This window comes from Nocardia sp. NPDC049220 (genome assembly GCF_040647855.1).
GTDB lineage: Bacteria > Actinomycetota > Actinomycetes > Mycobacteriales > Mycobacteriaceae > Nocardia.
In genome coordinates, this window is sequence record NZ_JBEZDA010000001.1 from 346029 (window position 1) to 402571 (window position 56543).

Genomic DNA, 56543 nt, shown 5'->3' on the forward strand with positions numbered 1-56543 from the left:
AACAGCATGTGATCGCGCGCGATGCGGTAATCGATGCCACCGACCTCGACAGGAAAGCCCCGCGACTGCTGCTGAAAGGGCGCGTCCATCATCCGCATCGCCGTACCCGCATACTCCGAACGGCTGACCTCCGCACCCAAACAGCTGGCCACCGTGCTGTGCACGCCGTCGCAGCCGATCAACCAATCTGTGTACACCGTTTCCAGGTTTCGGCTATCGGTGTCCCGCAACACGGCGGTGACCTCACTGTCCCGGTCGACGGTCACCGAGACCAGTTCGGTGTGCCAGTCGATCACCCCACCCAGAGCCGTGAAGTGCTGGCGCGAGATCTCCTCGGTGTCCTTCTGACTGATCGTGCGGTAGTACGGGTACCGGCCGTCGAGCTGGGTGAAGTCCAGCCGTACCTTCTCCTCGACGCCCGCGAAGTTGTAGTCCATCCATTCCCCACGCAGGCTCCGATCCAAGAACTCATCGACCGCCCCGGCCAATTCGAGCAGCTCGAGGGTGCGGGAGTGCACGGTGAACGACCGCGATGTCGCCACCGGAACGGAAAGTCTGTCGATCACACGAGCCTCCACACCGCGGCGTAGCAGCTCGATGCCGAGTGTGAGACCAGTCGGACCGGCACCAACGATCAGGACAGAGGAACGGGAGACAGGCAAAGAAGGCATGGCTGAACACACTCCGAACTGATCGAGATCAAACTGGAACCCGCATGTCCCCTGCGACACACGTCTGAACCACGGTTGGGGCTATCGGGCGTTTATCGGCATCCCTGACCTTGCTCTGACACGATGTCGCATCTCGACACCCGCGGAGTTATCGTCTGAAACTTCTTGTGCCCGTATCGTCTCCTCCTGCCGTCCCTCTACGATGTGGACGACCGGCAGACGCAGGGAATCGGAAGGTCTGAAGGGGTAAAGGGGGAGCGGCGATGGTTTCTCGCCTCAAAACCGTGCTGCGGGAACTGTCAACGGCAAACACACGGTGCGTTCAGCCGCGAATACGACAAGGTCGCCGCAACAATCGACCCGCAACTCATAGGCTCGGCCCCAGGACGAGCCCAGTTCCACCGCTGGCTGTCCGGCGAGATCAGGAGCTGGCGGCGGAAGCTTCTTGACGTCGGAACACCCCGGTGTTATCAAGCTTCACGACCACAAGTTTCTAGAGACATCCCGTTGGGTAGCGTGGTGCGCACCAGTTCGATTCACGTGCAAAGGAATCCAGCGTGCGCGCAGGCAACGTTGTCTCAGTGGCCGACCTCGCAGCATGGGTGGCTACACGTGTCCCCCCAGGCCGTCGGTATGTGCTGGGGATTGCCGGGCCACCGGCGGCCGGAAAATCGACACTGTCGCTGAATCTGGCTGCGGCGATCCGCACGGACCATGCCCTACCCGCGGAGATAGCGCCGATGGACGGATTCCACAAGACCTCCGCGGAGCTTGACGCCATGGGCGCCCGTCACCGCAAGGGACAACCTGACACCTTCGACGTCACCGGGTTCGTCGAGCGACTGAAACGGCTGCGCGAAGCCCCGCTCGGGCAACATGTTCCCTGGCCGATCTACGACCGTGACGTGCATGACCCGGTGCCCGACGCCATCACTTTCACTGCGCAACGACTGGCGGTAGTGGAGGGCAACTACTTGTTACTTGACCAGCCGTGCTGGTCCGAGGTTCGCGCCCAACTTGATGAAGTGTGGTATCTCGACGCCGAGGATCAGGTAATCGAGCGGCGATTGACCGATCGTCACTTGCGCGGCGGCCAGACGATCGAGCAGACGCGAGTCAAGATCGCCGACAGCGACATGCCGAATGCCCGCGTGGTCGCGGGTACGCAGGACCACGCCGACTATGTGGTGCGCGAGGTCAGCGGGAACTACGTCGTTGTCAGGAAAGGCCGGTAGCCCAGGTCCGGGTTCCGAACGTCTTGCACGACAGTGTCGATACCTCGGACGCGCGAGTGAGCGCGTCGACAAAGTCCTGGCCCTCGACGTAGTACGCGCAGAACGCACCGTGCAGGATATCGCCGGCGCCGAGGGTGTCAGCAGCATCGGTGACAGGTGTGACATCGACGGTGCCGTGCCGACCTTGCTCGGCGAACAGGATCGGGTCAGGCCCCCGAGTCACGGCCGCTTGCTTCGGACCGGCCGAACGAAGGTAGTCGACGAGCGCCCGCCCGTCTCCCTTGAAGCCAGGCGGCGCGAATGCTGACGAGCAGATCGCGACATCGGTCAGTGGCAGGAGCTCATCGTGGATCGGCTTCCAGCGCCCAGCGTCGAGGACGACCGGCACTCCAATCTCGGTGGCACGGCGAGCAATGCCCATCGCCAACTCGGGATGGTGGCCATCCACCAGCACGATCGAGGCCTGTTCGACCTGACGAGCAAGCTCAGTGGTATACGCCGCCTGAATCCGCACCGCGTCGAGGCCGACGATTGTGCGTGACCCCGCCTCGAGCGCGACTACGATCGACGACACCGGTGGCTTGGCGGTCTGCTCCGGTGTCGCGTCGACCACACTGACGTAGTGGCTGGCCAGGTCGTGGCGCACGAGATCAGCGAGCTGATTGCGTCCGAGCGCGGTGATCAGTGTCGTAGGCCGACCAGAAACGATCGCACAGGCGACCGCAGCGTTGGCAGCGCCGCCCGCCCGGTCCGCCCGATGTCCAGGGGGTTCACACACGGCGGCGGCGCGGTGGAGTCGGCATCGAAGAGCACCACCCGCTCGGCGAAACGCGACGGCAGCCGGGACAGGATGTCGGTGACGAGGTCGCCTTTCGGGTCGACCACGATGACTCCGCGCCCGGCCTCGGCATCATCGAGGATCAACCGCGCCAGCAGCGTCGACTTTCCGACGCCGGTGGGGCCGAGGATGTGCAGGTGATGACGGGCATCAGAGACCTTGACCGCGACCGGGCGGCGACCGCCGGTATCGGAGACACCGAGAGGCTTAGTGTGCGGTCCGGCGACAGGGATCTGCGGTGCCGGGGACAGGGCGCGGGCTCCGGCGCGTTGCAGGCCGGGTAGCCCGTCGTCGGTGGGCAGGTGCGCGATCGAGGCCAACTCCGGCACCGACAACACGTCCCCGCGCCCGAGCCGCCGCTCGCCCAGCAGCCGGGCGAGTCGGATGCGGCGACGCCGTCGGTAGTAGTTGTGGTCGGTGCAGGCCCCGAACACCGTCGCCACAGCGTCCGCCCGTCCGCGCGCTACCGACCGCGCTTGCGAGACCGCAGCCCGGTCCGGATCGTCCGGGACCGAGACCGGGACCGAGACCGCGTAACGGACAACGGTCTCCCAGTGCGGGCCGCGCGCTTTCACCGCCGCCGCGCGCGCGGCGGCCGTGTACTCCATCGCGATCTGTCGGTCCCCGGATCGCTTATCCGTCGCCGCACCGCTGGTGCGTGCAGGCCGGGCTACGGGTCCTGGGGTGATCAGGTTCAACACATCGCGCGCCAGCGCGACCACGAACCCAGTACTTGCCCCGGCGGTGCGAGTGGCGTGGGCGACGCGGCGGCCGGTGACCGGGCGGGCGAGGATCTGCACGCACGCCGTTTGGCCGGGGGCGAGGTCGTCGGCGGCGGTGATCAGGTCCCGCACGAGATCACCGCTGTAGTCGGTGCGCAGTGGTAACCCTTCGCGGCGGCCCAGCCGCAACTCACCGCCCGCCATGATCCGCCGGGTGCCGTCCGTGGGGTCCGGGAGCGGTGGTCGGGTGGTGTTGCTGGTGTCGGTGTGCGCGCCGGGCCACGCGGAGGCGACCGCGCGTTCGATCAATCCGGGTGGGATGGCGCCGGGGACCCAGAGTCGGATCGCGGCCCCGTCCTCGACAGTCACGGTGTACTCGAACCCCAGATGCGGCTGCCCCAACAGCAGCCGCACCCACGCCGGGCGTAGTTGCCCGATCAGGTGCGACCAGAACGCGAGTGCACCTTTCGCGTCGACCTCGGGCGGAGTGAGCACGGTGATCTGTCGAGCACGGGCGCCCAGCCGGCGGCGCCGCACCCACACGAGTGCTCGCGCCGCGGCGAGCACTCCGGCCACCCCCAGCACGACCACGATCGCGGCCGGGGACAAGACGGCGTGCTCGATCGTCTCGACGAGATCACTCAGTGCCGCACCAGGTGTGAGAATGAACCGGCCCAGCCACCCGTGCTCAGAACCTGCGGGGGCGCTCACGCGGCCACCGCCCCAGACTCGCCAGCGGTCGCACCCGTGCCCCAGAACGGGGCTGAGCCATACTGGAGTTCCGCACGCGAACCCCGGGATTCCCTTGTTGCCGAGCAGGTTTGCGGTTTGCGGAGGATGACGACGTCCTCGTGCGCGATGAGGTGCATGGGTAGCCCGGCGGCGCGCTGTTTGACGATGAAGTCGCGTTGGAAGAAACTGCTGCGCGCGACGAGGTCTCCCTCGGACAGTCGCCCCAGTAGTGCGACGCAGCGTTCGACGGGGACGAGTCCGGCGAGGGTGCCGCAGGTGATTAGGTGCGCGGGCAAATTCACCAACTCCGCGTGCTGCCGCCAGGGCCGGGCGGTGATCACGACGTGCCCGCCCGGGGCGAGGTATTCGGCGGCACCGGTCAGGATGCGGGTGAACCCGGACAGCAGTCGGCCGAGGCCGACGTTGGCGAGGTTGCCGCGATCCAGGGTCGCGCCGTAGCGGTGGTTGGATTTGTGCACGCCCTGTCCGGCGCGCACCTGGACATGGCCGTGGACGGAGTCGCCGTAGGGCGGGGAGGTGATGACCAGATCCACCCGCCCCCGCAACTCCTGCGGTAGCAGGGTGGGGAGTTTGCGGGCATCGCCGGTGTAGACGGCGGCATCGAGATCGATACCGGCCTCACGGGCGAGCCCGATGTTGGCGCGCGCAAGCTCGGCCCACCGTGTCTCGTACTCGACCCCTACGGCGCGGCGACCGGTGTGGAGGGCTTCGACGAGTGTGGTGCCGATCCCGCACATCGGGTCCAGCACGAGGTCACCGGGACGGGTGTAGGTCGCGACGGCGTGTTGCACGATCGCCGGGAACATCTTCGCGGGATGCTGGACGCTGTCGGGGTGATACCGGCCCCGTCGTTGCATCGCGGGCGGGGTTTGGGCGGTCGCCCACACCGACACCGGCGCAGCGGCGGGACTGGTCCCTTCGTCGGTGCTGGAGTCGGTGATGGTGGTGTCGAAAGTCATCGAGATTCCTTCACGAGATCGATCGGTCGGTGGCCGGTGGCCCGGCGTATCCCGACAGCGACGGCGGGGTACGGGCCGGGCCGGAGGAGTCAGTCCTGCGGGGTGGACTCGGCTCGTCGGGGGTTGAGGAACGCGAACACATCGGTGTGCGCGACGGTGTGCCGTCCACGGGGGTGACCGTGGGTGGGCGTGTCGGTCGCTGCGGTGGCGGTGATGGTGTGGCCGGTGATGGGGACGGCGATGATGTGCTGGAGGTAGAGCAGATCGGCGGCTTGGGCGGCGGCCACCACCGCACCGGCCGGATCGATCAGCACCCCGTCGTCGCCGTGGCGGCAGCGACCGAGCACGACCAGCAGCGCGCCCATCGCCATCCGCTCCACCGCGATCCCGGCAATGTGGTCGGCGGCGGCCACGGGATCTCGGTGATCGGCCAACAGGCTCACCATGATCAGATCCACCGCCTCATCCGCACCGGGGTCGAGGTTGGGGTGGCGGCCCAGGGCCTGCACCGTTTCCAGCGCCGCTGCTGTGTCCGGCTCGGCCACGCGCAGACCGCCGCGAGTGGTGGGGGTGGGCCAGCCGATCAACCCCACTCGGTCGCCGGGCGCGCAGAACTCGCGCACCGCGCGAGACAGGATCGGGGTGGGCCATCGGTCGGCGGGATCGAGCGGGTCGCTCCCGGTGGCCCACAGGGTCGACGGGACCACCACCGCGCCCGAGGTGCGGGTGTGGCCGGTGGTGGACCGGGATGGATGCTGGCGGGATTTCGCGGTCATACGGGGGCGCTCCTGACAGTGGGAGAAAAAGGTCTCTACTTATCTACTTCCGCCGAAAACGCCATTTTTGGACACGCGCAATCAGTATTTCTTCGAACGAGTTTTTCGCGGTACCGGAATCGGCCGCCAGGGTCACCTATCGGGAAGCGCGGAGCACCCGGGGCATCCGATCGTTTTGAATATTTTTTCGCTGGTTTCTGAATAGTTGCCGCAGCCTGTTTCGGGTCACACCAAAAACGCACCCGAAACACACCCGCCGATACACCGGACCTGGTAGTAGGGCTGTATCCGGGCGTGTGACCGGCCGGTTCCGATGGTGTGCCGGTTGGTTACGCATCCAGGTGGGTGTGTTGCGGGTGCGTTTTGGGTGTGCCGCGGATGTGTTTTGGGAGTGGTTTGGGTGTGTTTTGGGTGTGGGTCTCCTGTGTCCTTGTCGGGTCGGAATCTTTCGGCTTTTCCACCGAGCAGGGAGTTGATGGTGACGAAATCGAAGTACGTGAATTCTTCACGGCAGATCGGGGTAGTGCGCTCGCCTTTGCAAGTGGCGTGGGCGGCGTTCGACCGGATCGCCGCGCAGGAATTGCCCACCGACCCGCGACCGGTGCCGGAACTGGAGCTGGAGCTGGAACTGGAACCGGTCGCGGGAGCGTCGGGACGCCGGGTCGAGTCGTGGGACGGGTTACGCGCGCTGCTGCGCGATCCCGCGCTGCCGATCGCTGCGGTCGACGCGATCTGGGTGTGGCTGATCGAGCGGTCCCGCGTACACGGTGGCGAGGCGACGCTGGTGTGCGCGAGCCTTGCGGAGCCGATGCTTTCGGGAATGGCCGGTTTGTTCGCCGCGCCGGGCAGCTGGTATCGCCACGATGTCGAGTCCGAGGTACTGACGGGGTTCCTCACGCACCTGGGGTGTGTCGAGCTGGATCGGCCGGTGCTGTGGCACCGGCTGCGGTGGGCGGTCTACCGCGCCGCGATCAGGGCCGCCGGGCAGCAGGACACCAAAACCGTGTCGTTCACCGACCTCGCCCCTGACTTCGACCTCGACCTAGATCTCGATCCGATCGGTGAGAGCGGCCGGGTGATGGTGGCCGAGCCCGGCCACCCCCGAGACAGTGCTCGCGCAGGCCGTCGCCGCCGGGGTGATCACCGTCGAGGCGACGGAGTTGATCGTGGTGTCGCGGTGGGAGCGCCGCTCGCTGGCCTCACTCGCCGACGAACGCGGGCACTCGCACTGGAAGCTGCACAAACAACGCCGACGCGCCGAAGCCCGACTCGTGGCCTGGCTGGCCGAGCGCGCCCTGGACGCGGGAGACACCAGCCCCATCGAAGCCCACGCGCTCAACGCGCCGCCCCGTCAGGACCGCCCCGCTGCCGCCGACCCCGCCGGGCGGTCGAGGCACCGAGTCCGCGGGCGGGCCTCGCGCAGGGGGCGGGCTGCGGAATCCGGCCGTAGCGAGGGCGGGCAGAACCTGTCCGCTCCCGTGCATCCGAGCATCGGCGACCAGGAGGTGCCCTCATGCGCGTGACCCGACTTTCCGACACAGTCGCAGCACTCGCGGGCCGGGTGCGGCGCGGCAGTGTGCGGCGATGGTGGACGATCCCCGTGGCGGCCTGCGCGGTGGCGGTCATCCTGGTGATGGCGGCCGGTTCGGCGGCGGCCACACCACCGGGGCAGGTGCTGGCGATCGCGTCGTCGCTGGATCAGGTGCTCACCAACCTGCGCAACTGGCTGATCGGCATCCTCGCCGCCCTGGCGACGGTGTGCCTGACCGTCGCGGGCGCCCGCTATGTGATCGGGGCGGGTGATCCGGCCGAGATGGAGAAGGCCAAAAGCGCCTTCCGTGCGGCGTGCTTGGGGTACGCGCTGGCGATGCTGGCACCGCTGATCGTCGCGGTCCTCCAATCGATCGTCGGGGCCTGACGATGAGCGCCCCGAGTCTCGCCCGGCCCACCCTTGCTTCGCGGCGGCGGGCACAGCGCACCCTGCGAGCCGCTGCGGCCACGGTGGCGGCGGTGCTGATCACCCTCACCGGTGTGATGAGTGCCGCCGCGCAACCACCACCGACGCCGCCCGTGCCGGTGCCCTCGGCTCCGGCGACACCCGCACCCACCACCACGACACCGGCTCCGACCTCGCCGCTGCCTCCGTCGCGCTGGATCACGCCGCCACCCACCACCAGCCCAGCCTCGCCCACCCCGGGCGTTCCCGACTCGACTGTCCCGCCGCCGGCGGGCTCGCCGGGGTCGGGTCCGGGGGCTGGCGAGTGCGGGGTGAGCAACATCTCCGGCTGCGTCGCGAAGGCGATCGACGGGTTCTTCGAGCGTGTGGTCGACTCCGCGCTCGACCCGCTGCTCGGGTTGGTGTCGCAGACCCTGCTCACCACCCCCGAACCGGGCGATCTGCCGCAGGTCGGTGCGTTGTGGACGCAGTCGTGGCAGGTGGTGCTCGCGCTGTATGGGCTGGTGGTGACCGCGGCCGGGGTGCTGTTGATGGTGCGTGAGACCCTGCAGACGCGGTGGTCGTGGCGGGAGCTGACGGCACGGCTGGTGGTCGGGTTCATCGCCGGGGCGATGAGCATGGTGATCGCGACCACGGCGATCGGGTTCGCCAACGCCCTCGCACAAGCGCTCTCGGGTAACGGTGCCGACTCCGACTCCGCCGCTGCCGCGCTGACCCAGCTCGCGGCGACCGGCGGCACCGCGCCCGGGACCTTCACGATCCTGCTGCTGCTCGCACTGGTGGTGATGCTGGTCGTGCTGCTGATCGCCTACGTGGTACGCGTCGCGGTCACCGTCATCCTGGCGGTCTCCGCACCGCTGGCGTTGATGTGTCACGCCCTACCCGGCCTCGAAGCGGTGGCACGCTGGTGGTGGCGATCGTTCGCCGCGTGCCTGGCCATCCAGGTGGTGCAGTCGCTGACTTTGGTGACGGTGCTGCGGGTGTTCCTGACCCCGGGCGGATGGAACTTCTTCGGCCCTACCGCGAACGGGATCGTCGATCTGATCGTCGCCCTCGCATTGATGGGCGTGCTGATCAAAACCCCGTTCTGGCTGCTATCGGTGCTGCGGATCGGCCACGGCCGCACCCTCATCGGCTCGATCGCCCGCAGCTACGTCGTCTACAAAACCTTCGGCCTGCTCAAAGGCGCCAACACCGGGCGCGGGCGCGGCGGTAGCGGTGCGGTCACACCCGCTCAGCTCCGGCAGCGCGGGCGACGCACCATCGCGGCCGGGCCGCGCGACCCGTACGCGCGGGTGCGCGCCACCCGCGACGGGCAACTGATGCTGCCGCTGGAAGGTGTGCGCCGAGTCCGGCGGCAACCTTCCCTCGCGGCCGGACAATCCGCTACCGCGACACCGAAGGCCACACCGGGCCGCGCCTCGCGCGGGAGGCAACTCGCGTTCGACTTCGATCCGCCGGACCCCTACCGGGGGATCCGTCCCGGACGCGGCGGCCAGTACCCGCTGCCGATCCCGGTGAGCAGGGTCCGGCCCACCGCAGCGGCCGAACCCCCACGACCACCAGCGCGCCCTACCGCGCCGCGAGGCCGCCGACCCCAACAACTCGCGTTCGATTTCGAGACGCCCGCACCGGCGGACCCCTACGACCGGATCCGGCCGTTGCGCAGTGGCCAGTACCCGCTGCCGATCCCGGTCACCCGTGTCCCGCCCGCCCCACGTCCCAGCACCCCACCACAACCGCCCCCACCCCCGCCACAGTCGCCGGGACGGCAGCTGCATCTGCCGCTCCCGGATCTCCCCGTCCGCCGCCGCAGGTCCCGCGCTCCCCGAGGAGGAAAACTTCGATGACCACAACCGCGCGTATACCGACGGGCGTTTCATACTGCTCCTCTTCCGATTGTTGGGGTTGTTCGTTTGCCGCGCCCGGCCGGGTTGACGGCTCGGCGGCGGTAGATGGCTTGGGTGTTTTCGTCCCAGGGGATGCACCATCTGCGGGCGTGTTCGCTGCGGCGGGCGGGGACGAGGTCGTGGCGGATCCAGTAGTAGATCGCTTTGGCCGAAACTCCCAGTCGTCGAGCGGCTTGCGGCACGCTGAGTTCGTCGTCGGCGACGGCGACTGTGCGGGGCGCGGGGATGTTGTAGGTGTCGCGGATTCGAGCGACAGCGGCGGTGTCGAAAGCGCGTCCTTTGCCGGTGACGAGCCCGGCGGCGTTGAGCTGGTCGGCGAGCTGGGAACTGGTCATCCTCGCGCCGTGGCGGCGGATGATCTCCAGTGCGGTGGTCGGGGTGCGACCGGCGCCTTTGCGGTTGGTGGTGATCTCGTCGGTCGCGCCGGTGTGCCAGCGTATGCCGATCCGGACCTGCCCGGTGTGGGTGGTGGGCAGCATGGTGACGTCGGCGATCAGCGTGCGCAGCAACCGTTTTCGGTCGCGGGGGCTCACGTCCGGGTCATGCCACAAACCTGGCAGATCAGCCGCCAACGCCTCGAGTGTCGAGCGGGGCGGCAGGGGCGGCTTGGCCGCCCGCGCGGTCTCCAGCGCCGCTTCCGCCTCGCTCAGCGCGGCCAGTTTGGTTTCCCAGCGTGCTTCCAAACTTCTAGCGACCAAACGGTTTTCCGGCTCCACCTGCGAGAAGGCGCGTTCGGCGCGTTTGGCGTCGTAGCGGGCGCGCTCCACGGCGAGCTCGGCGGCCCGGTGGGATCGCACGTGCCGCTCGGTGACCTCGTCGGCCACTGCCAACGCCGAAGCGATCTGTCCGGGCGTGACCGCGTCGAGCAGCAACCTGCCCACCACCTCGTCGACCGTGGACACGGCAACCGAGCGGCAGTGTGGCGACTGTGCCTGATCGCGGTCACTGCCGCAGATGTAGAACACGTAGTGACGCTTGCCGTATCGGGTTCCCATCCACCCGCCGCAACCACCACAGTAGATGATTCCCTGGCACAGCGCGGTGCCCTCACGCGGCGGGCGGGCGCCGGCGCTGGTGTGGTTGGCGGCGAGTTTGGCCTCGTTGTCCAGGAACTGCTGCCAGCTGATGTAGCCCTCGTGATGATCGCGGATCAGCACGGTCCAGTCCTCGCGGGCACGCTTGCGCCGTGCCGAACGCACCGTGCCATCGGGCTGCACCCGGCGTTTGTCGTAGCTGCGGCCGTAGGAATAGGCGCCGGCGTAGGCGGGGTTCTTCAACGCCTGCAGCACCCGGTAGTGGCCCAGCTTGCCCCACTTCAACCGGCCTGCCCACGCGCCGCCGTAGGCGCGTTGCGGGAACAATCGCCCGGTCTCGGCGAACGCCTTGACCACACCGTAAGCCGAGCCGGTGCGCGCGAACTCGGCGAACAGGTCCTCCACCGCGGTACGGACCTGCTCGTCGGGATCGATGACCACCATGCCGTCGAGGTCGTAGACGAACCCGACCGCGAGCTGGGCCCGCAACTCACCCCGATGTGCGGCTGCCAGCTTCGCGCCGTGCAACCGTCCGGCGAGCAGGTGGAGCTCGGCCTCCGACATCGATCCCTTGAGCCCCAGCAACAATCGGTCGTTGACGTCGCCCAGGTCGTAGACCCCGTCGCCATCGATGAGCAGTGTGTCGGTCAACCGCGCCAACTCCAGCAGCCGCGCGAACTCCGCCGACGACCGCGCCAGCCGCGATACCTCCAGCCCGAAGATCGCGCCGACCTCGCCCAAACACACCCGCGAGATCAGCTCCCGGAACCCGTCGCGGTCGGACCCGAACAGGCCCGACACCCCGAGATCGGCGTCGACGACGATGACCTGCTCGGCGGTCCAGCCGAGCGCGATCGCGACGTCGGACAGCCCGTACTGCCTCGCGGTCGACTCGGCGTGCTCGCAGACCTGCATCGCCGTGGACTGCCGCACATACACCACCGCGCTGCGGGACCGATGTGCCGTGCTGATCTTCGACGCGCCGTTCACCGCGACCACCACCAGATCGACTGCGCACCAACGACTCCAACATGTTCGCCACGGCCATCACTGCCTCGCCGCACCACGCCGCGGCCACCACGCCTCATTCCCGACCCTGCCCGACCGACGCTGTCCCGACCACACGTCTTCAAGATCATCATTCACCCACCTGCGTGGAGTCCGAACAGCGACCCAACACCGCATCGATCACCGCACGTAGAGCCGTCAAGCCATCTGTCGCGACCGGCCGATCACCTTGCGGCACACCGCGATCGGTCCAATCCTGCCGCAGCGTCACCCGCGCTCGGCCCTCGACCTCGCACACGAACCACAACCCCCGCCGCGTGCGGCGCTCGAACAGCACCGATAGTTCCCCGCCACACAACGGATGAAAAGGATGGGTGACCACCAATGAGCTACCACGACACCCGGACCCAAGGGCCGTTAACCGTTCGTATCCCCGCCGATGTCGAGCGCAGTGACCGGTTGATCGGGCCGTTCACCGCCCGCCAGCTCGCCATCCTCGCCACCACCGCACTGCTGCTGTACTCGGTGTGGATAGCGACGAGGGCGGTAATCGCGCCGCTGGTGTTCCTGGCTGCCGCCGCACCGATCGCGGCCGTGGTCACCGTCGCGATCCTGACCCGCCGTGACGGGCTCTCGGCCGACCTGCTGCTGTGGGCCGCGATCCGACATCGGTGGCGTTCGCGTCATCTGGTGACCGCCTCCGAGGGGGGGCGTGATCGCGGCGGCGCCGAGGTGGATCACCGACCGGGCCGCACGAGCCCGGCCACGCCCGCCAGTTCCGGCGGCGTTATCGCCCGGGGGGTTACGGTTGCCGGACTCGGTCGCCAGCAGCGGCGGCGGTGTCGGGGTGATCGACCTCGGGGCTGACGGGCTGGCCGTCGTCGCGGTCGCGGGCACCCTCAACCTCGCCTTACGCACCCCGGCCGAACAAGACAGCCTCGTCGGGCAACTCGCGGGCTGGCTGCACACCCTGCGCCAGCCCGTCCAGATCCTGCTGCGCTCAGCCCGCCTGGACCTCACCGCACACCTCATCAGCCTGCACACCGCCGCCCAGGACATGTCCCCGGACCTGGCCGCCGCCGCCCAAGATCACGCCACGCATCTCGCCGAACTGGCAGCAGGGGAGAACCTGACCCGCCGCCAGGTGCTGCTGGTGTGGCGAGAACCCCTCGACAATCCCGTCGCCGCGACCTCGCCGGGTATGAGGCTGCCCGGACGTGGCCGGGCTCGGCGCGGTCCGTCGGCTGCCGCGCGTCGTGGTGCCGAGTCGCGGCTGCTGCGTCGCGTGAACGAGGCTGCCGACGTACTCGCTCCGTTGGGGGTGGCGGTCACCGCCCTCGATGACGTGCAGGCTACCGCTGTCCTGACCAGCTGCTGCAACCCTGAGGGTCTCGTCTCGGCCGCCGCCGACGTCGCGGGCCGCGACGCCATCATCACCGCCGCCGGATTCGCCGAGACCGACACCGGCCTCGACCCTGTCGCCCTGGACCCGTTCGCACCAGTGGGCCGGGCGGGGTTCGGGCCGGATTCGCTGACGATCGGAACCCGCCACCTCGAAATCGGTGGCGACTGGGCGGCGACCCTCGCGGTCACCGGACATCCGCGGGAAGTGACGGCGGGCTGGCTCGCACCACTGCTGTCGCATCCCGGGCGGGTCGAGGTCGCCGTGCACATCGACCCCGTCGACCCGGTGACCGCCGCCACCCGGCTACGCCGCCAACTGGCACGGTTGGAGTCCTCTCGGATGCATGACGCCGGGCGGGGCCGCCTCAGCGACCCGCACATAGATGTCGCGGTCGAAGACGCCGCCGAGCTGTCGGCGCGGGTGGCGCGGGCGGAGGCGCGCCTGTTCCGGGTCGGGGTGTATCTGAGCGTTCACGCTGACACTGAAGCGGAGCTGGCCGATGAGGTCGCCGCGGTGCGGGCGCTGGCCGCGAGCCTGCTCGTGGACACCTGCACCCTCTCTTACCGCGCCGCCCAGGGTTGGGCCACCACCCTGCCCCTCGGACTGGACCTGATCCGGGTGCGGCGCACCTTCGACACCACCGCACTCGCGGCGGCCTTCCCCTTCGATTCCCCGCAACTCCCGGTCGCCGACCCGGTCCAGGCCGCCCGCCCCCACGGTGTGCTCTACGGCCGCGACGCCGCCTCGGGGCTGCTGTTCGTGGACCGGTTCGCCCCCGAGGCACACAACCACAACATGGTGGTCCTCGGCCGCAGTGGCGCCGGGAAGTCCTATCTGGTCAAGACCGAGATCTTGCGCTCGCTGTATCGCGGCATCGAGCAGGTGGTCATCGATCCCGAAGACGAATACCGCCGTTTGGCCGAAGCAGTCGGCGGCACCCACATCCGCCTCGGCGCCCCGGGCGAGCGACTCAACCCGTTCGACCTGGAAATCCACACCCGCCCCGACGGGCGCCGCAGCGCCCCATCCGATGCCCTGACACGACGGAAACTGTTCCTGCACAACCTCATCCAGATCCTACTCGGCGAACCGACACCCGTACAGCGAGCAGCACTCGACACCGCCCTATCAGTCACCTACACCGCCGCCGGGATCACCGACGACCCCGCCACCTGGACTCGGCCCGCTCCGGTCTTGAGTGGATTGCGTGACCAACTGACCCGGCTCGCCACACCCGCCGCCGGGGAGCTGGCCGCCGGATTGCATCCCTTCGTCGGCCGCGGAGCCTATTCCGAGCTGCTGGACGGGCCTACCACCACCGACCCCGACGGCGGGCTGGTGGTCTTCTCGCTGCGAGAACTACCCGAGGAGCTGAAGACGATCGGCACCCTGCTGGTGCTGGATGCCACATGGCGGCGGGTGTCGAACCCAGCGAACCGCAGGCCGCGGCTGGTCACCGTGGACGAAGCCTGGCTGCTCATGCGCCAACCCGCCGCAGCAGAATTCCTGTTCCGGGCCGCGAAGAGTTTCCGCAAACACTGGGCCGGACTCACCGTCGCCACCCAGGACTGCGCCGATGTGCTCTCCACGCAGCTGGGGCGCGCGATCGTGTCCAACGCCGCAACACAGATCCTCCTACGTCAGGCCCCCCAAGCCATCGACGAAGTCGCCGCCGCATTCCACCTCTCCGACGGAGAACAACACTTCCTGCTGTCGGCTGCTCGCGGCAGCGGCCTGCTCGCCGTCGGGGGTACCGACAGGGCCGTGTTCGGATCCCTTGCCTCACTCGGTGAACACGCTCTGATCACCACTTCTCCGGAGTTCCTCGCTTCTGTCGAGAATCCCGACGAGAACTCCGTCACGGTCGAGGTGCTGTGATGGGAACCCTATCCCGGAGTTCGTCGAACATCGCTGAATGGTCAGCTGCCGTTGTTGTCCGGTCTGCTGAGGGCGGGGTGGTCGACCATCGTCGTGTAGCGGTAGGCGCCAGCGATGGACAGGCCGAACAGGTCGCTGAGGCGTCGAAGATCGCCGCCGGTGGCGTGGGCCTCGTCAAGGATGCGGTCCATGCGGATCGACTGAGCGGTCATGCCGAGCCGTTTGCGGATCCACCACGGTGTGGCCGGGGTGGTGGTGTTCGCGTTTCGGTAGTGGATGAACAGGTGCGGATTGGCAGTGGCAGGCCAGTTCTGCTGCCGATAGTCGAGGTAGGCGGTCATGCGTTGGCGGACCGGTTCGGCGAGGGGAACAACACGATCGGACAAATGCAGGCGGCCATCGCGAATATCGGTCAGCCGCAACGCGATAAGCTGGCGCACCCGCACGGCGTGGAAGGCCAGCAACCCGGCCAGTACCGCGCATGTGGGATCGGGACTGTTCAGCGCGGACCGCAGCTTGTCGAGGTCGATCGGGTCCGGCGCGCTCGGGTGGGGCGCTGCGACGCTGACATGAGCGGTCGGGTTGACGAAAACGAGCTTGCGCGCCTTGAGGATTCGGAAGATCGACCGCAGTCCCTGCAACACGCTAGAGCGGGCTCGCGCGTCGGCGGGCAGGGCCGCGAGCACGTCGTCGCGACCGATTTCTCGCAGCGATTCGTGGATGGTCGCCCAGGTGCGCAGCGTCGGCAGCGCGAACCCGAGCTGGCTTTTGACGGTGCTTTCGGCGCGGGGACGGAAGCGGGGCGGGGTCGAGCTGCCGTTGCGCGCGATATCGAACCAGACATTGAGCTCGTGTCGCATCTGTTCGGGCAACGCCGCGGTCTGGGTATCGAACCACCGCACGATCGGCGGGACACGGTCATCGGCGAGCATCCCGGCCGCGGTGAGCACGTCGAGCACCGTCCGCATCGGCAACCCGATACTCGATATCGCCAGCACATCGGAGGCGCGGATCGCGGCACCGGGTGTGTCTTGTGTGCCGAGAAGGATGCGGATGGCTTTCTGCACGCTCTCGGTGACCGGGGTACTCCATCCGTGATCGATGGCGTGTTCGCGGACGAACTCGTGCCACGCCGCTGCTCGTGCCGCGTCCGGTGGCGGCGGGAATCCCCGTGTGCGGCCGATGAGCAGGTCACGGGGCAACTCCACCAGCGTCAGTTGTTGGTAGGGCGTTGGTCTCAGCAGCGACAGATCCGCCGGAACGGTCTTGAGGATGTAGGGTCGCCGACCCAAGCCCACGCTTCGCCACATGTTCGCGAAGAACAGTTGATGCCCGTGTCGGTTCGCCTCGGCCGGGTCGAATTTGCTTGCCCGGCAGTTGAACTGGCGAGCCAGAATAGTGCGCTGTTTGTGACACAACCGGCACGATCCGTTGTCGGCGACAGCCACGTGCCGACCGCAGGTGGTGCAGTCGGCGACGCGAGGATGGTTCTCGCGCCATCCCCCGCATCCAGCACAGATCCAGCCGTCGGTGCGTGTCACACCCCACGCGTGGCAGTCCGGACACGAATCCACCACCGGCACAATCGGATACGGCAGGAGCCGGTCGGGGGTGCGTGCGCCAGGAGCGTCGGGATGGCAGCGGGCGCACAGCCCGGAGGTGTAGTAGTCGGTCTTGGACAGGCATCGTCGGCACGGTGGCGGGGTGACGGGCCCGCCGGGCCAGCACTGAAAGCAGTACGGGATCTCCCGCATCGCTGGTGGGCGGGCGCGGCAGACCGTGCAGCGGTGTCGTGGTGGTCTCATGCTGGGGGAAGGGACCGGTGTCGGCCGAACCTCGGCGTGAGCGGTGCGGACGCGCCGCCGTTGCTGACCTGGGTGCGGCCGGGTTTGCGGGCCGCGACCTTGTCCGGTTCGCGGATCAGCAATTCCGTTGGCGCGCAATCGAGCACGCTGCAAATCACGTCCAAGTCGTCGAGGCGGATCGAGGTCGGGTTCCCGGTCCATAGCGCCGACATCTTCCCGGCGCTGATCTCGAGCCCTGCCTCGGCGAGGCGCCGCCGCATCTCGGTCGACTTCCAGATCCCCACTTCGGCGGCTTTCATCCGCAAATTCCATTGCATCGGCTCACCTGCTCTCCGCTGTCAGTCCCAGTCGCGCCGAGACCCGTTGGTTGGACTGCTCCCACGCGCGTTCGACGTGGTCGGACTGGACGTGGATGTAGCGGGTCGTGGTCGAGAGCCACTCGTGGCCGAGGACCTCCTGGATCGCCTTCAGGTCCAGCCCTCGCGCATACAGCGACGATGCGCAGTAGTGCCGCAGCGTGTGCGGTGTCAGTCGGCCCTGCCAGGTCGGCAACCATCGCCTCGTCGCGCCGGCGAGTCCGTCGCGCAACGACTGGTCGCCGACTCGGCCGCAGTATCCGGTGTGCAGGTCCGGGCGTTCGCTGGGCAGCAGCGGTGCGTCCGGATGTTGCCAGTCGTCGCCGAATTGGTGTCGCATGTCGTTGAGCCACCAGTCCAGCAGGTTCCCGGCCTGGTTGATCGCGGGGACCAGCCGAGTCTTGGGGCCCCGACCCCGGCTTCCCTTGCCGAAACGCACGTGCAGCTTTCCGTACTCGCCCAGATCGCGGCGCCAATCACGAATGTCGAGCATGTAGGTCTCCTGGATCCGCAACCCTGTGCGCCGCCACAACGATGCGGCCAGATAGTCGCGTGCTGCGGGCAGGAACTTGCGTGTGCCTGCCAGCGACTCGCGCCAGGACGAGAACAGCGTCTCCACCTCGCCGTCCGATGGCGGTATGCGGACCACACCGTAATCCGCTCTCGCTGGCCGATTGTGCTCGTCGATCGGTTGCGTGACGAGGAATCCGGTCAGCGCGTGAATGTCGCCTTGATACCGATCGATCAGGAAGTCGAAGAAATGCCCCAACGTCCAGGCCTTGTGCTGCACCGTCAACCGCGCTCGCCGCAGGTCTACCCGTTGATGCACCAGAAAACGATCGGCGTCATGAGGTTGCGCCATCCAGATCGGACGCCCTACGAAGCGGGCGAACTCGAACAACACTGCCCGGTCCGCGTTCACCGACTTGTCGCAGGTCCCGGCGCCTACCGCGGCCAGCAGGAACTGGTCCACCAGTTCCTGCTCGAAATCCTCGAGCTCCTGCGCCGTCGCCAGTCTCCGAGGAGCGCCCAGCGACCGGACCACCGCCAGTTGCACGAGACCTCCAGTTGCTCAATAACGACCAACACTCGGAATTCGCATCAGTCTGTCGAGATTCCCGAGGGACCGTCAAGAAGATGTCCGCATGGTGTCCTACGGATGTCACCTGGGCGGCAGCAAATCCTGGGTGAGGTTGCCATGCACGAACATCGAGGACTTCCGGTAACCGACCCGAGCGAACTCACCACCGAGGACGTCGACAGCGATGTTGACCTCAGCTCGCTCCCGTCGCTGCGGCCACGCGCCGGCCGCGGCGACTACACCGGAGACGCCATCGACGTCGAGGACGTGTTCCTCGATGCGCAAGACGCGGCATGAGCCCGGATCAGCGCCGGGTACGTCCTCAATCACGTCGACGGATCGTTGAGCGCGATCCCGGAAGAGACAACGGAACAACGCCGATCCAGGAGGAAACAATGGCCAACGGCAAGCGGCGAGACGATTCGCTGACCAGTGGTGAGAGCGACTCGCGCAGAAGCATTCAGAAAGTTGAACCTTGCCAGCGGTGCAGATTTGCTCGCTTAGTCTCGAATGATAAAGAGAAGGATATGGTGGAGGACGAAGTGGTTTGGATGGGACGAGAAAAGGCTGAAAGATATCTCGACTTATCGAGAGGTACCTTATCCTATTGGGCATCTCAAACTGTTGATACGGGACCGCGCTACGCTCTATTCGGCCGGCTTGCAAAGTATAAGAAGTCGGATCTGGATAATTGGGCTGAAGAGCAATACGTCGCCAAAGCTGCTTAGTCGACATGCGTTGCGTTAACGGTCATCATTTTAATTATAATAGAAAATGGCGGGACTAAGCTATCTCGCGCCGTTTTGCACGAGTGGAGAGGTGTAATGGTTCACATTCAAGCCAAGGTTCGTACGAACAGCAGAGGTCGTAAGTATACACGCTACATCGTCAGATGGACCCCGCCTGGCTCGGATATCGAAGGCTCTAAAAGCTTTGAGCAACGGGTAAACCCGCGTAAGCCCGGAACGGCTGAACACTTCGAGGCTCAGCTTAAGGAATCCATCAGAAACTATGGATATGTCGATCCGAAGCTTGGTCAGACTCTGGTGAAGGAGTATGCGGAAACGTGGCGTGACCGAGCATTGAATATCAACACCCGGCGGTTGCGTCAAGGCTTTATCGATGACCTCGGTGAGCTCGCCACCAAGACTCTGGTTCAAGTCCAAGCTTCCAGTGTTCGCGAATGGCTCGATGTATTGGTGATCCATGGCCGTCCGTGGGCTAAAGGACGGAAACTGAGCCCTTCTACAGAAGCTGTGGTTGCAGTTCCTGCGAACTTTGCTGAACATCGCAGTGAATGATGAGATTCTGCACAAAAACCCAACTCGAAAGATAGAGGTGCCCGTACTACCTGGATTTCAACCGACCAAGGTTGACATACTGACACCGGATGAGGTATTCGCATTGCTCGACGAGTTCAACGAGCCATTTAGCACGATGTTCAGGATCACGGTCGATGCTGGTTTGCGAGCGTCCGAGGTAGCCGGGCTGCGGGTGTGTGACATCGACCTGGATCGCCGTGAGATCCATGTCGTGCAACAGGTGGACAAAGCAGGTGCACTAGCCGCTGTCAAAAACTACAAGAAACGCACAGTGGAGATGCCGGATGACCTGTACGGGCCACTGAAAAAGCACCTTGCCAAGATCGGCGTCAACGACCGCGAGCGTCTGGTGTTTCTCACACCGACAGGGAAGTCGTACAGAGGTAAGAACCTGACCGACAACATGCGGCGCACCGTCAGGCGCTTGACCGAGCCAAGGGGCCGCTGGGTCAACCGCTCCACATTCAGGCCACGTATGCGTAGGCAAGCGTCAACCGGCCACAAGTTCACCTGGCATGACGGCCGCCATTTCTATGTGTCTTTGCTCATCGCTCAGGGGGTGGATGTAGCGCAGGTACGAGCAGCGGTCGGGCATTCCAGCAGCAAAGTTACTCTAGACATCTACACGCATCTTTGGCCGCGTCCCTCGGGCAGTCAGCGCAGGGCTGTAGACGCGGTGATGAATCGCTCGGCCGTAGCGGCGGAGCAGGACAGCGAGGGCGACGCGAAGCCAGGCGTCGAAGGTGCCGTCGCAGACGGAGACCTCAGCGAGCGGGTGGACGACCTTGAACATGAGGTTCTCGCAGCCGAGGGGACCCCGACGACCTCATAACCCCCGCCACCCCTGCCTGAGCCCGTTCTTCGACGGGTACTGCCGTAACGTTTGTCGTCAGAGGGCCTCCGCCTCCGTCGTAAAGCGGGCCGCTGGCCCGGCAGCTAGACAAAACCGTGCGGGTAAGGAATCTCGCCAGCGGTACCGAACTAGCGCGCTGGACCACCGACACAGGATCTGTGACAAGCTGTGCTAGCCCTCCTGGCGATCCCACCACCCTGGTGTAAGGCGACGGGACCGGGTGAGTGTTCGTACTGCCCTTCGCGAGCCCCCATCTATCCGGTGCTAATCCGAAAATGATGGTGACCGGGCAGGCGGTAGCTGTCGGCGGAGCCGACACTGGTTATTGCTGGTTGAGTGTGGTCAGCGGCGGGGGGAGGGTGACGGTGTAACCGAGGGCTTCGAGTTGGCGAATGTGGTTGCGGCGCTTGCTGTCGGCGTTGATGTGTCGGGTGAAGTGGTCGGCGCCGAGGTCGGTGAAGATCGTGTTCTCGTCGTGCAGAAGATGCCAGATGATGACGAGGATCGAGCGGCCACCGGCGACGATGGCCCGCCTCTTGTCTCGTCGTCTGGCGATGCGTCGTTAATGTTGACCGAGAAATGTGTGAGTCTTGCCGGCGACGACCCCGGCCTCGCCGAGAACCCGCGCGAGGTAGCGGTTGCCGTGTCCGGTGGAGGCGTTGCCCTTGGTTCTACCGGCTGAGGAGTGGATGCCTGGGGAGAACTTCGCCCAGGAACACAGGTTCCCGGCGGTAGGAAACCGGGACATGTCGAGCCCGACCTCGGAGATGATGATCGCGGCGGTGACCGGCCCGATGCCGGGGATCTCATCCAGGCGTATCGCCGCCGGGGCGAAAGGGGCCAGCTGCTCATGGATCTGTGCGTCGAGGGCGGCGATGTCGGCGTCGATACCGTCGATACGGGCCAGTATCCGGGCCAGCAGGAACCGGTGATGGTCACCGAAGTGTCCGTCGAACGCCTGCTCGAGCTGGCCGATCTTGGTGCGCATCCGGGACCGCGCCATCTGTGCCAGCACCTTCGGATTCCGTTCACCGGCGATCAGGGCGGCCATCATCTGCCGCCCGAAGACTCCGAAGATGTCGGAGAAGTTTGATGCAGGCGTCCTCGAGGAGCTTCTCGACACGGTTCTTCTCCGCCGTGCGTGCGCCAACCAGATCGATCCGGTACCTGGTCAGATCCCGCAGCCGCCGGATCGGCACCGGCGGTACGAAACTGGCGCGCAGGATCTGCCGTTCGGCGACCTTGCACAACTAGACTGCGCCGAGCACATCGGTAGTCCGGCGTCGCCTCCATCACCACCCGCTCGAAACCCAGCTCGACCAGATGATTGGCCATCCCCGTCAACGACCGGGCCATCGTCGAATGCGTCGACACCTCCTGCAGACGCCGCCCCGCAGCATCCGCAGCCCGCTTCCACGCTGCAGGAAAGCGGCCGTCGTGGACGGCGGGCCTGCCGATGACCGGGGAGTACGCCTGATGGACGGTGACATGGATGCCGTGTGGAGCGCGCGGATCCGGTGTTGTAGTTCTTCCATGCCGTAGAGCGTGACGCCGAACAACTCGGTCGGCGACCGAATTTCCCCCGACCACACTCAACCAGCAACAACCAGTGTCGGCTCCGCCGACAGCTACCGCCTGCCCGGTCACCATCATGTTCGGATTAGAGGGGTGGGCAGGTCACGCTCGTAGTCGATACCGCGTCAACAGGCCGTCCAGTATGCAATGAGGCGGGGAGCCGTCCTCGGTTCGATCGAGGTGTCATGCCGGGCCGATCACGACTAGCTGCGGCAGGCATGTCTGTGGTGACCACGACACCGGCGGTTGCACAACTGTGCAGGACGATCCGCACCCCGCCGATCAACGTCCTATGCCGACTTTCCACACAGCAACCCCGCGGTTTCCACGTCTTACCGCACCAGGAATCCACGAACCCGCCGGAAACCTTCGAGTGGAACTCTCGCCCATTTGTCGCGTCCCCCCATCATCGCTCGATTCTCTCCGAAGAATCCGTCGGTGCGCGTGGGTAAGTGCTGAAGATTTCGCCTCATCGCGTGGTTGATCGGACGGGTGGCCACCGGCGGGTGGGTTCGTAAGCTCCGTAAGCTGGATCGGGCATTGTGATATCGCGGCGTGGGTACGGGCGGGGGTTAAACAACTTGCCGCCGACCAGGGCAGACGTGTTAGAAGGGTGTACATGAAGGAAATGGGGCCGTGCCGTGGGGCGACGGGACCGGGCAATGGGACCGGGCTGGGCGGCCGTCCCGGTACGGGACCAGGACGGGACCACGCCCGACGGCTAGCGACTGTCAGTGCCTCTGACCAGGCATCTATCGCTGGTGGTGAGTCATGAAGGAGAAGGGGCGCAAGGTCATCGCGACCAACCGTCGGGCGCGGCACAACTACACGATCCTGGACATCTATGAGGCCGGGATCGCGCTGGTCGGCACCGAGGTGAAGAGCCTCCGGGAGGGCAAGGCATCGCTCGTGGACGCCTTCGCTACTGTCGACAACGGCGAGGTGTGGCTGCGTGGGCTGCACATTCCCGAGTTCAGCCACGGCACGTGGACGAACCACTCGCCGCGCCGGGTGCGCAAGTTGCTTCTGCACAAGCGCGAGATCGAGCGGCTGGTCGGCAAATCCCGCGAGGGCAACCAGACGTTGGTGCCACTGTCGATGTACTTCTCCGATGGCAAGGTGAAGGTCGAACTGGCCCTGGCCAAGGGAAAGCAAGACTACGACAAGCGTCAGGACCTGGCGCGGCGCACTGCGGAACGCGAGGTCACCCGCGAGCTGGGACGGCGCATCAAAGGCATGCACTGACCATCGACGCGGGTGCTCGTGGATTCGTGGCGTGAGCACCGCCGACGGCGTCGCGTTGTCTTCCTGTGCGAGACCTCGGTGGACACCGGTTGCCGGCCGTTGGTGTCGCGGCCCCGGAGCGTCTGGCTGACCACGAGGTGAGCCGCTGCGGTTGGTTGTATCCCGCAGCGGTTCTCTGCTCACTGCTGTCGCCGATGAGCGTGACGGCCTGTGGCACTCGGCGGCGACCGTGCTGCCGGCGACGGTGCTGCTCGGTGTTCGGGTTCTTCGTCAGCAGCAGATCGGCCCGACTGTCGTACCGACCGCGGTCGCGCTCGTCGCCGCAGCCGGAACTGACCGAATCATCGGGTGCACGGTTCGTGCAGGGAGATCCGTTGCAGCGTGGGGCTGCGGAAGTCGGCGGCCACCGTGCGCGAACCGAGCGACGTGGTCGCATCGGGGACGTTGATCACCGCGCGCTGCGCCGCGATGTCGGGTTCGTCGCGCCCATAACTCTGCGGTGCCGCCATTCCTTCGGAATCCACGGTGAGCCCGGCGAGCAACTTGCGCAAAGTCGACCGGTCGAGTTCGCCCGACTCGGCTGCCTTGGTCAGCAACGCCTTCATCGGATACGACATGGCCCAGCCGATGTTGTAGCCGAAGTCGGTCGGTTCGGCAGGTGCCGCGGCCCTGGCGCGCTGGGCTCCGGTGCTGTTTCCGTCCCAGCCGTCGAACGGTGACGTGTAGTTGTACATCGTGGTGAGCGCGCGTGCGGCAGACGTGTCGAGCAGCGCGCCGTTCCAGGTCGGCGTCGACCCGAGAAAACGGCCGGTGTAGCCGGATTTCGCGAGTTTGCCCACGATCTCGGCGGTTTCGGTGGGGCCGGTGGCAAGCAGGACGAGATCCGGTGGGTCGGCCATGATTTCGGCGATCGGTATGTCTTGATTGCCGACCTCGGAATCGGGACCGGTGTCGATGCGTGAGGTGATCGTCGCGCCGTTGTCCAATGCCCATTTGAGCGCGCCGCTGGCATAGTCGCCGCCGTAATTGCCGCGGTAGGCGACTACGTCGAGCGTACGTGGTCGATAGTAGTTCTGCGCGAACCAGTCCAGACCGAGGACGGCTTCGGTGCAGTAAGAGAAACCGCCGTCCAGGACGAGACCGCGATCGGTGGATCGATATTGCCAGCCTGACCAGAGTGTTCCCGCGCTGGTGACCAGGTTCGCCTCGTCCATCTCGGCCAGGACCCCGAGTGTCTGCGCGGTACCGAAACTCATCGCGAGCGCGAGCACGTGCGGCGCGACGTTACCGAATTCGGTGATGTGCCTGCGTGGATCGTAGGCGGTGTCCCGGGTGTAGGTCGCGATGTCGATCTCGTAGTCGCCGATTCCGCCCTGCTTGTTCACCTCGTTCCAGAAAGCGAGTTGCCCTTCTTGCAGTGATTTCCCGAGTTGAGCGAAGGGGCCGTTGTTCAGATCGGACAGGACGCCGAGATAGATGCAGCCCTTGTTTCGGTCGACAGCGTGCGGGCACGGATGGTGGGTGACGCCGGGTGTCGCCGCGGGCGTCGACGTCGAGCAGGCGCCCGTCGACACGAGCCCGAGGACGAGCAGAACGGTCACGATACGACGTAGTTGACGACGGCTGCTGGATAATCCCATGTCTCGCTCTCTTACGGCTGCACGCACGGCTCGGTGAGGGTGATGCGGTCCTGAGTCGGGCCGTGATAGCCGGTCACCAGGGTTCTGGCCCCCAGCGGCGCGGTCTGGTCGGGCATCTCGATAATTGCCCGCTGGCGGGATAGGTCGGGCGTGGGTGCGCCGTAGACATATTCGGGTATCGAACCGTCATAATCCACCCGCAGACCGTTCACCGCTTCGCGGAGTCCCTTGCGGCTCAGCTTGCCTTCGATCACGGCTCTGGTCAGTACCGCCTTCATCGGGTAGGAGAACATCCAGCCTGCGCTGTACCCCCAGGTCGATGGCTCCAGGGTCGCCGAGGCGCGCGCCTTCTTGGCTCCCGCGCTGGTGCCGTCCCATCCGTCCAGTGGTGAGGTCATGTTGTACCGCGTCGTGATCGTGCTCGCCGCGGGGCTTTTCAGCAGACCACCGTTGTACGTGGGGCCGGAGCCGAGGAACCTTCCGCGGTAGCCGGCCAGTGCTGCTTTGCCCATGATCTCGCCCGCCTCTGCCGGGCCCGTGGCCAGCATCACGAGATCCGCTCCTGCGGACAGGACCTTGGCGACCGCGGCATCCTGGTTGCCGACCTGTGTGTTCGGTTCGGTCTCGATCTGCGCCACCAGGTCGACCCGATTGGCCGAGGCCCACTTCTTCGCACCGGTCGAGTAGTCACCGCCGTAGTCGCCCTGGTAACTGACGGTGGCGATCGCGTCCGGCTTCTCCTCGTTCTCGGAAATCCAGTCCAGGGCGATGATCGCCTCGGAACAATAGGAGTAGCCGGATTCCAGCAGCAGTCCTTTGTCGCTGTTCTCGAATTGCCATCCCGACCACAAGGTTCCGGCGACGGCTATCATGTTCGCCACGTCCATCCGGTCGAGCACCTGCTGCGTCTGCACTGTGCCAAAACTCATCGCGAGTGCAAGCACGTGCGGTTCGACGCGCTGATACGCCTCGGCGTGCTTCCGCAGCTCGTAAGCGGTGTCCTCGGTGTAACTTCCGATATCGACCTCGTATTTGCCGCCGATTCCGCCGGCTTCGTTCACCGACTTCCAGAATGCCAACTGGCCGTTGTTGATGTCCTTGCCCAGCGCGGCGAACGGCCCACGCGTCAGGTCGGACAGCACGCCGAGGTAGAGACAGCCCTTGGTGGAGTCGACAGCGTTCGGACAGGGTTCGGACGTGACACCCGGATCGGCTCGCGCGGAATCGTCTCGCACGGAGGAACAACCGGTGAGGACTACCAGGCCCGTGATCACGGCGAGAGCGGACAGGCGCAGCAACCTGTCCCGAATGCTGGTTACTGCCACAGTGTTTCCTTAGTCTGATATCGAGACCCGCTGCTCAGAGCCGAGCGCACGGCTCGTGCAGTGTAAGTCGCTTCGGCGTTCAGCTGTGGAAGTCGGGTGCCAGCATTCGGGAACACCGGCGCACTTCCGAGGCCGGTGGGGCGGCTGACCACCGCCGACAGCGTGAGTGCGAGAGTTCGCCGACCCCGAAATACGCGGGGGCACTGTGATCAACGTGTCGAGGGCCGTACCGTGCGTTGGCCACTGCGGCGCTGACCGCCGGGCAGTCGATGTCGTGACGGCCCTGCGATCATGGCGAAGACGTCCGCGAACATGGCGATATCGCGCCGCGGTTTGCGGCCAGCCGACTCACGGCGGATGGGATTGCGCACCCGAAGGCACCGGCGGGTCGGCGGGCACGGTCGCGGCGGCTGGGTACCGGGACCGTCACCGGCTGCGCTGCGGCGAGGCCTGGTGCACCGCTCAGTCGAGAGATCACCGTCGTCTACATGCGCGACGGTGCGCTGTCCGCGACTCGCGCTCGGCGACGGAGAGTCGGTCGACGGACCAGGTCCAGTCATAGCGAGCGGAGCAGTTGGACGAGCGTCCATACCGGTGTCGGCTCAGAGGAAACTCGCGCCTCGTGGAATGCGGATGGGCACCGGGCGGTCAGGCTGCTCCAGAGTCCGCCTCGGTCGACGTCGACCGAGGCGTCGGTGCCGGTGTGAACGTGCCCTGTGTCAGGCGCGGCGATTGCCCGCTATGTGACGCCCGACACCGTCGAATAATGGGATGATCCCGGATCTGGGCGGTGTTAATATGAACAGCCCGGCACGGTGCCGGGGCGTACGGGGCTGAACGGTTTCGACTGCGTACGTAGATTTAGGGGAAGCGTGTCGGTGCAGGCAAGAGACCACCGTAAGCGTCGCTGCAACCAATTAAGCGCCGATTCCAATCAGCGCGAGTACGCCCTCGCTGCCTAAGTAGCAGGTCGTCTCTGTCAGTCCGGGTTCGTCCCTCGACCCGGGTACTGGCATCAGCTAGAGGGACTTACCGTCCGGGTCGGTCGCGGGCCAGGACGGAAAATCGAACAGCGACTGGGATCGTCATCCGAGCTTGTTCGCGAGACCCGGAGATCCGAGTAGAGACCTAGCGGACTGCACACGGAGAAGCCCTGAAGACGCGGCGGAGGACCCGGGTTCGATTCCCGGCAGCTCCACAAAGGCCCTTCACCTGGAATACCAGGTGAAGGGCCTTTTTTATGCCGCTTCGCCGGGCTGATCTACCTCTGTACCCACATTCTGCCCACATCGCGCAGACGCAGCGGCGCGCAAGCCTTCGCCCATCCGGTCTGCCACGTCGTCTAGGTCGTCGGGGAACAGGTGCCCGTAGGTGTCGAGAGTCATGGTCGCTGTCTTGTGCCCAAGCTGGCGCTGCACAGTCTTCACATGCGCGCCGGATTGGATCATCAGCGACGCGGCGGTGTGCCGAAGTTGATGCGCGGTCACTCGTGGGAACGTGGCGGGGCCGGTTGGTTCACCACCTCTATCGCGCGGTGTGGATGCCGCGATGCACCGACGCACCGCACCGCCGAACCAATGCGTAGTTGTCGGCGGGCGTAGCGGTTCGCCGTCTGGTCGTGCCCACAGTAGGCCGTTCGGGTCCCGCTGCGCATCGAACACCGGCCGCAGTAACTCGGCAACTTCGGTTGGGATCGCCACTGTCCGCATCTCCCACGTCTTCGGCGCGCCGATCACGCTCCGCGAATTGACCTTGGATGCAGACCGGGCAATCCGGATGCGCCTGCGGTCCAAGTCGGCATCTCGGGGGCGTAGCGCGGCCATCTCGCCCCAGCGCATCCCGGAGTAGGCGAGCAGTATCACTATTTCCGGATACTTGGCCTCGGCAGCCAGCGCGGCCACCTGTCCGTGGGTGAGGTAGTTGTGATCGACGGGTACGCGCCGGGGAAGCTGCACCCCTGCGGCGGGGTTCGCCGGTATCCGCCGTTCGTCAACGGCCTCCTCGAGAATCGCAGACAGCACGCCGTGAATGTCCGAGACGGTCGACGGCGCGCGATGGAGACCGGCTATCCAGTCCCGGACTTCTGGACGCGTGATGGAAGCGACAGCCCGTGCGCCCCAATAGGGCTCGACGTGTACGCGCCAGATGGAATCGACGCGCACCGCCCACGACTCTTTCATGTGCACCTGGCGCGCGAGCCACACTGCACCCATCTCCGCGATGGTGAGCCGGCCCAGCGACGGCGCAACATATTCGCCGCTCATCTTCTTGACCTCGACAGTGTTGGCGAACTGCTCGGCATCGCGCTTACGTCGAAAGCCGCGCTTGTCGGTCTGCTTGCCGTCCGGCTTGCGGTAGCGGACGCGGTAGCGCGTCTGGCCGCCGGTAAGCGTGTAGGGCTCAATCGTCGCCACGGTTCACTTCAACTCTCTGCCGTCGACCTCGATGGTCGGGGCGGGCATCTCCAGGTTGATGGTCCACCTAGGGCGAGACCGGACCACGAAAGCAAGTGCATTGCCCTCTAGCGCATCTGGTAGTTGGTCACCACGGAGCCAGTTCCACATTTCTCTGGCGGTAATGGGCTTGCCCATCAGGCTCGCAGGTTCGGACTCCTCCACTGTCTCGGGCATCAACAACGCGATCGGTGAGGCGTCGAGGGCGATGGCCAGGGCCACCAAGTCATCTGCATCTACGCGCCGTTCCCCCTTCTCGATGCGAGAAAGGCCGAGTACGGGGATTGGTCGGCCCAGGGAGTCGAGCTTGCGCGCCAGCTCGGCGTAGGAGAGGCCAACGGATTCGCGCAGCCTCTTCACGTTGTGCTTCACGGTCTCGCCAGGCTCCCCGAGCGGGTTCTTTTTCTCTGCCACAACTGGAGTCTGACCCATCGAAATGATGTCGTCAAGCGTCATCTTGACACCCTTCCGAATCATGGTGCATCATTCAGGCATCGGCATCGAAACGATGCTGATGCACATCATTTTGATAGGAAGACTGATGGATCAGAACCTGGCAACCCCTGCCGAGGTCGCAACCTACCTCCGCACGACAACGGCCCGATTGGCGAACGACCGGTACCACGGCGTTGGAATCCCCTACGTGAAGTACGGCCGAAACGTGCTCTACAGGTGGCAGGACATCCGCGACTGGATTGAGCGAAACACGTTGTGCGGCACTGCGGACCGACCGGGCGCGGCGTGATGCCGAACTTGCCCCAACACGGAAGCGGCCCGGGAGCTGCGTCTACAGCTCGCCGGGCCAGTGAAACCCCTTGATGAAAGAGAATTCAATGCCTAACCCTACCCGCCCCTCGGCTGCTGCAGCGATCACCTACCACCCCGAGAGGGGAATGCCGTGGTCGGTCGCCGTGCTCGACGAGCACGGCGATCTGATCGCGTTCACCACTACACGGACCCGTCGCAGCGCGGAAGAGTTCGCGGCGAGCCACGGGGCCGATAAGGCCCATCCCGCCCGCCAGTTCGATGCGGAGGATCTCAACGAGCGGCAGCGCGACGGGCTCTCGTGTATCGCCTGCGATCGAGACCTGGACGTTCCGGGGCTCATGTCTCAGCCGGTCGGGTTCGGTCCCCTCGGGCAAGTCTTTTCGTGCTGCGAGTGCGTCGCATGGGATGCCGCAGCGACTCGGGCGATATGCGCCGGGATTGCCGACGCCCTCGTTCGCGAGGGGCGCGCGCTGACAGTGCACGAGGTTATGGCCATCGCGCGAGTACTCGGTGTCTCAGCCGCCGAGCTGCTGGACGACTGGTACAAGCAACTGAACGAAGATTGATCACTCCGTAATTCGAAAAGGGCCTGCATCCCAGTAGTCGGCCCGGTGAGTAGGAACCACGCTCACCGGGCCGCATATCGAAATTCGGGAGTTCCGACAATGATTAATTCTAGTGCGCCTTGCGCAGCCTATGACCGGCTCGTAAATGCCTTGCGCGAGTACGGGTGCACGGTAGACGACAAAGGCGACCACGGCGCGGCGTCGACACCAGGACACAGCAGTGCGGATAGGGGTACGACGTTCCGTAGGTCGTCGGATGGGGTGCTGGTCTACTGCCACAACGGCGACATGGACCAGGTGCTTACCGATATAGGGCTAAGCAAGGCAGACCTGTTTGATAGCCCGCGCACGAATTACCAGTATCCGGATGGTCGGGTGGTCGAGCGCCGATACCGCGACGATGGTAAGAAGACCTTCTTTCAGTCCGGGAACAAGCAGGGGACTGCGCTGTTCGGGTCGGACCATTTGCCTACCAGCCTCGGTGTGCCGGTGGCCGTGGTCGAAGGCGAGAAGTGCGTGCTCGCCGCGCAGTCAATCGGGGCCTTCGCGGTGAGTCAGGCTCAAGGCGCAAAAATGGACCCCGCGCGGGCTGACTGGTCGATGCTGAAGGGGCGACCGGTGGTGGTTGTCGCGGACGACGACACCGTGGGTATGCGGAGAGCGTCCCTGGTTGCTAAGCATCTTGCGGGCATTGCCGCCTCGGTCACGGTCGCTAAGGCCAGAGACGGCAAGGATTTAGCCGACCACATTGCGGCTGGCCACGATATCGGCGATTTAGTGATCGTGGGCGACTGGACTTTGCCCGCGAAAGCTCCTATCGACGGGGCAGCGCTACTGGATGACATTCGCACCGCGCTATTGAAATATTGCGTGCTCCCCACGGAGCACGCAACGATTGCCGTCGTCTTATGGGCGGTGACAACCCATCTGACCGGCTGTTTCGAGTACGCGCCCCGTCTGGTGCTCCGATCGCCAGAGAAACGCTCAGGCAAGTCCCGTGTACTGGAAATACTTGATGCTCTGGCATATTCACCACTGCGCGCGGTGAACGCCACCGTGGCCTACATCTTCCGGTCACTGGACGCAGACCCACCGCCAACGCTGATGTTCGATGAGGTGGACACCATCTTCGGATCGAAGAAGGTGGCAGAGCAGAACGAGGATCTGCGCGGACTGCTCAATGCGGGGTTCCAGCGCGGGCTACCGTTCGGCCGGACAGTCGGCCCGAACCATCAGCCGACTGAGTTCGAAACGTTCGCCATGGCCGCACTCGCCGGTATCGGACGACTGCCGGACACCATCGAGGACCGCGCGGTCATAATCGAGATGCGTCGCCGGAAACCTTCCGAAGTAGTTGCTCCATATAGAACTCGACGTGACCGACCAGCGCTCGAAAATCTGCGTGGTCGAATCGCCGAATGGGCAGATACCGTCCGCGAGAAACTGACCGGCTATGAACCGGAAGACCTCGGAGTCGAAGACCGTGCTGCCGACGTATGGGAACCGCTGATTTCTGTCGCGGACATGGCAGGCGGACAGTGGCCAGCTCTGGCGCGCAATGCGGCCAGGGGCATGGTCACCAATGCGGCCGAGGTTGACGAAGCGGCGTCGCTGAACACGAGGTTGCTGTCCGATATTCGTGACATCTTTGCGAAGTCGAAAAAGCCGTTCATGAAATCGGCAGAGCTGTGTACGGCTCTCTGGGGCGTCGAAGAGTCACCCTGGAGCGCCTTCGAGTTCAACCCCTCGAAGTTGGGGCACCGGCTGAGGGAATACGGAATCAAGACGGGCCACAACACGGCCAAGACCGAACGCGGCTACCGGCGCGAAGACTTCCGTGACGCCTTTGAGCGCTACTTGTCCGCCGCTGCCCCGTCCGAAGGTGCCCAAAGGCGTCCAAATGGCCCTGACCAGCAAGAACGTTCGGACGCCTTTGAATCCCCGGACACCTTGAAGGCGTCCATAAATAGAAAGGCGTCCCATCAAAACCCCAGCTCAGACGGCATAGAGACGGGTCTGGACACCTTCGGACACCCTAGCGGCGGAGACGGCACGGTCGACCCAGATGCCTGCCCGCATTGCGGTCGTCTCGAAGATGGTTTCAGTCACATCTGCCGGGGCGGTCGACCACAGGCGCGCTTCGTCGACGGCGGTGCGGCATGACGTCTCGCTATCGGCGCCCCAAGAAGCAGTGGCCCAAGGTCGCACCTCCGATCGCAAATCTCGTCAGCCCTCAACTGGTCGATGCGGCCTGCGTAGGCATGGCCCCATTGTTCGACTACGAGATTTTCGGTGAATCCCCCGAAAATCAGGAAGCACGTTGGTGGAGGGGGAGGGGGGTATGTGCCCGCTGTCCAGTACGCATCGAATGTTCCGCCACCGCAGGGCGGCTAGGTGTGGACGCACAAGGAATATGGGCGGGTCTTTTGCGTATGCCGACCGATCTTCGAAAGAGCGTCTGATGTTTCTCGATATCGACGACGCTCGAATGCTCCGTTACGTCGTAAGTGAAATGATCCGACATCGGCAGCATTACGGGCCGGTGCCCGATGTATTGCGGCGAATGGATGCACGGCTTGCCATCGAACTCGAATTGCTCAGTGGTTCCGACACGGGAACTCCGTTGACGCCGAGTCTTTCAGAATTGAAATCAGAATCAATCGGTTCTGCCGAGGTGGCACGAATGCTCGGATGCTCGCAACGACGGGTCCGTTATATCGCCAAAGACTTGGACGGGCAGCTCGTAGGCAAGGCATGGGTATTCGATCGGGCAGTGGTCGCGGAATACGCGGCGAATAGGAAGGGAGGAGTGGATGCGAAGTTCAAAGGCCCTTGGCCCTGACACGTCCGCCAGGCAGGAAAAATTTCCCTCCTCGCCGATTTCGCCAGGGGTCGGCGCCGGTCAGAACACGCAGAAAGGAGCCCCTAGAATGGCCGAGATCAGACGAAATCGGACGAATCGACGCGGAATACACCGGGAAGCGCTGGAGAAGTCCCTAGAGGCACTGACTGTGACCCCCGCATTGGCCGAATTGGCGCGCACGCTCGCTGATCAGGTCGACGGATCACAGGGCGAACCAAGCGCTCGGCTAGTTGGCGCGTATTTATCGGCGCTGAAGGATGTTCAACGCCACGGCATCCCACCTAAGCCCGAGGCGAAGCCCAGCAAGCTTGCCCAGCTCCGTGCCGAACGGGGGCGCAGTACGTCCCGACTCCCGAACCATAACCACCTGGGGCTGAAAGGGCGCGAGGCGTGACTATGGAAATGCCGGGCCGCAAATGGACTACTCCTGAATGGGTGCCATGTGCGGTGTGCAATGTAGATCGCCCCTATCGGGGCTTGGGCGCTTCCACAAAACCGGCACGAGCGCGTAAATGGTGGCAGCCGGGCCTGCTCGATCCCGACGACACAACGTGCCCGTGGTGCGGCGCGCAGTAGGAAGAGAGATTTACCAAATGATCAAGATTAAGGACCTGATCGAGTCAGAAGAGCGCGTCGACGCTGCGGAGCGGGAATATCGCGAGTTGATGAAGCCCGAGAATTGGAGCGCGCACGAATCCCTCGACAAGGAGGGGCGTAGGCATCTTCACGTCAACGAGTTGACCTTTCAGCGGCAAGACCAGGCGCTCAAGCGGCTGGAAGCGGCACGTAGCGACTCCATCGCACTCCGCCGTGCCTTTATCGAGGGAGGCGTGAAGCAATGATTCAGCGAGTTACTGATATGAATCTCCGTGGTGTCAGTCGCCCTCCGATATCGACGCGTCAGGCACGAGCGAATATTGCGCAGGCCGCCGGGGGGTTCGCCGATGATTTCGATGGTTTGTTTCTCGACAAGGACGTTCCCGGAAGCTTCGATATCGACGATAATTGCGGCCCGGTACGCAGCAGTCTCGCTGATACCGAAGAAGGGCGCGCCCTTATTGCGAAACACGCCAGGATGATGGCACTAGTAGAGGCGGAGATGGAGCAAGCGCGTCGCCACAATCGATTCACCATTCGAGGTATCGGCGAGGAGCAGTGCCGGGAGCAGACCGCGAACGCGATTGCTCGCCGTGGCACCGATAAGGCCAAGCGACTGGCTGACGCACTACGAGTCGGGGCTGTGGAAGTCCGGGGTGGCCGGAAGCGTACCTATGCTCCCGTGAAAATGAAGGATGGCAACTGAAATGCTGACACCGCGAGAACTTGCCGCAGAGCAATTCGGCGTTGCCCGGAGCATGGGGCGCACAGGAGTGTTCGGTATCAGCCGGACCGAGGTAGATCGGGAGCGGCTTGCCACAGCCAAGCGAGCCGAAGCTGTGATAGTCCGCGCACTCGCCGGTCCTCCCAAGCAATTCCTTGGAGAGCCGGACAATGCACAGCTGAACTTGATGCTCAGCTACGTACGCGCCCGCCTTGCCGAACTCGAAGCCAGGGGCGTCGGTTTCGAAGTTGAATCGTCGCCTACCACGTCGTAGGCGATCCCCTTCCGGAGAGTGCCATCTCCGGTCCTGCCGCCCAGGAAGTGTTTTCCCCGGTGCCTTACTCCATTCTCGCTGGGGGGACGTGCCACACTTCCTGGGCGGCAAATCCAAGGAAGAAGACTTATGCGAGACATGCGATGGGAAGTCACCGGTTTCGGTGCCTATCCTCAGAGGTTCACGCAGGCCATCGAGCTTATTCGCGCCATGAATCGCCCGGTAAAGATTATTGCTGGAGCGTGCCACAACGGCGCGGAACCTTTCACTATGGCTATGCACTTGATCTACGCTGGAATATCCGATGTGAAAGTCATTGCCCATGATGGACATGCGGAGCATCACAAAGCCGCCATGCGTGGACAGTACTTGAAGTCCGAGATTGACGTTGATTTCAAAATGGAGCGGCTTCCTGAACACTTCCGCGAATACTTCGTGCCCGTTGATGACGACAAGCGTCTCGGTATTCGTGAGGACGTTCGCGGCCTGATCCAATTCACACCTGGGCCAGTATTGCTACCCGGTGAGGGCATCGAATCCGCCGACGTGTTCGCGATCCGTAATCTTTGGCACCATATTCAGCCACGAAACCGGATCTTCCTGGTAGGAAAACTTCGCGACGCGCTACCCGCCGATGGCGTGATCCTCACGCGCACCGTTCATTGGAACGAAATAGCAGAAACAGCGCCGAAACTCGGAACCCATATCTACGGACGCCCCTTCTCCGACGCCGAGCAGCGTCTTGCCCGACTCACGCTCGCCCCCGCCTTCGATCCGCTGTACGCAGAGCGCCACGCCGGGCAAGGCTCGGCCCCATAGCTTCAGGGCGCGCTCATGTCCGGGTCGATCTGGGTAAGCATCGAGCGTGCCCAATCGGTGCCCTTGTGACCCCCTGGCAGTACCGCGTATCCGGTCTCGGCCTCCCGTATTGCGTCTGAAGTGCGCCCCATCGCTGCGAGCACCACGCCGCGTTCGAGGCCCCAGAAGCCCGGCGTGTACCAGTATCCGAATGCGGGTAGGTCGATCCCTTCCGTTGCTGCCGCTGCCGCATCGGCGTGGTGTAGCGCTCGTGCTGCTCGGCGCCGGTCTCCTTGCAACGCGAGCAGTTCGGCGCGTTGAAAGCGGTCATAGACGCCGAGGATCGGATGGGCTCGGGTGACGGCTATCGCCGACTCTGTGAGGTCTACAGCGCGCTGTAGGTCGCCGTTGTGACGCGCCGTGTATGCCCGGAAGCTGTGCGCATGTGCGAGCTGTGACGGATCATTGCCGTCATCGGCAAGCACGGCGGCGTCGCTGAGTACGCGGTCGGCGAGGCGTGCTCGGTGCGTGGCGTGTTCCAGCCATCCTCTGTATCGCGCGACTTCGGATGCGAGGCTGGCCGATGCGGTACCGCCTGCGCGATGACGCGCCAGGGTGCGAGCTGTCGTATCCATGCCGCGAACCAGCTGCACGACGGACGCGGCCCCGACAATGTCCTCTAGATGTCGCGTGCGATCCAGGATCGCTGAGAGGTCTTCCAGTCCTGCACGGCCCGCGCTGGACGGGTCGCCTACAGTCGCGCCGAGTCGTTCCAGGTCAACGGATTCCATGCCCAGAACGGGGTCAGACAGTATCGACCTGTACGCGTCGAGCACCGCTCCCGTCACAGGTCGCTGTCCGGTCTCGATCAGCGATAGATATCCGGCGGTGAAGCAAGTTTTGCTTGCCATGCGTCGCAGGCCGATATCGGCGATTGTGCGCAGCTCGCGCAGTAGCTCGCCGGTCACCCCCGAATCGGTAAACACAGGCAAACACTAAGCCTGCTCACCGAAGGGTGCCGGCGGAACACACTTTCCCGTAGCCCCGACGCCGGGACGACGCCCCGAAGCGGCAATCCCCGGCGTCGGGCGCTTACCACCCGAGCAGAGGGGAACTCATGACATCAAGGCCTGGTGCGATCGGGTACGTACGCTGTGACATCTCCGGCGTGCGGCAGCAGTGGGACGAGCATCAGATCCGTTCTGTAGCGAAGCGGCTCGGCTACGACCTGCGTAAGACCATCGTGTTCAACGAGCGCACCGCCGATCCGATCTACCGATTGCGAGTGGTTGTTACCCGTCTCGACGTCGACGCTGTAATCGTGCCCAGCGGACATCATTTCGACCCGTCATGGGCTGTAGTTCCTGCGGAACTCGTGGCTGTGGCCGATGTGATCACCGTGACCCCCGAGCAGACCTATGCCCGATGGGCTACCGACCAGGCGCCCGCCGATCTCGATGGGGTGTAGTGGGCAACCTCGGTGATGAGCACCGGGAATTGCCACCCACATTTTGCCCACAATTGCCCATGAAACATGGTGATCTACCGTGAATCGCGGTGATGTGTTTTTGCTGGTAGACCGGTATTTTGCCCCCCTGCCACGTGTGCAGAACGGGTTCGATTCCCGGCAGCTCCACAAGAAGGCCCCTCACCGGATAGTCAGGTGAGGGGCATTTTCCTGTGCTGGGTCTACCGAATCGGTACTGGTGCGCGTCATGCGACATCAAGTAGGTAATCGGTTCGGAGGTGACGGCGAACTCGCGTTGGGGTTGGGCGTGTTTGGTTGTGCTGGTGGATGTAGGCGTCGATCGCGGCGTCTTGTTTGTCGTGGCTGTGGTGGTCGGTGCTGTTGGACGCGGAGTAAGCACTGCCGCGGATTCGGGCTCGATCCAGCTCGACCATGACCGGTTGGCCGGCAGAAACCCGGTTCCTCGTCGTTGGCGTCAGCCCGGGCGTGTACTCGGCCTACTTGTGCGGGGGAGAAGTTCTCGGCGATGACGTAGTGTCGCGCGCCGGGCCAGCGCGCCCGCGGTGACTTCGGCAGTAGTTGGCGCGCGAACCGTTTCGGTGCCCGTCGTCGGTCGGCAGATCCAGCGCCTGATCCGATCGGCAGCGCCAAGGATCAGGTCGGGTGTGGCGATGCCGAGCAGGGTGTCCTCCGGTTGGTCGGGCATAGGTCTGGCCTGATTGCGTCGGGCGTGCCGGTCTCCGCTGCTGGCTGGTGGAGGCCCGTTCGGTGTGCGCGGTCCGCTGCACGCTCGCGGGAATTCCTGCGACCGCTGAGGATGCGGATCCGAGGCGCAACGGCAGCCATAACACTGCGCTCAGCGACATTGTGTTCAGTGACCGACCGGGACGGCAGCGCCACCACGTGTCTGGTCGAGGCACCGACCTTTTGGGTTTGTCGCGGGAACCAGCCGCGACCAGCACGTGGTTGCAGGTCGAGTGGCTCGAACTCGTCCACGCGAATCTCTCGCTCGGCGACAAACGGATAGTCGTTGTTCAGGATGCGGTCCGTTTTCACGGTGAACTCCGTGGTCGCTACCCTTTTCCAGGTCTTGGTGGCCTGCCACGACACACCCTCGGCGTTGAGGATCTTGCGTAGTGTCTCGCGGCTGATGTCGGTGATCGCGTTGGTGGCCAGTACTTCTCGTGGTTTCGACCGACTTCACACCGGCAACGGCGAACCCGCAGATCTCGCGGTCAACTTCTCTGGCGCTCGGTCCGAAAAAGCTTCTCCTTTGAACACAGTCGAATGGTGGTCATCACGCGACAGACCGGCAGCCATAACACTCCGCTCAGCGAGCAACCGGGATGTCAGCACCGCGACCTGGGCAAATCGTGCCCGTGTCGCTCGGTGGAACGGATTTCTTCGAACCCGCACACTTGAGACTTGAATGAGTCATACTTATGAACATGTCCACGATTTCGGAATTCGAGCGCATGTTACGCGGGGCTGCTCTGCGTGTGACGGCACCACGGTTAGCCGTGCTGAACGTGGTACATGACCATCCGCACTCGGATACGGACTCGATCCTCAGTCTCGTGCGCGAGACGCTCGGTACGGTGTCCCACCAGGCCGTGTACGACGTGCTACGCGCACTGACCGCCGCGGGTCTGCTCCGGCGGATCCAGCCGATGGGTTCGGTGGCGCGCTACGAAACGCGCGTCGGGGACAACCATCACCACCTCGTGTGCCGTTCGTGCGGCGCCATCGTCGACATCGACTGTGCCGTGGGCGAAGCGCCCTGCCTGACCGCGTCGGACGACAACGGTTTCGTCCTCGACGAGGCCGAGGTCATCTACTGGGGTCTGTGCCCCGACTGTTCTACATCACATACGTCACGATCACATCCGTGATCGCAGCCCGATTCACTGCTCATAACTCCCGAAAGGAATTGCCGTGCCTGAGGAACACCCACCCATCGGAGAAGCGAACACGCAACCCGCCGAGAGCGGTTGCCCCGTCGCGTCAGGTCGCCTCAAGTATCCGACCGAGGGTGGCGGTGTCCGTGACTGGTGGCCGAATCAGATCAATCTGAAGATCCTCCAGAAGAACCCCGCCGTGGCCAATCCCATGGGCGCGGACTTCGACTACGCCGCGGAATTCAAGACCCTCGATCTGGCCGCGGTGCGGCAGGACATCGAGGACGTGATGACGACGTCACAGGAGTGGTGGCCCGCCGATTACGGCCATTACGGTCCGTTCTTCATTCGGATGGCTTGGCATGCCGCGGGCACCTACCGCATCAACGACGGCCGCGGCGGTGCCGGGGCCGGGATGCAGCGGTTCGCGCCACTCAACAGCTGGCCAGACAACGCGAGCCTGGACAAGGCGCGCCGCCTGCTCTGGCCGGTCAAACAGAAGTACGGCAAGAAACTCTCGTGGGCCGACCTGATCGTCTTCGCCGGCAACTGCGCGCTGGAATCGATGGGCTTCACCACCTTCGGCTTCGGCGGGGGCCGGGTTGACCAGTGGGAGCCCGAGGAGGACGTCTACTGGGGGCCGGAGCAGACCTGGCTCGGCGACGAGCGCTACACCGGCAACCGGGACCTCGAGGCGCCCCTGGCGGCAGTCCAGATGGGTCTGATCTACGTGAACCCGGAGGGCCCCAACGGCAATCCGGACCCCCTCGCGGCCGCTACCGACATCCGTGAGACGTTCCATCGCATGGCCATGAACGATGTCGAGACCGCGGCGCTCATCGCCGGCGGCCACACCTTCGGCAAGACACACGGCGCCGGCCCCGCCGACCATGTCGGCCCGGAGCCCGAGGCGGCCCCGCTGGAGGAACAGGGTCTCGGCTGGAAGAACTCTTTCGGCACCGGCGTCGGCAAGGACGCGATCACCAGCGGGCTCGAAGGCGCGTGGACAGCTACTCCGCGGTCGTGGGACAACAGCTTCCTCGAGACCTTGTATGGCTACGAGTGGGAGAAGACCAAGAGCCCCGCTGGCGCGTGGCAGTGGGTCCCGAAGGACGGTGCCGGGGTGGGTACGGTGCCCGATGCCCACGACTCGTCCAAGACTCACACCCCGGTGATGCTGACAACGGACCTTTCGCTGCGGGTCGACCCGGTCTACGAACAGATCACCCGGCGCTGGCTCGACCACCCCGACGAGTTCGCGGACGAGTTCGCCAAGGCGTGGTACAAGCTGACCCACCGCGATATGGGCCCGGTCGTTCGCTACCTGGGCCCGCTCGTCCCGAATGAGACGTTGCTGTGGCAGGACCCGGTCCCCGCGGTAGCGCACGACCTCATCGGTGCCGACGACATCGCCGGTTTGAAGAGCCGGATCTTGTCGTCGGATCTGACCGTCCCGCAACTCGTCTCCACCGCGTGGGCGGCCGCCTCGTCGTTCCGCGGCAGCGACAAACGTGGTGGCGCCAACGGCGGACGTGTTCGTCTCGAGCCACAGCGCGGATGGGAAGTCAACTCTCCCGACGAACTCGCCCAGGTGGTGCGGACCCTGGAGGGAATCCAGGAATCCTTCAACTCCGCGCAAACCGGGAACACGAGGGTGTCGTTCGCCGATCTCGTCGTGTTGGGCGGGTGTGCGGCGGTCGAGCAGGCCGCGAAGAACGCCGGGTACGACGTCGAGGTGCCATTCACGCCGGGACGCACGGATGCCACGCAGGAACAGACCGATGTGGAATCCTTCTCGGCGCTCGAGCCGAATGCCGACGGCTTCCGCAACTACCTCGGCAAGGGCAACCAGCTGCCGGCTGAGTACCTGCTGATCGACAAGGCGAACCTGCTGACCCTGAGCGCGCCGGAGATGACGGTCCTCGTCGGTGGCCTGCGGGTGCTGGGCGCGAACCACAAGCAGTCGCCGTTGGGCGTGTTCACCTCGACGCCCGAGTCGTTGACCAACGACTTCTTCGTGAACCTGCTCGACATGGGCACGAAGTGGGCTCCGGCGCCCTCCGACGAGGGGACCTACGAGGGCGCGAATCGCGCGACCGGTGCGGTCGAGTGGTCCGGCAGCCGCGTCGACCTGGTTTTCGGGTCGAACTCGCAGCTGCGGGCTATCGCGGAGGTCTACGCGACCGACGACTCGAAGCAGAAGTTCGTCGAGGACTTCATCACCGCATGGGTCAAGGTAATGAACCTCGACCGGTTCGACCTCGCCTGATCCAGGCACGATGACCGGCCCGGCGGCCGATCATCGACACGGTGCGCCACCCCGCGAACCGTCATAGTTCGCGGGGTTTGGCACGTCCTGGTGGGGTGAGCGTGCTCGCCGCCGAACTCGCTGCGGCACAGTGGCCTCCTGCCGAGCACACAAGGCGACCAGCCGGTGGGACGGAAGCGCGGTATCGACCGCGGGTCGGGTCGCGGCGTGGTGTCCAACTCCCGGCGCGAGGGGACGACGCAATCGGCCGCCCGGCAACATATTTCGGTACCGGCGAGTACAGTGCTGTTGCCCACCTTGATCGTCAGCGCGCCGACGGGATATCCGGTGTGGCTGATCGCCGCGCATCGCCGTATCAGGAGCATGACCAGATGACGACAGCAGTCGATCGCGGCCGCGAGGGTCTGCGGCTCGATGAGCTTCCCGTGCGGCCTATCCACCGCAAACTTGTCGTCCTCGTGGGTGCGGGCTTGTTCTTCGATCTCTATGAGCTGTTTCTGGCCGGGACCATCACCGGCGTGCTGAAGTCTCAGTTGCAGCTGTCCACTTTTCAACTCGGCGGAATCCTCGGCTCGGCCTTCGCCGGTCAGTTCCTCGGCGCGCTGGTGATCGGTCGCCTGTCCGACCTGTTCGGGCGGCGCCGCATGTTCTTGCTGAACGTCGCACTGTATTCGGGATTCACCCTGCTCGGCGCCTTCAGCCCGAATATCACCGTCCTGATGGCGACCAGGTTCGCGGCCGGCCTCGGCATCGGCGCGGAGATGACGGTGTCCGACACCTATCTGTCGGAGGTCGTCCCACCGCAGGTTCGCGGCCGCATGATCGCCATCGCCTATACCATCGGCTTCTTGGCCGTGCCGTCCGTGGGCTTCCTCGCGAAATGGCTGGTTCCGTTGCGGCCCTTGGGTTTCGACGGCTGGCGGTGGCTGTTCGTGCTCGGCGGTCTCGGCGCGGCGCTGGTGGTTGTGGCGCGGCGGACGATGCCGGAGTCGCCGCACTGGCTGGCTCGCAAGCGGGAGCAGAGGCAAGCGCCCCCGTTCAGCGCGATCGTGCGGCCGCCGCACCGGTCGCGGACGGCGCTGTTCGCCGCGGTCATGATTCTGGAGGTTTTCGGTTACTACGGCTTCGGCACCCTGGCCGTGCTGGTACTGGATCACAAGGGTTTCACAGTCGTGACCTCACTCGCCTATCTGGCGGTCAGCTATCTCGGTTATCCGCTGGGTTCGCTGTTGGCGATACCGCTGATGGAACGGTGCGAGCGCAAGTATCTGTTCATGGCTTCCGCGGGGTCGATGGCGGTGTTCGGGCTGCTGTTCGGGTTTGGCGCCAGCGCGCTGTTGATCATGATTTCGGGTGCGCTGTACACCATGGCGAGCAATGTGTTCTCCGATGCGATGCACGCTTATCTGCCCGAATCATTTCCGACCAGTGTGCGGGGGACCGCGGCCGGCGCGACCTACGCACTGTCCAAGGCCAGCACGGCTGTTCTGCCGTTCGTCCTGCTGCCATTGCTGGCGGGGCCGAATGGTCCCGCTCTGGTCTTCACGGTGATCACCGTGGCGATGCTGGCGCTGATCGCGATCGTGGCCGTGTGGGGTCCGGTCACCGGAAGGCGGGCACTGGATGCGCACTGACCAGCCGGGCCTCGACCACTCGGCGGGCGCCGGCGTCGATTGTCGCGGGAAGCGGCTCAGGCGATCGCGGTGCGCAGTGCGAACCAGCCGATGGCGGGGTCGGCGAAGCCGTGATAAATAAGCCGAATTCGCTGGTCGACCTCGAAGTAGCGATAAACCGCGAGCATGGCGCGGCAGGTTGCGTCCGCCTGGAAGTCATCGATGCGGCGGAAGCCGATGGACCGCTCAGGGAGCAGCGCCAGCCGCGTCAGTTCGGCGGGATCGCCGATGTCCAGGCCTTCTGGTGCGGCGTCAGTGATGTGATGGTCGTGCAGGATGGCGTGCACCTGGTGCGGGTCGGGGCGGCCGGACAAGAATGCCTGGATCTCGGCGTGCAATAACCGCGGTGGATCGACCGGCGTCCGCTCGAACTGGACCAGTTCGATCAGCTCGCGATCGGGGCTCGGTGTGTTCGTGTCGTCGACGACCGGCGCCTGTTCGAGCAGGTGCAGTATGTTGCCGCCGGGGATCAGCGGCTCCGGGGCCATGAACACCGTGACGGTGGGGCAGAGACAACCCTCGCCGATCAGGCAGACTTTCCGATGAGGCGAATCGGGCATCCAGCCTCCTCCATAACAGGGCTGGATAATCCGGCCCTTGCTGGATCGGGACTTCGATATACGCCGATCGCCGAGGTGCTATGGCGCTTCGACGGTCGACCGTGCCGCAGCTACCAAGTCTAGGAGCGCGGCGGAGCCTTCGCATCCGTATCGTCGCCGGATTCTCCGCGGCGCCCGCCCCGGCCGATCCTCCCGCAGCGCAGAGCCGGCTGCTGGTGTCGGCACTGTCCGAGCCGGTCTCTGTGGTGGCGGCCGCACGGGTTGCGGACGACCCAGGAGATGATCTCGCTCTCGGTCGAGCAGGGGCTCGGCCGTCGACTCCGGTCGGGTGGTTCGCGATCGACTCGCCCGACGGCGCCGCCGAACTGCCGCCCGACATCTGTTCTGCCGCAGACCGGTTGGTGCCAAATCGAGCAAAATTATTGTCCTACAACATGATCCGTACCCATCGGGTACTGTGCTTCGGCACCTGCACATAACGGGACAGTTGCTCGGGATATTTTCGTAACTCTCCGGAATCGAGGCAAACGAATGAACCACAAGCTCTGGTTGCTCGGACGGTCCGCCACGGTCGGCGGTCATGTGCTGCGCGAGAAGATCACCCGACCGAAAGCGAAGTCCCTCGATGACGTCCCGGTTTCCGGCGAGACGATCACCACCAAATGGCTGACGGCTGTGCTGTGCCGCGATGTCCCCGATGCCGAGGTGGTCTCGTTCGACACGTCCAACGGCAGTCACGGCACATCCACGCGGGTCGCGATTCGCGTCGAGTACAACGACGTCGGTACGCAGGCAGGATTGCCGACGGAGTTGTTCGCGAAGACGACCACGGCCTTCAGTCAGCGCATCCTGCTCGGTGGCGGAAAGATGATCGACGGTGAAACCCGATTTTTCCGGGACTTTCGCCCTGAAGTCGACATGGAGGCCCCGCTCGGCTACTGGGGTGCCGCCGATCCGTCGTCGTGGCGGTCCATTGCGCTGATGGAGGACATCGCCGCGACCCGTGGCGCCGTATTCATCGAGCCGAACGCTCCCATCGCCCGCGACCAGATCGAAGATCTGGTGCGCAATCTCGCCCGGCTGCACGGTACGTTTTGGGAGCACCCGTCGATCGCGGTACTCAATACCCCGAACGAGATGCTTCAGGCGTACCTCGCCGCGATCGACATGAAAACCCGCTGCGCGGTCGGCTTGCAGCGGGCCGAAGAGGTCGTTCCGGAGAGCTTGCACGGCCAGAGCGACCGGTTGTGGGCAGGTGTCGAACGGGCTCTGGACCTGGCGACCACCGACATCCCCCCAACCCTGCTGCACGGCGACCCGCACATCGGGCAAACCTATGTGACCGGCGACGGGCGGATGGGGTACGTCGACTGGCAGGTGGTGATGCGCGGCGGCTGGGCCCACGATTTCGCCTATACCGTCAACTCCGGATGCGAGCCCGAGGACCGCCGCGCGTGGGACCGTGAGCTGTTGGCGGCCTACCTGGACGAGTTGGGTCACTTCGGCGGCGAGGTGCCGTCCTTCGACGACGCCTGGTTGGCCTATCGGCAGCAGTCCATGTTCGCCTACGCGGCGTGGGCATTCACGATCGGCCGAGCGGTGTATCAACCCAAGATGCAGTCGGTGGAGACCTGTTTGACACTGTTGAAGCGCATCACCACCGCCCTGGATGACCATGATTCGCTGGGGGCACTTGGCGTCTGACGAACCGTCGTACAGTTCGCTCACTGTCGGCAGCAGCACCCGGTCCCGCCGGGTGCTGCTCCCGGATCGAGCGGACTTCGAGACGGTTCGCGGTCGGTGCAACCACGAAGACCACCGCATACTCGCTCGGCCCGGCCCGGCCGGGAAAATCGATATAGTGTTGCGCGCAGCGGGCTTTCGATATCGAATCGGTGCTGTACCGCCGCCCGGCTGTGACCGGAACCGGTACGCGCTCCCCATGCGGAGCAGCGCCTCGGCACGAAATCCGTGGTAACCACCCGCAGTGCACACAAACAGTCTGGAGTTTCACTCTTGAGTACGCCGCAGTCCCGAGTACAGGCGCAGGTCTGTCCGGTCGTCCACGGCTCACCGATCGATTCCGATGACCCGGGAGTGCCGCTGCACTTGCCGGAATTCGCCGCCGATCCACACCGCGCCTATCATGAAATGCGAAGGCGGTACGGCTCTTTAGCGCCGGTGGAACTGTCACCCGGCGTACCGGCCACGTTGGTCATCGGCTACAACACCGCAGTGCGGATCCTCAACGATCCGGAACATTTTCCCGCCGATCCGCGCTCCTGGCAGAAGAACATCCCCGCCGACTGCCCCATCCTTCCACTTTTGGAGTGGCGGCCCATGGCGAGCAGAAGCACCGGAGCGGACTTCGCGCGCTACCGGCAGGCCATTACCGCGAGCATCAACGAAGTCGATCTGTATGCGCTGCATGGCATCGTGGAGCAGATCGCCGTCCCACTGATCAACAACTTCTGTCAGGACGGCAGTGCCGATCTGATTGTCCAGTATGTGTTCCCGCTGGTGTTCGAAGTCGTCAATTCCTTGCTCGGCTGCACGCCCGAGATCGGGCAGCAGGTGGCCGCCGGTACGGCCGCCTTGCTCGAAGGTGTCGACGCCGAAAAAGGCAACCAGCTGCTCGGCGAGGCACTGATGAAATTGGTGACGCTGAAACGGGCCGAACCCCGCAGCGACATCACGTCGGTCCTGTTGCAGCACCCGTCCGAGCTGGATGACGTGGAGGCGTCCCACCATGTGTCACAGGTCTACGGCACCGGGATCGAGTTCCAGCTGAATCTGATCGTCAACACGCTGCTGCTGATCCTCACCGACGAGCGATTCGGTGACAGTGTGATGGGTGGGAACTTGTCCACCCGCGACGCCCTGGACGATGTCTTGTTCAACGACCCGCCGCTGGCGAACCTCCTGATCACCTACCCTCGGCAGCCGATCCTCATCGATGGCGTCTGGTTGCCCGCGCATCAGCCGGTTGTGATCAGCATGGCCGCCTGCAACAACGATCCGGCGATCCGAGCCGAGGAGCAGACGGGCAATCGCTCGCATCTGGCGTGGGGCCTCGGACCACACGCCTGCCCCGCGCAATCCCTTTCCTACCTGATCGCCCAGGACGCGATCGACCAGCTGCTCGATGCCTTGCCGGAGATGCGGCTGGACCTGCCCAACGGCGCACCGACCTGGCGGCCGGGGCCATTCCATCGAGCCTTGACGGCGCTGCCGGTCGTATTTCCGCCCTCCTTTCCCATGAATGCGAGCGGTGAGTCGGCCACCGGGACGGACCTGGCGTCGTAATCCGCTACCGGACGATCGCCGCGGTGCCGCGCTCCATGCGGGGCGCGGAACCGCGGCGGGTCCGTCATCCACCGGGCGGCGGCGCAACCAGCACCTGAAACGTGATCAGCCCTGCTGGGTCGGGACGATGATCAACTCGGCGATGTTGACCCGTTTCGGCGCGGCGACGGCGTAGGCGACCGCGTCGGCGATATCGCCGGGTTCGAGGATCTCGATCTCTGTGCGCCATTGGTCGAGCCCGGCGCGCTGTTGCTCGTCCTGCATACCCGCGCCGAGTTCGGTGCCGACGAAGCCGGGTTCGACATTCTTCACCCGGACACCGCGCGGTCCGAATTCGGCGCGCAGATTGCGGGTCAGATGGGCGACCGCGGCCTTCGTAGCGCCGTACACCGCGTAATTGGGGAAGATCGTGTGCCCGCCGACCGATCCGATCAGTACCAGATCGGCCGGTCTGCCCTCGGCCGCCACCGCGAGCAGATCGTCGATGAACGCTCGTCCGGTGTAGAGCAATCCGTTGATATTGGTACCGACCATCTCGTCCCACTCGTCGGTGAGCGCGGACTCGAATGGCGCGGCGAGCATCACGCCCGCGTTCGCGACGACCACGTCGACGGGGCCGAACGCCGCGCGCACCGTGGCGGCGGCGTCACGCACGGAATGCTGGTTGCCGACGTCGGAGACCACCGCGAGTGTGTCGCCGCCGATCTCCGCGGCGAGTTCTTCGACGCGATCCTTACGCCTGCCCAGCAGGGCCACCTTGGCGCCGTTGCGGGCGAGTTGCCGCGCGGTGGCGGCGCCAATTCCACTCGATGCTCCGGTAATGACCGCGACGCGGCCGGTCAGGTTGTTTGTCATGCCCACAATGCTCGTCCTCGGGACCGAGGCCTGCCAGGCCGCGGACTTCCTGGTAGTCCCGGGGCCACCCAGGTGCGGCAATACTCACCTACGCTCGGACCATGGACGCCGACAATCGACTGGGCGCTTTCTTGCGGGCGCGCCGCGAGCTGGCCCGACCGGAGAACTTCGGCATGTCCGGCGGCGGTCAGCGCCGTGTCGCCGGGTTGCGCCGTGAGGAGATCGCGCTGCTCGCGGGCGTGAGCGCCGACTACTACGTGCGCTTGGAGCAGGGCCGCGACAAGCACCCGTCCGAGCAGGTCATCGTGGCGCTGGCGCGGGTGTTCGCGCTCGACGAGGAGGGCACGGCACATCTGCGGGAGCTGGCGCGACCGGCGGTCCGGCGGCCGAGGACGCCGCGTCGGCCCGAACGGGTCGGGGCGGGGCTGCGGGGGCTGCTGGACGCGTGGTCGCACACCCCCGCACTGGTACTCGGCAAATACCTCGATGTGCTGGCGGCGAACCCCTTGGCCGAGGCGGTCAACTCGTGCTCGGTTCCCGGCGTGAACCAGGTGCGCATGGTCTTCCTCGATGCCGAGGCGCGCGACCTCTACCCGGATTGGCCGAACGTCGCGGCCGACACCGTGGCCAGTCTGCGGGCGACCGCGGGCACTGATCTGGATGACCCTCGACTCACCGAACTGGTCGGAGAACTGTCGCTCAAGAGCGAGCAATTCCGACAGTTGTGGGCGCGCCACGACGTTCGGATGAAGACGGCGGGGACCAAACGCTTCCGCAACCCGATGGTCGGCGAACTGACACTGTCCTACGAGACGTTCGCGGTGAACGGCGCGCCAGGCCAGCTGCTCATCGCCTACCATGCCGAGCCCGGCTCGGCCTCCGAGCGGTCGCTCGCGCTGCTCGGCAGTCTGATCGCGGGCGACAGGGTCTCCGACGAGCGCCGTGCAGCCGGGCCGCCCCGTGTCGCGAAGCGAAAGGGTTGAGCGGCGATCTCCCGAGGTAAGGCTTAGCATGAAGACCGCGGTGCGAACTTCCCACCGGAGGTGGGCTCGGATCGGAAACTGTAGTCAGCCGACTCTTTAAAATGAGCTGGTGGTAGAGCCGACTCCCGGACAAGCAGACAAGCGAGACCGGCCGACCGATCCTCCCAGTCCTAGCGAAGGTGTTTCACGACGCGCGGCCGAAGTCGTGAAGATCCGGGCCTTGATCTCGCCGCTTCCCGCTTCGTTCCGGGGGAGTGAGGCCTACCTGTTCACCGCGGGCGTGAACATAGTCGTATTCTTCCTGTTGTTCCAGCCGTGGGTTGTCGCTATCGGCCGTACCGGCAAGATCACTGCCAACGCCTTCGGACGACTCTACGTCAGCAGTGGCCTTACGAACCTGTGGTCGGCGTCGCCGCCTCCTCCCGCGAATATCAACGGCACGTGGGCCGTCCTCGCCAGTGTTGCCATCGCAATCAACGTCTTCGCCGTGGTGATCAATCTCCAAGCGCGCAGCGATGTGCTGTCCCGCGTGGCAATGGGTTCCGCTGTGGCCCCTGCGTTTTTCGTGGTTGGCGCGCTGGTCCAGATGAACACGAAATTGTCCGCGATCAAGCGCATGGTCGGGTACGGAAACCCGCGAGATGTGGGCAACCAGATCGGGATGGTCATCAGGTGGGCCTCCGGCAACGGCAGTTACCCGGTGCCGGGACTTCGGCAGGTCCAGTACTCCAGCGCCAGCCTCACCACTACGGCCTGGCTCGAAGGCGCCTTGGCGGTGTTGTCGGCGCTGGTTGTTCTCGCCGAGTGGGCTCGGCAGCGCCCAGCCGCCGGTCACCGACAGCGGCGTTTGCGTGTCAAGTTTTCGCAGCCACCGTCGGGCTCCGACCGCACCGAATGAGGGCCCTAGGACGGACACCGACTCATGACGGATAGGACCATGGGTATGACGATGCGAGTGGGTGCGGTAGCGGCGGTGTTCGGGGCGGCCGTGGCCGTCATGATGGGTGCCGCGCCGACGACGCGAGGCACGGTCACACAGGTGGGGATGTATCCCGGCGTCAATTTCGGGTCGGCGACGAACTACGGGTCGGGCTGCACGTACACCGCGCGCGCCGCCGTCACCGATGCCGTCTCGCCGGTCGTCTTCTACGACAACGGCGTTCCCTTCGGCATGGTGCGGCCCTCCGGTGGCGTCGCCCTGATCGACTGGGTGCCCGCCGCCCCGGGCGCGCACACCGTCAGCGCGATCCAGGAGCCGGACGGGTCGGCGGTGGCGAGTATCGATATACAGGTCGGCAACGGCATGCACCTGGGCTACGCCTGCGCCGTCTTCGACGGCTGACGGACCGCGTGGTCACCGTTCGGCGACGACTTTTGCCGCCCGCGCGCCGGTAGTGTCGGTGGCGGCGGCGTGCTGAACTCGACCTTCATCCTGGGAGGTGGCGATCATGCGGAGCAACGGGCCGATCATGGTCGGTGTGAACGGGTCCGCCGGATCGACGGCGGCGGTCGCGTGGGCCGCCCGGAGTGCGGCACTGCACCACGCGCGCCTGCATCTCGTCCACGTCCTCGACCCCACCGCCGACTATGGGCCCGGGATCACCGAACCGCTCACCGGTACCGACTACGCCCGGCTGGAGGAGTACGGCCGCTGGGTGCTGGACACCGCCAGGGAGCAGGCGCGCACCGTGGTCCGTGCGCTGCGCGACATCGACATCACCGCCGAAGTCGCGCACCAGGCGGTCGGCCCGGCGCTGCTGGATCGCACCGTCGGAGCACGCATGATGGCGGTCGGCACCCGCGAGCGGGGCACCGTGCGTCGGGCCCTGCTCGGTTCGGTCAGTGCCGTGCTGGCACGGCGGGCGCACTGCCCGGTGGTCGTGGTCCGCGACGCCACGCCGATTGCGGCGGAAGCCAGGTGGCTGCCGATCGTGGTCGGCGTGGACGGCACCGAAGTCAGTGCACCGGCAATCGAGTCGGCGCTGGTCGAGGCGTCGGTGCGGGGCGTGCGGCTGCTCGCGTTGCATGCGTGGACCGGCGTCGAACTGCCCGCGGTGCCGGGCGGCGAGGTCGACCCGGCGAAGCAGATCGTGTTGGCAGAGAGCCTGGCGGGGTGGCAGGAACGCTTCCCCGATGTCGAGATCCAGCGCGAGATCGTGACCGACCGCCCGGAGCATTATCTCCTCGAACGCTCTGCGCACGCGCAATTGCTCGTCGTCGGCTGCCGGGGTCGCGGTGGATTCGCCAGTTTGCTGCGAGGCTCGACCAGTCAGGCGCTGCTGATATCGGTGGACTGTCCGATCATGATCGTCCGCGATGTGCATGCGGTGCGCGGCCCGGAGCGTGTGCTCGCCGAGTGATCCTCACGCGCCGGTCGTCGATCCGGGCCGGACGATCATCAGGACGGTAACGACTGCCCACAGCAGATTGAACACCCCGGTGTCCATGGCGAGCCGCCGGATCAGCGTCGGGGTCGTTCCGGCTGGGTCGGCGAGGATCTTCCGTTGGCCGGGCACGACGAGCAGCGCGAGCACACCCGCCGCGGCCGCGGTCAAGCCGATCGACACTATGAGCCAGGTATCGCCGAGCACGCCCAGGCTGAGCGCGGTGAGCAGGCCGAACACCGGAACGAGTAGGCCGATCAGACCATAGACCCGGCAGATGCGGTGCAGCGTGCCGAGGACGGCTGCGCGGTGGTCGGGCGCGGTGTGTGCGCGCCGAGTGGTGGCGGGAAACATGCTCGCCGCCACCGTCACCGGACCGACGGCGATGATTACGGCCAGCACATGGACCGAGAGCAGGAACTTAGTCACAGCGCTCGAGACTAGCCAGCGAGGCACGTACGAGGAACAGGCAGAATTGCCACACATCGGTAGATTCTCGCCATGCGGTACGACCAGGGGCCACCTGGCGCGGAACAAGGTCGATGCGATTGGCTGGAATCGAATGCATGACTAATCTCTTGCCATGCATACCGTGGCCGTCCTCGCGTTGGATCAGGTGATCGCTTTCGATTTGGCCACGCCGGCCGAGGTGTTCGGCCGCACGCCGCTTCCCGATGGCAGCCCGGCGTATCGAGTCCGGGTCTGTGGAGCCGCGCCGACGGTCGACGCCGGGATGTTCACGCTACGGCCGCCGTACGGACTCGAGGCGTTGGCCGATGCGGACACCATCATCGTGCCCGGTTGCGCGGACCCGGGCCGGCGAGTGCCGGATGAGGTGGTCACCGTGCTGTTGCGCGCCGCGGCGGCGGGCACCCGCATCGCGTCCATTTGCTCCGGGGCGTTCGTCCTGGCCGCCACCGGATTACTGGATGGTCATCGCGCGACCACGCACTGGGTCGCCGCGGCGGAACTCGCCGCCCGCTATCCCGCCGTTCGAGTCGACCCGAATGTGCTGTTCGTAGACAACGGGCAGTTACTCACCTCCGCGGGTGCCGCGGCAGGAATCGACATGTGCCTGTCCATGATTCGCCGCGACTACGGCTCGGCTGTCGCCGCCCACGCCGCCAGATTGTCCGTTGTCCCGCTCGAAAGGGAAGGGGGGCAGGCACAATTCATCGTGCACGACCAGCCGCCGACCCCGCGTGGCTGCGCGCTGGAACCTGTCCTGCGGTGGATACAAGACAACTCCGCGAAGAATCTGACCCTCGACGACATCGCCACATATGCCGGGATGAGTACCCGCACGCTCAACCGTCGCTTCCGCGAGCACACCGGGACCACGCCCTTGCAGTGGCTGCTCCGGGCGCGGATCAGGCAGGCCCAGCACCTGCTCGAGTCCACCGGTCACCCGGTCGATCGGATCGCTGGTCAGGTCGGATTCGGCTCACCGACCGCGTTCCGCGGCCGGTTCAAACGGGTGGTCGGCACCAGTCCGCATAGTTACCGGGCGGCCTTCGCCGGTCCGGTGCGTACCAACGAGCGGCATGTGTTGTCCGATCGAACGGAGTAAAACTCGCACGGCGATCACGCCGCCTCCGCCGATTCGCGGCTGCTGGTCGGGCGCGGAGTGCGGCTGGAATTCGACGAGGAGGGTGCGTTGTCGCTGCCGGTCCGGGTGCTCGAAGCCGGCGGATCTGACGTGTTCTCGACGCGTTCACCACCGAATCAGGCGTCCCGCCATTTGATCGAGCAGCCCATACTCGGCCGCTGTGGTTCCGGGGCCGGTCGGCCCGCGAGCACGGCTTCGATGGCGGTGCGCAAGTCATCGCCGTTCAACGGTTTTCCATTGCCCGGTGTCGATTCGTCGAAGGCGCCGCGGTAAGCGAGTTTCAGATCAGCATCGAAGAGGAAGAAATCCGGGGTGCACGAGGCGCGGAAGGCCCGTCCGATCTGCTGGGACTCGTCGACGAGATAAGGAAAGGTCCAGCCTGCCCGGATCGCCTGGTCGCGCAGCCGCAGGGGCGCGTCGTCCGGGTATGCGCTCGCGTCGTTGGTGCAGATCGCCACCGTTGGCAGGGATGGAATCGAGTCGACCAACTCACCGAGCGCCGCTTCGATGTGTTTGACGTAGGGACAGTGGTTGCACGCGAAGACGACCAGCAGCCCCGGCCCGTCCTCGTAGTCGGCGCGGGAGTAGATCCGCTGGTCGAGGTCGGGGAGGGCGAAGTCGGGCATCGGGGTGCCGAGGGGAACCATGAGGGATTCGAACGCCATGGTGTGCCTTCCGTCGGGATCGAAGACGACATCGCGAGCCTAACCCGTGCCGCCCGGTTTGTCGGTAATCTGCCGATGAACCGTCGATCGGCGTGGCGGCCCGTCTAGCGGGCCAGATCCGACGGATCGGTGTTCGCCCCGCACAGCACCACACACACCTTCTCGCCCTGGGCGGGCCGGAACGCGGGATTATCGCCGAGCAATGCGGCGACAGCGGTCGCCGCGCCGTGTTCGACCGCCACGCGGTGGTCCTCCCACAGTGCGCGGCGCGCAGCGACGATCTCGGCGTCGTCGACCACTACCGACTCGACGTCGTAATGCTGTGCGGCCGCCAGCGCCATCTCCGACACTCGGCGCGCACCGAGCGAGTCGGCCGCGACCGAGTCGACCTCCACGTCGACGACCCGCCCCGCCCTGATCGCGGCGTTGAGTGCGCGGCAGCGCGCCGGCTCGACGGCGATCACCCGGATCCCGCTGTGATCAGCGGCGGTCGCGATTCCGGAGAACAATCCGCCACCGCCGACCGCGACCACGACGGTGCCGAGATCCGGGACCAGCCGGTCGATCTCTGTCATGAGCGTGCCAGCGCCCGCCGCGATGAGCGGATTGTCATAGGCGTGGGAGAGCAGAGCGCCGGTAGTGTCGGCGAATTCATGGCAGGCCGCGAGCGCGTCGGAGTATTGCGCGCCCGCCAGCCGCACGTCTGCGCCATAGGAGACGAGCCGGTCGACTTTGACCTTCGGCGCGGTGGTCGGCACGAAAACCGTCGCCGGGACCCGCTGGCTGCGTGCCGCCCACGCACAGGCTAGCCCGGCGTTGCCGCCCGAGGCGATCGTCACGCCCGTGGGCGGCAGCGTGCCGTTTTCCTGGTGGGTGAGCAAGAAATTCTGTGCGCCCCGGGCCTTGAAGCTCCCGGTGTGCTGCATGAACTCGAGCGCGAACCACAGTTCACCGACGCTGCCGCCGGCGAACCCGTCCGCCCGCGCCACGGTAACCGGTCGAACGAGACCGGACACCCGTTCGACCGCGGCTTTCACGTCGCTGTGGGTCAGTGGCATGGTGCCGCGCGAGCGGCGGTCGGCGCCGCTCATTGCCCGCGGCGGTGCGGAGCGAACTCCAGGGTCAGCAGGGCCGCGGCCGCGACGACCACTTCGCGCCAGCGAACCAGCACATACCGCTGATCGGCCAGCGCGTGAAATTTGCGCAGGAAGCGGTACAGCGATTCGAGGCGGATCAGCGGATCGCCCAAATGGACCAGCAGGGCGATCAGCCGACCTGAGCGCGACTTGCGCTTGTCGGCGAACAGTTCGGGAAACGGCGCGAACGCCAACGCGATCCGCTGGATGCCGTGAGTTCGTGAGTAGTCGACCAGATCGACGATCATCCGTTCGTCCAAGCCGTTGGGCGCGTCCTTGCGTCGCCAGGGGACGTCGAGGCTGAGTTCGCGACCGCGTCCGGAGATGCCGTAACGCTGGAAGCCCACCGGGCTACCGTTCTCGTTCGCGATGACGACCAGCATGTTGGGGTTACGTCCGTCCAGCAGGTGGTCCAGGATCATCGAGAAGCCGCGGTTCTGTCTGCCCTGGTTCCATTCGTCGACGATGGCCAGTAGCTCACCGCGCCGCGCCGCGGTCAGCGTCGACTCGTCGATCACCTCGGTGGTGACGCCGAAGTTCCTGGTGCGGCTCACCGCCTGGCGCAGGTTACGGAACTTCCGCCCGACCAGGTTGAACTCGTCCACATCGAGCACTACGTCTCGGCCGATCGGGACGGCGTGTAGTCCACGATGCTCCCGGGCGCGCAGCTGCCACAGTTCGGCCAATTCCGGGCTGGCTCCGAGCACGGCGATGCGCCAGCCGTGAGTGACCGCGAACTCGGAGAACGCCGTGATCAGTTCAGGAAAGCGGGCACGATCGCCGAACGGATCGCCGGCCACGACGGCGATTCCGAAGCGGGTGCGGTAGCCGATCGCCGCGGTCGAGTGTGCGTCGAAGAAGTAGGTCTTCGACGAGTGCAGGGCGAACGGCGCCAGCGGGTCACCCTCGGTACGGCCGACTAGTTCGGCGACCCGGTACAGCTCGCTGGGCTGCGGTCTACTCGGTTGGGGCAGGACCAGGATGAAGCCGGTGGCAGCCAGCAGGACGAACCCGACGCCAGGGTGCTGTGCGCGGTAACCGAGATGCGCGATCGCCAGGATGAGAATCGCGGCGGCGAAATGCGGGAGGGTGATCGGACGGCGCAAGTGCAATCCGCGGGCTACGAAGAGTCCGGCCAGAGCGAGCGCGAGGAACCAGCCGTGGTCGACGCCGTCGTCCGAAGTGGCGTTCGCCTGGTAGGTAAGGACCGCGGCGATCAGGACCGCCACCGTGATCAGCACAGTGCGCGCGGCAGGCGTAGTGGTGAAGGCGGCTTCACGGTAGCCGGTCAGCGTTGCGGCGCGGACCGTACGCGCGCCGATGCCCCGCTGGTCAGACACGTGACCACCCCGTCCTCCTGCCGTGTTCCCCCAGCCACAACACTCTCGCCACGGTGGTCCTCCCGATTATCGCCTACCGACACACTATGCGGAATCGGCGATCCCAGGGGAACGCCTTGTCGGGAACCGATCGCACGGCGAACGCCTGGCACCGACGCCGACACCAGGCGAAACATCGGATGAATCGGCGTTTATTCCGCGGTCGCGGGGAAGGCGCGGTCGAGCAAGGCGAACAGATCGCGCAAGTGGCGTTGGTAGGCGTCTTCGCGGAAGACCGCGGTGTCGCGCATGGTGAAGCCATGCTCGGCGTCCGGGTAGAGCACCGAGGTATAGCGCACGTTCGCCGTATCCAGTGCCGCTTCGAGCCGCGCGATCTGGTCGGGAGGGGCGGAACCGTCCTGATCGGCGTGGACGATGAGCAGTTCCGCGGTGATGTCCGCCGCGGCGTGATGGGGACTGTCCGGCTGATCCACAGCAGCCAGGTGGCCGCCGTGGAAACTTGCCGCGGCAGCCACCCGATCGCCGAAGGCCGCCGCGGTACGCAGCGCGAGCCTGCCGCCCATGCAGTAGCCGATCGCGGCGACCGCGCCAGGAGTGACGAACTCGGAGGCGGTGAGTTGACTCAGGTAAACGTCCGCGTCCTGGATCGCCTTCGCCGAAGTCAGTGCCGCGCGCACCGGGCCGAGCGCCGCGAAGAAGGCAGCGTGGGCGTCGGCATTGCTCTGATCGGGCATCGGCAGAACCGGCGCGCGACCGGAGCGGTAGAAGATGTTCGGTGCAAGCACGCTGTAGCCGTGGCCGGCGATGGTCTCCACCATCTCGCGCAACCACGGCCGCAAACCGTAGGCGTCCATGAAGAACAGCACACCGGGATGCCGGGCGCCGCCGTCCGGGTGGGCGAAATACGCATCGGCGGTCCCCTCGGGGAGGGACAGGTCGATTTGCTCGAACGCGACGGACGATGTCATCGGGCCTCCCAGGGATGCGATCGGCGAACGAACAGTGC

56 protein-coding genes and 1 other RNA gene (1 of these 57 only partly in view) are annotated in these 56543 nt (G+C 65.4%); 32 read left to right on the forward strand and 25 right to left on the reverse strand.

Going from position 1 to position 56543, the window contains the following annotated elements:
* Positions 1-671 carry the start of an FAD-dependent monooxygenase gene (locus AB0C34_RS01455; RefSeq protein ID WP_357066272.1) on the reverse strand. The gene continues 940 nt to the left of window position 1, outside the view, so only the first 671 of its 1611 coding nucleotides appear in the window; it begins with the start codon at positions 669-671; the stop codon falls past the left edge of the window.
* Between the two features lie 557 nt (positions 672-1228).
* Between AB0C34_RS01455 and AB0C34_RS01460 the strand changes: the two genes are divergently transcribed.
* Positions 1229-1906, forward strand: coding sequence for a nucleoside/nucleotide kinase family protein (locus tag AB0C34_RS01460; protein ID WP_357066275.1), 678 nt, complete (start codon positions 1229-1231; stop codon positions 1904-1906).
* On the opposite strand, the gene AB0C34_RS01465 is transcribed toward AB0C34_RS01460, so the two are convergent.
* The 4 genes from AB0C34_RS01465 to AB0C34_RS01480 all read right to left on the reverse strand — a co-directional run bounded on the left by AB0C34_RS01465 (position 1890) and on the right by AB0C34_RS01480 (position 5954).
* Positions 1890-2684 (reverse strand): PfkB family carbohydrate kinase, encoded by a 795-nt coding sequence (locus AB0C34_RS01465; protein ID WP_357066278.1) that lies wholly within the window; start codon positions 2682-2684, stop codon positions 1890-1892. The genes AB0C34_RS01460 and AB0C34_RS01465 overlap by 17 nt on opposite strands.
* A complete protein-coding gene (locus AB0C34_RS01470) occupies positions 2588-4177 on the reverse strand; it encodes a DUF87 domain-containing protein (protein WP_357066281.1) in 1590 nt (529 codons plus the stop codon). The genes AB0C34_RS01465 and AB0C34_RS01470 overlap by 97 nt, the downstream gene beginning before the upstream one ends.
* Entirely contained in the window at positions 4174-5178 is a 1005-nt protein-coding gene (locus AB0C34_RS01475) for a DNA methyltransferase (RefSeq protein WP_357066284.1), read from the reverse strand. Before AB0C34_RS01475 ends, AB0C34_RS01470 begins: the two co-directional genes overlap by 4 nt.
* 89 nt (positions 5179-5267) lie before the next feature.
* Positions 5268-5954 carry a hypothetical protein gene (locus AB0C34_RS01480; RefSeq protein ID WP_357066286.1) on the reverse strand — a complete coding sequence of 229 codons (687 nt, stop codon included), beginning with the start codon at positions 5952-5954 and terminating at the stop codon, positions 5268-5270.
* A 478-nt stretch (positions 5955-6432) separates the two neighbouring features.
* Between AB0C34_RS01480 and AB0C34_RS01485 the strand changes: the two genes are divergently transcribed.
* The 3 genes from AB0C34_RS01485 to AB0C34_RS01495 all read left to right on the forward strand — a co-directional run bounded on the left by AB0C34_RS01485 (position 6433) and on the right by AB0C34_RS01495 (position 9761).
* Positions 6433-7404, forward strand: a complete 972-nt coding sequence (locus tag AB0C34_RS01485) for a hypothetical protein (RefSeq protein WP_357066289.1) — start codon at positions 6433-6435, stop codon at positions 7402-7404.
* A 63-nt stretch (positions 7405-7467) separates the two neighbouring features.
* Positions 7468-7872, forward strand: a complete 405-nt coding sequence (locus AB0C34_RS01490) for a pilin (protein WP_357066292.1) — start codon at positions 7468-7470, stop codon at positions 7870-7872.
* Positions 7873-7874: 2 nt separating this feature from the next.
* On the forward strand, positions 7875-9761 hold the full coding sequence (locus AB0C34_RS01495; RefSeq protein WP_357066295.1) for a hypothetical protein: 1887 nt from the start codon (positions 7875-7877) through the stop codon (positions 9759-9761).
* A 29-nt stretch (positions 9762-9790) separates the two neighbouring features.
* Here AB0C34_RS01495 and AB0C34_RS01500 read toward each other — a convergent pair whose 3' ends face one another.
* Positions 9791-11845: a recombinase family protein gene (locus AB0C34_RS01500; protein WP_357066297.1), complete on the reverse strand. Its 2055-nt coding sequence runs from the start codon at positions 11843-11845 to the stop codon at positions 9791-9793.
* Positions 11846-11993: 148 nt separating this feature from the next.
* Entirely contained in the window at positions 11994-12245 is a 252-nt protein-coding gene (locus AB0C34_RS01505) for a DUF5372 family protein (RefSeq protein ID WP_357066300.1), read from the reverse strand.
* 2 nt (positions 12246-12247) lie between these two features.
* Here AB0C34_RS01505 and AB0C34_RS01510 point away from each other — a divergent pair, with 2 nt between their 5' ends.
* Complete coding sequence (locus AB0C34_RS01510) at positions 12248-12730, forward strand: PrgI family protein (protein ID WP_357066303.1); 483 nt, start codon at positions 12248-12250, stop codon at positions 12728-12730.
* Positions 12711-15146 (forward strand): DUF87 domain-containing protein, encoded by a 2436-nt coding sequence (locus AB0C34_RS01515; protein WP_357066306.1) that lies wholly within the window; start codon positions 12711-12713, stop codon positions 15144-15146. The genes AB0C34_RS01510 and AB0C34_RS01515 overlap by 20 nt, the downstream gene beginning before the upstream one ends.
* Before the next feature lie 41 nt (positions 15147-15187).
* Here AB0C34_RS01515 and AB0C34_RS01520 read toward each other — a convergent pair whose 3' ends face one another.
* The 4 genes from AB0C34_RS01520 to AB0C34_RS01535 form a co-directional block, all read right to left on the reverse strand.
* Positions 15188-16594, reverse strand: a complete 1407-nt coding sequence (locus AB0C34_RS01520) for a hypothetical protein (RefSeq protein ID WP_357066309.1) — start codon at positions 16592-16594, stop codon at positions 15188-15190.
* 353 nt (positions 16595-16947) lie between these two features.
* A complete protein-coding gene (locus tag AB0C34_RS01525) occupies positions 16948-17268 on the reverse strand; it encodes a helix-turn-helix transcriptional regulator (protein WP_357066312.1) in 321 nt (106 codons plus the stop codon).
* Positions 17269-17272: 4 nt separating this feature from the next.
* Positions 17273-18364, reverse strand: coding sequence for a tyrosine-type recombinase/integrase (locus AB0C34_RS01530; RefSeq protein ID WP_357066315.1), 1092 nt, complete (start codon positions 18362-18364; stop codon positions 17273-17275).
* 105 nt (positions 18365-18469) lie between these two features.
* Positions 18470-18718 carry a hypothetical protein gene (locus AB0C34_RS01535; protein WP_357066318.1) on the reverse strand — a complete coding sequence of 83 codons (249 nt, stop codon included), beginning with the start codon at positions 18716-18718 and terminating at the stop codon, positions 18470-18472.
* A gap of 65 nt (positions 18719-18783) precedes the next feature.
* Between AB0C34_RS01535 and AB0C34_RS01540 the strand changes: the two genes are divergently transcribed.
* From AB0C34_RS01540 to AB0C34_RS01550, 3 genes are all read left to right on the forward strand, one after another.
* Positions 18784-19116, forward strand: a complete 333-nt coding sequence (locus AB0C34_RS01540) for a hypothetical protein (RefSeq protein WP_357066320.1) — start codon at positions 18784-18786, stop codon at positions 19114-19116.
* 96 nt (positions 19117-19212) lie between these two features.
* Positions 19213-19689: a hypothetical protein gene (locus AB0C34_RS01545; RefSeq protein ID WP_357066323.1), complete on the forward strand. Its 477-nt coding sequence runs from the start codon at positions 19213-19215 to the stop codon at positions 19687-19689.
* Positions 19667-20542, forward strand: coding sequence for a site-specific integrase (locus tag AB0C34_RS01550; protein ID WP_357066325.1), 876 nt, complete (start codon positions 19667-19669; stop codon positions 20540-20542). The genes AB0C34_RS01545 and AB0C34_RS01550 overlap by 23 nt, the downstream gene beginning before the upstream one ends.
* A gap of 583 nt (positions 20543-21125) precedes the next feature.
* Here AB0C34_RS01550 and AB0C34_RS01555 read toward each other — a convergent pair.
* Entirely contained in the window at positions 21126-21686 is a 561-nt protein-coding gene (locus AB0C34_RS01555; protein WP_357066328.1) for a transposase, read from the reverse strand.
* 1223 nt (positions 21687-22909) lie between these two features.
* Here AB0C34_RS01555 and smpB point away from each other — a divergent pair.
* Entirely contained in the window at positions 22910-23383 is a 474-nt protein-coding gene (smpB, locus tag AB0C34_RS01560; protein WP_357066331.1) for an SsrA-binding protein SmpB, read from the forward strand.
* 341 nt (positions 23384-23724) lie between these two features.
* On the opposite strand, the gene AB0C34_RS01565 is transcribed toward smpB, so the two are convergent.
* Both AB0C34_RS01565 and AB0C34_RS01570 read right to left on the reverse strand, forming a co-directional pair.
* Positions 23725-24984: an ABC transporter substrate-binding protein gene (locus AB0C34_RS01565; RefSeq protein ID WP_357066334.1), complete on the reverse strand. Its 1260-nt coding sequence runs from the start codon at positions 24982-24984 to the stop codon at positions 23725-23727.
* 50 nt (positions 24985-25034) lie between these two features.
* Positions 25035-26348 carry an ABC transporter substrate-binding protein gene (locus AB0C34_RS01570; RefSeq protein ID WP_357066337.1) on the reverse strand — a complete coding sequence of 438 codons (1314 nt, stop codon included), beginning with the start codon at positions 26346-26348 and terminating at the stop codon, positions 25035-25037.
* An 829-nt stretch (positions 26349-27177) separates the two neighbouring features.
* Between AB0C34_RS01570 and ssrA the strand changes: the two genes are divergently transcribed.
* Positions 27178-27549, forward strand: a transfer-messenger RNA (tmRNA) gene (gene ssrA, locus AB0C34_RS01575).
* Positions 27550-27586: 37 nt separating this feature from the next.
* Here the strand turns inward: ssrA and AB0C34_RS01580 are convergent.
* Positions 27587-28762 carry a site-specific integrase gene (locus AB0C34_RS01580; RefSeq protein WP_357066340.1) on the reverse strand — a complete coding sequence of 392 codons (1176 nt, stop codon included), beginning with the start codon at positions 28760-28762 and terminating at the stop codon, positions 27587-27589.
* Positions 28763-28765: 3 nt separating this feature from the next.
* Positions 28766-29257, reverse strand: coding sequence for a helix-turn-helix transcriptional regulator (locus AB0C34_RS01585; protein ID WP_357066342.1), 492 nt, complete (start codon positions 29255-29257; stop codon positions 28766-28768).
* Positions 29258-29342: 85 nt separating this feature from the next.
* Between AB0C34_RS01585 and AB0C34_RS01590 the strand changes: the two genes are divergently transcribed.
* The 9 genes from AB0C34_RS01590 (at position 29343) to AB0C34_RS01630 (ending at position 35412) form a co-directional block, all read left to right on the forward strand.
* The gene (locus AB0C34_RS01590) at positions 29343-29546 is read left to right on the forward strand and encodes a helix-turn-helix domain-containing protein (protein WP_357066345.1); all 204 of its coding nucleotides are present in this window, start codon (positions 29343-29345) and stop codon (positions 29544-29546) included.
* 88 nt (positions 29547-29634) lie between these two features.
* Positions 29635-30135: a hypothetical protein gene (locus tag AB0C34_RS01595; RefSeq protein ID WP_357066347.1), complete on the forward strand. Its 501-nt coding sequence runs from the start codon at positions 29635-29637 to the stop codon at positions 30133-30135.
* Between the two features lie 288 nt (positions 30136-30423).
* A complete protein-coding gene (locus AB0C34_RS01600) occupies positions 30424-32298 on the forward strand; it encodes a DUF3631 domain-containing protein (protein WP_357066350.1) in 1875 nt (624 codons plus the stop codon).
* Positions 32295-32597 (forward strand): WhiB family transcriptional regulator, encoded by a 303-nt coding sequence (locus AB0C34_RS01605; RefSeq protein ID WP_357066353.1) that lies wholly within the window; start codon positions 32295-32297, stop codon positions 32595-32597. Before AB0C34_RS01600 ends, AB0C34_RS01605 begins: the two co-directional genes overlap by 4 nt.
* Positions 32597-32977, forward strand: coding sequence for a hypothetical protein (locus AB0C34_RS01610; RefSeq protein ID WP_357066356.1), 381 nt, complete (start codon positions 32597-32599; stop codon positions 32975-32977). Before AB0C34_RS01605 ends, AB0C34_RS01610 begins: the two co-directional genes overlap by 1 nt.
* Positions 32978-33591: 614 nt before the next feature.
* Entirely contained in the window at positions 33592-33840 is a 249-nt protein-coding gene (locus AB0C34_RS01615) for a hypothetical protein (protein ID WP_357066359.1), read from the forward strand.
* Entirely contained in the window at positions 33837-34301 is a 465-nt protein-coding gene (locus AB0C34_RS01620) for a hypothetical protein (protein WP_357066362.1), read from the forward strand. The genes AB0C34_RS01615 and AB0C34_RS01620 overlap by 4 nt, the downstream gene beginning before the upstream one ends.
* A 1-nt stretch (position 34302) precedes the next feature.
* Positions 34303-34593 carry a hypothetical protein gene (locus tag AB0C34_RS01625; RefSeq protein WP_357066365.1) on the forward strand — a complete coding sequence of 97 codons (291 nt, stop codon included), beginning with the start codon at positions 34303-34305 and terminating at the stop codon, positions 34591-34593.
* 129 nt (positions 34594-34722) lie between these two features.
* Complete coding sequence (locus AB0C34_RS01630; RefSeq protein ID WP_357066368.1) at positions 34723-35412, forward strand: CheR family methyltransferase; 690 nt, start codon at positions 34723-34725, stop codon at positions 35410-35412.
* Between the two features lie 2 nt (positions 35413-35414).
* On the opposite strand, the gene AB0C34_RS01635 is transcribed toward AB0C34_RS01630, so the two are convergent.
* Positions 35415-36377, reverse strand: a complete 963-nt coding sequence (locus AB0C34_RS01635) for an XRE family transcriptional regulator (protein WP_357066371.1) — start codon at positions 36375-36377, stop codon at positions 35415-35417.
* 131 nt (positions 36378-36508) lie between these two features.
* On the opposite strand from AB0C34_RS01635, the gene AB0C34_RS01640 reads away from it, so the two are divergent.
* Positions 36509-36859: a hypothetical protein gene (locus AB0C34_RS01640; protein ID WP_357066374.1), complete on the forward strand. Its 351-nt coding sequence runs from the start codon at positions 36509-36511 to the stop codon at positions 36857-36859.
* Between the two features lie 475 nt (positions 36860-37334).
* Here AB0C34_RS01640 and AB0C34_RS01645 read toward each other — a convergent pair whose 3' ends face one another.
* A complete protein-coding gene (locus AB0C34_RS01645; protein ID WP_357066376.1) occupies positions 37335-37565 on the reverse strand; it encodes a hypothetical protein in 231 nt (76 codons plus the stop codon).
* 742 nt (positions 37566-38307) lie between these two features.
* On the opposite strand from AB0C34_RS01645, the gene AB0C34_RS01650 reads away from it, so the two are divergent.
* From AB0C34_RS01650 to AB0C34_RS01665, 4 genes are all read left to right on the forward strand, one after another.
* Entirely contained in the window at positions 38308-38751 is a 444-nt protein-coding gene (locus AB0C34_RS01650) for a Fur family transcriptional regulator (protein ID WP_357066379.1), read from the forward strand.
* Positions 38752-38794: 43 nt separating this feature from the next.
* Complete coding sequence (gene katG, locus AB0C34_RS01655; RefSeq protein ID WP_357066382.1) at positions 38795-41026, forward strand: catalase/peroxidase HPI; 2232 nt, start codon at positions 38795-38797, stop codon at positions 41024-41026.
* A 165-nt stretch (positions 41027-41191) separates the two neighbouring features.
* Positions 41192-41401 (forward strand): hypothetical protein, encoded by a 210-nt coding sequence (locus AB0C34_RS01660; protein WP_357066385.1) that lies wholly within the window; start codon positions 41192-41194, stop codon positions 41399-41401.
* Positions 41398-42660 carry an MFS transporter gene (locus AB0C34_RS01665; protein WP_357066388.1) on the forward strand — a complete coding sequence of 421 codons (1263 nt, stop codon included), beginning with the start codon at positions 41398-41400 and terminating at the stop codon, positions 42658-42660. Before AB0C34_RS01660 ends, AB0C34_RS01665 begins: the two co-directional genes overlap by 4 nt.
* 56 nt (positions 42661-42716) lie before the next feature.
* On the opposite strand, the gene AB0C34_RS01670 is transcribed toward AB0C34_RS01665, so the two are convergent.
* Positions 42717-43259: a hypothetical protein gene (locus tag AB0C34_RS01670; protein WP_357066390.1), complete on the reverse strand. Its 543-nt coding sequence runs from the start codon at positions 43257-43259 to the stop codon at positions 42717-42719.
* A 531-nt stretch (positions 43260-43790) separates the two neighbouring features.
* Here AB0C34_RS01670 and AB0C34_RS01675 point away from each other — a divergent pair.
* The gene (locus AB0C34_RS01675) at positions 43791-44963 is read left to right on the forward strand and encodes an aminoglycoside phosphotransferase family protein (RefSeq protein WP_357066393.1); all 1173 of its coding nucleotides are present in this window, start codon (positions 43791-43793) and stop codon (positions 44961-44963) included.
* A 312-nt stretch (positions 44964-45275) separates the two neighbouring features.
* Positions 45276-46565 carry a cytochrome P450 gene (locus tag AB0C34_RS01680; protein ID WP_357066396.1) on the forward strand — a complete coding sequence of 430 codons (1290 nt, stop codon included), beginning with the start codon at positions 45276-45278 and terminating at the stop codon, positions 46563-46565.
* A 105-nt stretch (positions 46566-46670) separates the two neighbouring features.
* Here the strand turns inward: AB0C34_RS01680 and AB0C34_RS01685 are convergent, their stop codons facing one another.
* Positions 46671-47420 (reverse strand): SDR family oxidoreductase, encoded by a 750-nt coding sequence (locus AB0C34_RS01685; protein ID WP_357066399.1) that lies wholly within the window; start codon positions 47418-47420, stop codon positions 46671-46673.
* 101 nt (positions 47421-47521) lie between these two features.
* Here AB0C34_RS01685 and AB0C34_RS01690 point away from each other — a divergent pair, with 101 nt between their 5' ends.
* The 4 genes from AB0C34_RS01690 to AB0C34_RS01705 all read left to right on the forward strand — a co-directional run bounded on the left by AB0C34_RS01690 (position 47522) and on the right by AB0C34_RS01705 (position 50763).
* Entirely contained in the window at positions 47522-48403 is an 882-nt protein-coding gene (locus AB0C34_RS01690; RefSeq protein WP_357066401.1) for a helix-turn-helix transcriptional regulator, read from the forward strand.
* Between the two features lie 109 nt (positions 48404-48512).
* Entirely contained in the window at positions 48513-49301 is a 789-nt protein-coding gene (locus AB0C34_RS01695) for a hypothetical protein (protein ID WP_357066403.1), read from the forward strand.
* A 45-nt stretch (positions 49302-49346) separates the two neighbouring features.
* Positions 49347-49745 (forward strand): hypothetical protein, encoded by a 399-nt coding sequence (locus AB0C34_RS01700; protein ID WP_357066406.1) that lies wholly within the window; start codon positions 49347-49349, stop codon positions 49743-49745.
* A gap of 106 nt (positions 49746-49851) precedes the next feature.
* Positions 49852-50763: a universal stress protein gene (locus AB0C34_RS01705; RefSeq protein ID WP_357066409.1), complete on the forward strand. Its 912-nt coding sequence runs from the start codon at positions 49852-49854 to the stop codon at positions 50761-50763.
* 3 nt (positions 50764-50766) lie between these two features.
* Here AB0C34_RS01705 and AB0C34_RS01710 read toward each other — a convergent pair whose 3' ends face one another.
* Complete coding sequence (locus AB0C34_RS01710; RefSeq protein WP_357066412.1) at positions 50767-51216, reverse strand: hypothetical protein; 450 nt, start codon at positions 51214-51216, stop codon at positions 50767-50769.
* A 154-nt stretch (positions 51217-51370) separates the two neighbouring features.
* Between AB0C34_RS01710 and AB0C34_RS01715 the strand changes: the two genes are divergently transcribed.
* A complete protein-coding gene (locus AB0C34_RS01715) occupies positions 51371-52357 on the forward strand; it encodes a helix-turn-helix domain-containing protein (RefSeq protein WP_357066415.1) in 987 nt (328 codons plus the stop codon).
* A 155-nt stretch (positions 52358-52512) separates the two neighbouring features.
* On the opposite strand, the gene AB0C34_RS01720 is transcribed toward AB0C34_RS01715, so the two are convergent.
* From AB0C34_RS01720 to AB0C34_RS01735, 4 genes are all read right to left on the reverse strand, one after another.
* Positions 52513-53061, reverse strand: a complete 549-nt coding sequence (locus AB0C34_RS01720; RefSeq protein ID WP_357066418.1) for a thioredoxin family protein — start codon at positions 53059-53061, stop codon at positions 52513-52515.
* A 104-nt stretch (positions 53062-53165) separates the two neighbouring features.
* Positions 53166-54152 carry a threonine/serine dehydratase gene (locus AB0C34_RS01725; RefSeq protein WP_357066420.1) on the reverse strand — a complete coding sequence of 329 codons (987 nt, stop codon included), beginning with the start codon at positions 54150-54152 and terminating at the stop codon, positions 53166-53168.
* Positions 54149-55537 (reverse strand): phosphatidylglycerol lysyltransferase domain-containing protein, encoded by a 1389-nt coding sequence (locus AB0C34_RS01730; protein ID WP_357066422.1) that lies wholly within the window; start codon positions 55535-55537, stop codon positions 54149-54151. Before AB0C34_RS01730 ends, AB0C34_RS01725 begins: the two co-directional genes overlap by 4 nt.
* Before the next feature lie 191 nt (positions 55538-55728).
* Positions 55729-56505, reverse strand: coding sequence for a dienelactone hydrolase family protein (locus AB0C34_RS01735; protein WP_357066424.1), 777 nt, complete (start codon positions 56503-56505; stop codon positions 55729-55731).
* Between the last annotated feature and the right edge of the window lie 38 nt (positions 56506-56543).

Bases quoted from the DNA above. Each gene is read 5' to 3' on its own strand.
- AB0C34_RS01475 (WP_357066284.1), bottom strand. From the start codon at position 5,178: ATGACTTTCGACACCACCATCACCGACTCCAGCACCGACGAAGGGACC.
- AB0C34_RS01480 (WP_357066286.1), bottom strand. From the start codon at position 5,954: ATGACCGCGAAATCCCGCCAGCATCCATCCCGGTCCACCACCGGCCAC.
- AB0C34_RS01490 (WP_357066292.1), top strand. From the start codon at position 7,468: ATGCGCGTGACCCGACTTTCCGACACAGTCGCAGCACTCGCGGGCCGG.
- AB0C34_RS01495 (WP_357066295.1), top strand. From the start codon at position 7,875: ATGAGCGCCCCGAGTCTCGCCCGGCCCACCCTTGCTTCGCGGCGGCGG.
- AB0C34_RS01510 (WP_357066303.1), top strand. From the start codon at position 12,248: ATGAGCTACCACGACACCCGGACCCAAGGGCCGTTAACCGTTCGTATC.
- AB0C34_RS01525 (WP_357066312.1), bottom strand. From the start codon at position 17,268: ATGCAATGGAATTTGCGGATGAAAGCCGCCGAAGTGGGGATCTGGAAG.
- AB0C34_RS01540 (WP_357066320.1), top strand. From the start codon at position 18,784: ATGGCCAACGGCAAGCGGCGAGACGATTCGCTGACCAGTGGTGAGAGC.
- AB0C34_RS01545 (WP_357066323.1), top strand. From the start codon at position 19,213: ATGGTTCACATTCAAGCCAAGGTTCGTACGAACAGCAGAGGTCGTAAG.
- smpB (WP_357066331.1), top strand. From the start codon at position 22,910: ATGAAGGAGAAGGGGCGCAAGGTCATCGCGACCAACCGTCGGGCGCGG.
- AB0C34_RS01585 (WP_357066342.1), bottom strand. From the start codon at position 29,257: ATGACGCTTGACGACATCATTTCGATGGGTCAGACTCCAGTTGTGGCA.
- AB0C34_RS01590 (WP_357066345.1), top strand. From the start codon at position 29,343: ATGGATCAGAACCTGGCAACCCCTGCCGAGGTCGCAACCTACCTCCGC.
- AB0C34_RS01595 (WP_357066347.1), top strand. From the start codon at position 29,635: ATGCCTAACCCTACCCGCCCCTCGGCTGCTGCAGCGATCACCTACCAC.
- AB0C34_RS01600 (WP_357066350.1), top strand. From the start codon at position 30,424: ATGGACCAGGTGCTTACCGATATAGGGCTAAGCAAGGCAGACCTGTTT.
- AB0C34_RS01605 (WP_357066353.1), top strand. From the start codon at position 32,295: ATGACGTCTCGCTATCGGCGCCCCAAGAAGCAGTGGCCCAAGGTCGCA.
- AB0C34_RS01610 (WP_357066356.1), top strand. From the start codon at position 32,597: ATGTTTCTCGATATCGACGACGCTCGAATGCTCCGTTACGTCGTAAGT.
- AB0C34_RS01615 (WP_357066359.1), top strand. From the start codon at position 33,592: ATGATCAAGATTAAGGACCTGATCGAGTCAGAAGAGCGCGTCGACGCT.
- AB0C34_RS01620 (WP_357066362.1), top strand. From the start codon at position 33,837: ATGATTCAGCGAGTTACTGATATGAATCTCCGTGGTGTCAGTCGCCCT.
- AB0C34_RS01625 (WP_357066365.1), top strand. From the start codon at position 34,303: ATGCTGACACCGCGAGAACTTGCCGCAGAGCAATTCGGCGTTGCCCGG.
- AB0C34_RS01630 (WP_357066368.1), top strand. From the start codon at position 34,723: ATGCGAGACATGCGATGGGAAGTCACCGGTTTCGGTGCCTATCCTCAG.
- AB0C34_RS01640 (WP_357066374.1), top strand. From the start codon at position 36,509: ATGACATCAAGGCCTGGTGCGATCGGGTACGTACGCTGTGACATCTCC.
- AB0C34_RS01645 (WP_357066376.1), bottom strand. From the start codon at position 37,565: ATGCCCGACCAACCGGAGGACACCCTGCTCGGCATCGCCACACCCGAC.
- AB0C34_RS01650 (WP_357066379.1), top strand. From the start codon at position 38,308: ATGTCCACGATTTCGGAATTCGAGCGCATGTTACGCGGGGCTGCTCTG.
- AB0C34_RS01665 (WP_357066388.1), top strand. From the start codon at position 41,398: ATGACGACAGCAGTCGATCGCGGCCGCGAGGGTCTGCGGCTCGATGAG.
- AB0C34_RS01670 (WP_357066390.1), bottom strand. From the start codon at position 43,259: ATGCCCGATTCGCCTCATCGGAAAGTCTGCCTGATCGGCGAGGGTTGT.
- AB0C34_RS01675 (WP_357066393.1), top strand. From the start codon at position 43,791: ATGAACCACAAGCTCTGGTTGCTCGGACGGTCCGCCACGGTCGGCGGT.
- AB0C34_RS01685 (WP_357066399.1), bottom strand. From the start codon at position 47,420: ATGACAAACAACCTGACCGGCCGCGTCGCGGTCATTACCGGAGCATCG.
- AB0C34_RS01690 (WP_357066401.1), top strand. From the start codon at position 47,522: ATGGACGCCGACAATCGACTGGGCGCTTTCTTGCGGGCGCGCCGCGAG.
- AB0C34_RS01700 (WP_357066406.1), top strand. From the start codon at position 49,347: ATGACGATGCGAGTGGGTGCGGTAGCGGCGGTGTTCGGGGCGGCCGTG.
- AB0C34_RS01705 (WP_357066409.1), top strand. From the start codon at position 49,852: ATGCGGAGCAACGGGCCGATCATGGTCGGTGTGAACGGGTCCGCCGGA.
- AB0C34_RS01715 (WP_357066415.1), top strand. From the start codon at position 51,371: ATGCATACCGTGGCCGTCCTCGCGTTGGATCAGGTGATCGCTTTCGAT.
- AB0C34_RS01720 (WP_357066418.1), bottom strand. From the start codon at position 53,061: ATGGCGTTCGAATCCCTCATGGTTCCCCTCGGCACCCCGATGCCCGAC.
- AB0C34_RS01725 (WP_357066420.1), bottom strand. From the start codon at position 54,152: ATGAGCGGCGCCGACCGCCGCTCGCGCGGCACCATGCCACTGACCCAC.
- AB0C34_RS01735 (WP_357066424.1), bottom strand. From the start codon at position 56,505: ATGACATCGTCCGTCGCGTTCGAGCAAATCGACCTGTCCCTCCCCGAG.